Annotated in this window: 51 protein-coding genes and 2 pseudogenes (2 of these 53 cut by a window edge); 32 read left to right on the top strand and 21 right to left on the bottom strand. The window is 43.2% G+C overall.

Features of this window, described 5'->3' with window-relative positions:
- Together ACXHJ1_RS20295 and ACXHJ1_RS20290 are read right to left on the bottom strand one after the other, a co-directional pair.
- Positions 1-1,258, bottom strand: partial view of a hypothetical protein gene (locus ACXHJ1_RS20295; protein ID WP_457905131.1) — the 5' portion only. It extends 155 nt beyond the left edge of the window; only the first 1,258 of its 1,413 coding nucleotides appear in the window; it begins with the start codon at positions 1,256-1,258; its stop codon lies off the left edge, out of view.
- A gap of 28 nt (positions 1,259-1,286) precedes the next feature.
- Entirely contained in the window at positions 1,287-1,799 is a 513-nt protein-coding gene (locus tag ACXHJ1_RS20290; protein ID WP_457905130.1) for a histidine phosphatase family protein, read from the bottom strand.
- A 334-nt stretch (positions 1,800-2,133) separates the two neighbouring features.
- Here ACXHJ1_RS20290 and ACXHJ1_RS20285 point away from each other — a divergent pair, with 334 nt between their 5' ends.
- Together ACXHJ1_RS20285 and ACXHJ1_RS20280 are read left to right on the top strand one after the other, a co-directional pair.
- Entirely contained in the window at positions 2,134-2,325 is a 192-nt protein-coding gene (locus tag ACXHJ1_RS20285) for a DUF3934 family protein (RefSeq protein ID WP_019687179.1), read from the top strand.
- A gap of 140 nt (positions 2,326-2,465) precedes the next feature.
- A complete protein-coding gene (locus ACXHJ1_RS20280; protein ID WP_107735033.1) occupies positions 2,466-3,158 on the top strand; it encodes a pseudouridine synthase in 693 nt (230 codons plus the stop codon).
- A 54-nt stretch (positions 3,159-3,212) separates the two neighbouring features.
- Here ACXHJ1_RS20280 and ACXHJ1_RS20275 read toward each other — a convergent pair whose 3' ends face one another.
- The 4 genes from ACXHJ1_RS20275 to ACXHJ1_RS20260 are packed head-to-tail and all read right to left on the bottom strand — an operon-like array spanning position 3,213 to position 7,209.
- The gene (locus tag ACXHJ1_RS20275) at positions 3,213-4,313 is read right to left on the bottom strand and encodes a GerAB/ArcD/ProY family transporter (protein WP_457905129.1); all 1,101 of its coding nucleotides are present in this window, start codon (positions 4,311-4,313) and stop codon (positions 3,213-3,215) included.
- A gap of 12 nt (positions 4,314-4,325) precedes the next feature.
- Entirely contained in the window at positions 4,326-4,553 is a 228-nt protein-coding gene (locus ACXHJ1_RS20270; RefSeq protein ID WP_107735035.1) for a hypothetical protein, read from the bottom strand.
- Positions 4,554-4,558: 5 nt separating this feature from the next.
- The gene (locus ACXHJ1_RS20265) at positions 4,559-5,767 is read right to left on the bottom strand and encodes a Ger(x)C family spore germination protein (RefSeq protein WP_457905128.1); all 1,209 of its coding nucleotides are present in this window, start codon (positions 5,765-5,767) and stop codon (positions 4,559-4,561) included.
- A 14-nt stretch (positions 5,768-5,781) separates the two neighbouring features.
- Positions 5,782-7,209: a spore germination protein gene (locus tag ACXHJ1_RS20260; protein ID WP_457905127.1), complete on the bottom strand. Its 1,428-nt coding sequence runs from the start codon at positions 7,207-7,209 to the stop codon at positions 5,782-5,784.
- 790 nt (positions 7,210-7,999) lie between these two features.
- On the opposite strand from ACXHJ1_RS20260, the gene ACXHJ1_RS20255 reads away from it, so the two are divergent.
- The 5 genes and pseudogenes from ACXHJ1_RS20255 to ACXHJ1_RS20235 all read left to right on the top strand — a co-directional run bounded on the left by ACXHJ1_RS20255 (position 8,000) and on the right by ACXHJ1_RS20235 (position 11,158).
- Positions 8,000-8,842, top strand: coding sequence for an alpha/beta fold hydrolase (locus ACXHJ1_RS20255; protein ID WP_457905126.1), 843 nt, complete (start codon positions 8,000-8,002; stop codon positions 8,840-8,842).
- A gap of 243 nt (positions 8,843-9,085) precedes the next feature.
- A complete protein-coding gene (locus ACXHJ1_RS20250; RefSeq protein ID WP_457905125.1) occupies positions 9,086-9,364 on the top strand; it encodes a DUF6809 family protein in 279 nt (92 codons plus the stop codon).
- A gap of 226 nt (positions 9,365-9,590) precedes the next feature.
- Positions 9,591-10,346, top strand: a pseudogene (locus ACXHJ1_RS20245) (WXG100 family type VII secretion target); the annotation flags it as partial.
- Between the two features lie 302 nt (positions 10,347-10,648).
- Entirely contained in the window at positions 10,649-10,810 is a 162-nt protein-coding gene (locus ACXHJ1_RS20240; protein ID WP_457905124.1) for a hypothetical protein, read from the top strand.
- Between the two features lie 15 nt (positions 10,811-10,825).
- Positions 10,826-11,158 carry a hypothetical protein gene (locus ACXHJ1_RS20235; protein ID WP_457905123.1) on the top strand — a complete coding sequence of 111 codons (333 nt, stop codon included), beginning with the start codon at positions 10,826-10,828 and terminating at the stop codon, positions 11,156-11,158.
- A 153-nt stretch (positions 11,159-11,311) separates the two neighbouring features.
- Here the strand turns inward: ACXHJ1_RS20235 and ACXHJ1_RS20230 are convergent, their stop codons facing one another.
- From ACXHJ1_RS20230 to clpP, 4 genes are all read right to left on the bottom strand, one after another.
- Complete coding sequence (locus tag ACXHJ1_RS20230; RefSeq protein ID WP_017428547.1) at positions 11,312-11,752, bottom strand: hypothetical protein; 441 nt, start codon at positions 11,750-11,752, stop codon at positions 11,312-11,314.
- A gap of 535 nt (positions 11,753-12,287) precedes the next feature.
- A complete protein-coding gene (locus tag ACXHJ1_RS20225; protein ID WP_031463487.1) occupies positions 12,288-12,953 on the bottom strand; it encodes an MBL fold metallo-hydrolase in 666 nt (221 codons plus the stop codon).
- Positions 12,954-13,069: 116 nt separating this feature from the next.
- On the bottom strand, positions 13,070-13,276 hold the full coding sequence (locus ACXHJ1_RS20220; protein ID WP_016819010.1) for a hypothetical protein: 207 nt from the start codon (positions 13,274-13,276) through the stop codon (positions 13,070-13,072).
- Between the two features lie 68 nt (positions 13,277-13,344).
- On the bottom strand, positions 13,345-13,929 hold the full coding sequence (gene clpP / locus ACXHJ1_RS20215) for an ATP-dependent Clp endopeptidase proteolytic subunit ClpP (RefSeq protein ID WP_151255594.1): 585 nt from the start codon (positions 13,927-13,929) through the stop codon (positions 13,345-13,347).
- Between the two features lie 199 nt (positions 13,930-14,128).
- Here clpP and ACXHJ1_RS20210 point away from each other — a divergent pair, with 199 nt between their 5' ends.
- Positions 14,129-14,854, top strand: coding sequence for an RNA polymerase sigma factor (locus tag ACXHJ1_RS20210; RefSeq protein WP_107735042.1), 726 nt, complete (start codon positions 14,129-14,131; stop codon positions 14,852-14,854).
- A 148-nt stretch (positions 14,855-15,002) separates the two neighbouring features.
- A pseudogene (locus ACXHJ1_RS20205) lies at positions 15,003-15,446 on the top strand (alpha/beta hydrolase); the annotation flags it as partial.
- Between the two features lie 153 nt (positions 15,447-15,599).
- Here ACXHJ1_RS20205 and ACXHJ1_RS20200 read toward each other — a convergent pair.
- The 3 genes from ACXHJ1_RS20200 to ACXHJ1_RS20190 form a co-directional block, all read right to left on the bottom strand.
- Positions 15,600-16,130 (bottom strand): DUF4303 domain-containing protein, encoded by a 531-nt coding sequence (locus ACXHJ1_RS20200; RefSeq protein ID WP_031463491.1) that lies wholly within the window; start codon positions 16,128-16,130, stop codon positions 15,600-15,602.
- A gap of 471 nt (positions 16,131-16,601) precedes the next feature.
- Positions 16,602-17,348 (bottom strand): type I methionyl aminopeptidase, encoded by a 747-nt coding sequence (gene map, locus ACXHJ1_RS20195; RefSeq protein WP_016819015.1) that lies wholly within the window; start codon positions 17,346-17,348, stop codon positions 16,602-16,604.
- A gap of 26 nt (positions 17,349-17,374) precedes the next feature.
- Entirely contained in the window at positions 17,375-18,097 is a 723-nt protein-coding gene (locus ACXHJ1_RS20190) for a TetR/AcrR family transcriptional regulator (protein WP_039277256.1), read from the bottom strand.
- A 342-nt stretch (positions 18,098-18,439) separates the two neighbouring features.
- Between ACXHJ1_RS20190 and ACXHJ1_RS20185 the strand changes: the two genes are divergently transcribed.
- The 5 genes from ACXHJ1_RS20185 (at position 18,440) to ACXHJ1_RS20165 (ending at position 27,494) form a co-directional block, all read left to right on the top strand.
- Positions 18,440-18,709, top strand: a complete 270-nt coding sequence (locus ACXHJ1_RS20185; RefSeq protein WP_025364821.1) for a CD3324 family protein — start codon at positions 18,440-18,442, stop codon at positions 18,707-18,709.
- 400 nt (positions 18,710-19,109) lie between these two features.
- Positions 19,110-20,114, top strand: coding sequence for an alpha/beta hydrolase fold domain-containing protein (locus tag ACXHJ1_RS20180; protein ID WP_457905122.1), 1,005 nt, complete (start codon positions 19,110-19,112; stop codon positions 20,112-20,114).
- A 202-nt stretch (positions 20,115-20,316) separates the two neighbouring features.
- On the top strand, positions 20,317-22,392 hold the full coding sequence (locus tag ACXHJ1_RS20175; RefSeq protein WP_457905121.1) for a thioredoxin domain-containing protein: 2,076 nt from the start codon (positions 20,317-20,319) through the stop codon (positions 22,390-22,392).
- A 387-nt stretch (positions 22,393-22,779) separates the two neighbouring features.
- A complete protein-coding gene (locus ACXHJ1_RS20170; RefSeq protein WP_457905120.1) occupies positions 22,780-24,780 on the top strand; it encodes a methyl-accepting chemotaxis protein in 2,001 nt (666 codons plus the stop codon).
- 149 nt (positions 24,781-24,929) lie between these two features.
- Complete coding sequence (locus tag ACXHJ1_RS20165; RefSeq protein ID WP_457905119.1) at positions 24,930-27,494, top strand: response regulator; 2,565 nt, start codon at positions 24,930-24,932, stop codon at positions 27,492-27,494.
- 5 nt (positions 27,495-27,499) lie between these two features.
- On the opposite strand, the gene ACXHJ1_RS20160 is transcribed toward ACXHJ1_RS20165, so the two are convergent.
- A complete protein-coding gene (locus tag ACXHJ1_RS20160) occupies positions 27,500-28,192 on the bottom strand; it encodes a response regulator transcription factor (protein ID WP_107735047.1) in 693 nt (230 codons plus the stop codon).
- A 548-nt stretch (positions 28,193-28,740) separates the two neighbouring features.
- Here ACXHJ1_RS20160 and ectB point away from each other — a divergent pair.
- Positions 28,741-30,003: a diaminobutyrate--2-oxoglutarate transaminase gene (gene ectB, locus ACXHJ1_RS20155; protein ID WP_090891158.1), complete on the top strand. Its 1,263-nt coding sequence runs from the start codon at positions 28,741-28,743 to the stop codon at positions 30,001-30,003.
- 93 nt (positions 30,004-30,096) lie between these two features.
- On the opposite strand, the gene ACXHJ1_RS20150 is transcribed toward ectB, so the two are convergent.
- The 3 genes from ACXHJ1_RS20150 to ACXHJ1_RS20140 form a co-directional block, all read right to left on the bottom strand.
- Positions 30,097-30,615 (bottom strand): NAD(P)H-dependent oxidoreductase, encoded by a 519-nt coding sequence (locus ACXHJ1_RS20150; RefSeq protein WP_457905118.1) that lies wholly within the window; start codon positions 30,613-30,615, stop codon positions 30,097-30,099.
- Positions 30,616-30,783: 168 nt separating this feature from the next.
- On the bottom strand, positions 30,784-31,908 hold the full coding sequence (locus tag ACXHJ1_RS20145; RefSeq protein ID WP_090891154.1) for a GGDEF domain-containing protein: 1,125 nt from the start codon (positions 31,906-31,908) through the stop codon (positions 30,784-30,786).
- 95 nt (positions 31,909-32,003) lie between these two features.
- Positions 32,004-34,439 carry a GH36-type glycosyl hydrolase domain-containing protein gene (locus ACXHJ1_RS20140; RefSeq protein WP_457905117.1) on the bottom strand — a complete coding sequence of 812 codons (2,436 nt, stop codon included), beginning with the start codon at positions 34,437-34,439 and terminating at the stop codon, positions 32,004-32,006.
- Positions 34,440-34,663: 224 nt separating this feature from the next.
- Here ACXHJ1_RS20140 and ACXHJ1_RS20135 point away from each other — a divergent pair, with 224 nt between their 5' ends.
- Both ACXHJ1_RS20135 and ACXHJ1_RS20130 read left to right on the top strand, forming a co-directional pair.
- Positions 34,664-35,398 carry a thioesterase II family protein gene (locus tag ACXHJ1_RS20135; protein ID WP_016819027.1) on the top strand — a complete coding sequence of 245 codons (735 nt, stop codon included), beginning with the start codon at positions 34,664-34,666 and terminating at the stop codon, positions 35,396-35,398.
- Between the two features lie 16 nt (positions 35,399-35,414).
- A complete protein-coding gene (locus ACXHJ1_RS20130) occupies positions 35,415-36,260 on the top strand; it encodes a sugar phosphate isomerase/epimerase family protein (RefSeq protein WP_044786508.1) in 846 nt (281 codons plus the stop codon).
- Positions 36,261-36,353: 93 nt separating this feature from the next.
- Here the strand turns inward: ACXHJ1_RS20130 and ACXHJ1_RS20125 are convergent, their stop codons facing one another.
- Positions 36,354-36,722, bottom strand: coding sequence for a DUF423 domain-containing protein (locus ACXHJ1_RS20125; RefSeq protein ID WP_017428559.1), 369 nt, complete (start codon positions 36,720-36,722; stop codon positions 36,354-36,356).
- Positions 36,723-36,999: 277 nt separating this feature from the next.
- Here ACXHJ1_RS20125 and ACXHJ1_RS20120 point away from each other — a divergent pair, with 277 nt between their 5' ends.
- The 15 genes from ACXHJ1_RS20120 to ACXHJ1_RS20050 all read left to right on the top strand — a co-directional run bounded on the left by ACXHJ1_RS20120 (position 37,000) and on the right by ACXHJ1_RS20050 (position 53,732).
- A complete protein-coding gene (locus ACXHJ1_RS20120) occupies positions 37,000-39,987 on the top strand; it encodes a glycoside hydrolase family 48 protein (RefSeq protein ID WP_457905116.1) in 2,988 nt (995 codons plus the stop codon).
- Between the two features lie 136 nt (positions 39,988-40,123).
- Entirely contained in the window at positions 40,124-40,627 is a 504-nt protein-coding gene (locus ACXHJ1_RS20115) for a ferritin (RefSeq protein WP_013371107.1), read from the top strand.
- Positions 40,628-40,912: 285 nt separating this feature from the next.
- The gene (locus tag ACXHJ1_RS20110; protein WP_044786506.1) at positions 40,913-41,461 is read left to right on the top strand and encodes a GNAT family N-acetyltransferase; all 549 of its coding nucleotides are present in this window, start codon (positions 40,913-40,915) and stop codon (positions 41,459-41,461) included.
- A gap of 320 nt (positions 41,462-41,781) precedes the next feature.
- The gene (locus tag ACXHJ1_RS20105; protein ID WP_044786504.1) at positions 41,782-43,809 is read left to right on the top strand and encodes a S9 family peptidase; all 2,028 of its coding nucleotides are present in this window, start codon (positions 41,782-41,784) and stop codon (positions 43,807-43,809) included.
- 197 nt (positions 43,810-44,006) lie between these two features.
- Complete coding sequence (locus tag ACXHJ1_RS20100) at positions 44,007-45,110, top strand: hypothetical protein (RefSeq protein ID WP_044786503.1); 1,104 nt, start codon at positions 44,007-44,009, stop codon at positions 45,108-45,110.
- A gap of 177 nt (positions 45,111-45,287) precedes the next feature.
- Complete coding sequence (locus ACXHJ1_RS20095) at positions 45,288-46,877, top strand: acyl-CoA synthetase (RefSeq protein WP_016819035.1); 1,590 nt, start codon at positions 45,288-45,290, stop codon at positions 46,875-46,877.
- Between the two features lie 47 nt (positions 46,878-46,924).
- Positions 46,925-48,157 carry an aminopeptidase gene (locus tag ACXHJ1_RS20090; protein ID WP_029514312.1) on the top strand — a complete coding sequence of 411 codons (1,233 nt, stop codon included), beginning with the start codon at positions 46,925-46,927 and terminating at the stop codon, positions 48,155-48,157.
- A 246-nt stretch (positions 48,158-48,403) separates the two neighbouring features.
- Positions 48,404-48,994: a TetR/AcrR family transcriptional regulator gene (locus ACXHJ1_RS20085; RefSeq protein WP_107735050.1), complete on the top strand. Its 591-nt coding sequence runs from the start codon at positions 48,404-48,406 to the stop codon at positions 48,992-48,994.
- 18 nt (positions 48,995-49,012) lie between these two features.
- Positions 49,013-49,639, top strand: coding sequence for an HXXEE domain-containing protein (locus ACXHJ1_RS20080; RefSeq protein WP_107735051.1), 627 nt, complete (start codon positions 49,013-49,015; stop codon positions 49,637-49,639).
- A 119-nt stretch (positions 49,640-49,758) separates the two neighbouring features.
- Entirely contained in the window at positions 49,759-50,547 is a 789-nt protein-coding gene (locus tag ACXHJ1_RS20075) for a DUF4309 domain-containing protein (protein ID WP_457905115.1), read from the top strand.
- 144 nt (positions 50,548-50,691) lie between these two features.
- Positions 50,692-51,219 carry a TetR/AcrR family transcriptional regulator gene (locus ACXHJ1_RS20070; RefSeq protein WP_025364836.1) on the top strand — a complete coding sequence of 176 codons (528 nt, stop codon included), beginning with the start codon at positions 50,692-50,694 and terminating at the stop codon, positions 51,217-51,219.
- A 207-nt stretch (positions 51,220-51,426) separates the two neighbouring features.
- A complete protein-coding gene (locus ACXHJ1_RS20065) occupies positions 51,427-52,017 on the top strand; it encodes a sulfurtransferase TusA family protein (RefSeq protein ID WP_107735054.1) in 591 nt (196 codons plus the stop codon).
- Entirely contained in the window at positions 52,014-52,529 is a 516-nt protein-coding gene (locus ACXHJ1_RS20060) for a DsrE/DsrF/DrsH-like family protein (RefSeq protein WP_107735055.1), read from the top strand. The genes ACXHJ1_RS20065 and ACXHJ1_RS20060 overlap by 4 nt, the downstream gene beginning before the upstream one ends.
- A gap of 76 nt (positions 52,530-52,605) precedes the next feature.
- Complete coding sequence (locus ACXHJ1_RS20055) at positions 52,606-52,872, top strand: metal-sensitive transcriptional regulator (RefSeq protein WP_016819043.1); 267 nt, start codon at positions 52,606-52,608, stop codon at positions 52,870-52,872.
- Positions 52,873-53,051: 179 nt separating this feature from the next.
- The gene (locus tag ACXHJ1_RS20050) at positions 53,052-53,732 is read left to right on the top strand and encodes a YetF domain-containing protein (RefSeq protein ID WP_457905114.1); all 681 of its coding nucleotides are present in this window, start codon (positions 53,052-53,054) and stop codon (positions 53,730-53,732) included.
- Positions 53,733-53,857: 125 nt separating this feature from the next.
- Here ACXHJ1_RS20050 and ACXHJ1_RS20045 read toward each other — a convergent pair whose 3' ends face one another.
- The 3 genes in view from ACXHJ1_RS20045 to ACXHJ1_RS20035 are tightly spaced (at most 23 nt apart) and all read right to left on the bottom strand, a layout consistent with a single transcriptional unit that may run on beyond the window.
- Positions 53,858-54,964: a GerAB/ArcD/ProY family transporter gene (locus ACXHJ1_RS20045; protein ID WP_340864691.1), complete on the bottom strand. Its 1,107-nt coding sequence runs from the start codon at positions 54,962-54,964 to the stop codon at positions 53,858-53,860.
- A gap of 23 nt (positions 54,965-54,987) precedes the next feature.
- A complete protein-coding gene (locus tag ACXHJ1_RS20040) occupies positions 54,988-56,193 on the bottom strand; it encodes a Ger(x)C family spore germination protein (RefSeq protein ID WP_045245171.1) in 1,206 nt (401 codons plus the stop codon).
- Positions 56,194-56,202: 9 nt separating this feature from the next.
- Positions 56,203-57,671, bottom strand: the 3' portion of a protein-coding gene (locus ACXHJ1_RS20035; RefSeq protein ID WP_016819046.1) for a spore germination protein. 151 nt of this gene lie beyond the right edge of the window; the window shows 1,469 of its 1,620 coding nt (coding positions 152-1,620); the start codon falls outside the window, past its right edge; its stop codon occupies positions 56,203-56,205.

Below are 57,671 nucleotides of genomic sequence, written 5' to 3'. Positions count from 1 at the left end.
CTTCGCGAGAAAGACCCTCGGTGATAGCAGCAGCTACCACATGCGCAGCGTAGAAGCCGGAACGGTGCTCGTCAGTAAGCGAACCTGTAGTTTGCAGCAAGGTTCGTAAATGTGCGGCGACGCTCTCATCCTCGTTTCTCCAGTTCTGGATTTCATCCAGACTGTGGTTTTCGAGGCTTATAAGTTTAGTCTTCATAATGGATTCTGCCACAATACGTGCAGAACGTTTTGCTGTGTTAGCGTCGATAGCTCTGCCGTTAAGTTTAATATTGGACAAATCCTTGTCGGTTTCCGATTCAATGATTTCCGCCCATGCTCCAGCTTGGTCAAATTCCAACAGTGCAGTGGCGTAGGCACCCAAGTATCCCCGTAAAATATCTGCGGCGTGTGGATCACGGGCAGGTCCCTCATTTCGAAGTTGAGCCCTGCCGGAAAACGCGGCATTCATACCCCGAAAATAACCGACTAAACCAATGGCAGCTGCTGGTCCCAAATTTAGGATACCCAATACATCAGACGCGGTTTCATCAATGCGAGAAGCCCAGTAGTCCGGTAGCCCTTGTCCAATATTTTCGCTGTTTAATCTGTTTCTGACGACATTGGCCAACTCTTGAAGTAGACCCAGATCAGCATGCAAAATATCATGACCACATACTTCATGTGGGATGCTGGACCAAGCCATTAGACCGTTTGTCGCATGTGCAGGAGGAAGGCTAACTATAGCTGCTTGCACTTTAAATGCGGCTGTGGCGTCAGCGGGCCATGTGTATGGGCCATTTTCCGGCGCTCCCCATTTTACAAGAGCTGGAATGATACTGAGATCTGGTTCTTTTATTCCTTGGCGATCTTCTGCGCTAAGAAAACCGTCATACAGGTCGCTCACAATTTCCTGAAAAGCATCGGTCGCGAGGGCACTGTAGCCTTCTCCATTTTGCAAAATGCTCTGAGCAATATCCAGCATGAGTCCGGCAGCTCTAGTTCTGCTTGGGTCCTGAATTAAAATTTCAGTGAAGCCTTGTTGCCCGAGCTCGTCCAGTTCTTTAATAAACGGACTTGCAACCGTTTCTTGATATATTTTAGGCAGCTTGGCTTTGGCCGCGTGGAGTCTTCCCATCAGTTGATGATAGTCTGTAGGATCTGACGGTCCCTGAAGATTGGAGAGCACAGCCTTCTTCACATTTTCGATACAAAGAGACATGTTGGATACATCCGGTTTGGTAACAGTAGTGATGCGATTTCTTTCCAGCATTCCTTGCATAATTAGTTTACCTCCCAGTTTTTTTGAATTAAACTACAACAGGCTGCATCGTATTCCACAAACGCTTTACCTGGCACTTTCCATCACGAAACGTTAAAAGATAGAGATCCGGATTTGTTATCTCCTCCAGAACAAAATCTGGAGCATAGTGATGCAACAGAAGTGTTAGGATCAAGCGATGAGTGACTAACAGAAAGGTGTGTTGATCGCTTTTCAGCAATTCTTCCGTTAGGGAAGTGACTCGGGCGATAACCATTTCATCCGATTCCTCTTCGGTAACGCCTCTTACTCCTTGCTCTCTAAGGCGGTTTCCAGGTGGACCAAGTTTGATTTTTAATCTTTCTTCGATGATTTCCGCAGTCTGCCAGGCTCGCATATATGGACTTGAAATGAAACGGTCTACATGTAAATCTTCCATTTGGGACAGAAAATCAGCTAACTGTTCCGCCTGATTAAAGCCATCTGAACTGAGTGGAGCATCTGGCTCATTACCAGTTCCAATACCGTGGCGAGCCACATATAACTTTACATCAGTACTCATTTAACACCCTCATTCTTCGGATAAAATTATCCTTTAAAGGAATTTAAGTAAACATTTTTTTCGCCCAGAGACTAACATGTGCGAGCTTTCACATGATTATGCTGTCCTTTTTTTGACACCTAATTTTTGCGAAGTTAAAATCTAAAAATCCAAAAAAATACAACTATAACAAACGGTAAAGCTACTTATCGCAGATTTATAGTAGATCAGGACTGGTATACATAAATATTTTCAATTCATTGCTTCTGTTTTCAAAACAAACAGGCATTATGTTCAAAGTAATGGTATGATAGCTTAGTTAAATCTGAACGACTAGTCATGGAGTGATTATAATATGGGTGGAAAAAGTAAGGGTGGCGGAACCGGCAGAGGTACGGGAAGTAAAGGCTGGACACGCTGGAACAAAACAGCGAAGCCAGTAAGGCGGAAAAGCGCTGCTGCAAGTGCGCCGGGAAATACAGCGGCCGGAGCTGTAAAAAGCGGCGCTGCCAAGCCAAGTGGGAATCGAGGCGGCAGAAGTAAGTAAGCCGAGCATGTATAGGATTGTCTTCAAAGGCGAACATCTGATTATGCTTATGTAATCAGATGTTTTTTTAATAAAACACTACAGATTTACTCTCTATAGTTATCTATAAATCTGATGCTATGATGTAAAGGAAGTGAATCATGCGAATTAACAAGTACATTAGTGAGACAGGATTCTGCTCACGTCGGGAAACGAACAGGCTGATTGCGGCAGGGCGGATTACAATTAATGGCAGCGTATGTGAAGCAGGCGCGGAAGTAGAGCCACAGGATATCGTGTTAATTGATGGGGAAGCTATCCCGGTTGACCGTAGTGAACCCGTATATTTGGCATTAAATAAGCCTATCGGCATTGTATGTACGGCAGCGGAGCAAGTGGAGGGCAATATTATTCGTTATATCAATTATCCTTCACGTATTTTTGCCATTGGCAGACTGGATAAGGCGTCAGAGGGACTCATTTTATTAACCAACGATGGAAGCATTGTCAACCAAATAATGCGTTCCGAGCATGGTCATGAGAAGGAATACGTGGTGAGGGTAGACAAGCCTGTTACAGATGAATTTACACAGACCATGTCTCGCGGCGTTGAAATATTGAACGTCATTACCAAACCATGCAAGGTTGATCGTATAAGCGAATACGAGTTTCGCATTATTTTGACACAGGGTCTAAACCTGCAAATTCGCAGAATGTGCAAGGCTTTGGGCTACAGGGTGCTAAAGCTGGAACGTGTTCGAATTATGAATATTACCTTGGATCATCTGGAACGTGGGCAATGGAGACATCTTGAGAAGGAGGAACTGGAGCTACTTCTTGCTAAATTGCAATAATGAGTACAACAAAAGTTTATTTGAGGACCGTATGTTCATACAGCCAACGCAACTTTAGTGATACTTTTTACGTAATTTCAACGAGCCGCCTACCTTGCCCATCAGCCATAACACAATAGGGAACACAATACCGAAAATCATGGCGTAAAAAGGCCATACTGAAAAAAACATGGTTATAAACTGCATGTTTGGCCAGATAGAATGAACCATTGCCATTGCAATTAGGATCAGAGGAATTAAGAGAGAGTTAGCGCTCCGCAGACGAAAAGCATCTGCAAGCCCTTGCGCTGACACATATAAAAGCAGTGCGAGTCGGAAAAAAATGGTGACAAACCAAAACACGGCAACAAAAATTTCAAACCGTTGAAGAAACTCTCCGCTACTGATTGTTCGGTTAATAAAAAAAGTAGGAAACGTCAAATTAGATACAACACCTTCACTCATCACGGCGATTATTTGTAGAACCATGAAAAAATACATGCCGCCGCTAATCAAAGCACATGTTATCACTGTCTTTCTCCACTTTTTTGGATCGGGGATGTACGGTGCAAAAAAAAGATACAGAATTGCTTCAAGGTAGGGAAAGGCAAACAAATTGAACGAAGCGAGAACGATAGGGTTCAAACCATACTCAAAAATAGGGAGCACATTATCTATGTTGCTTTCAGGAAGAAGAGTAATTCTGACCAAAATGTACAGAGCGAGCAGGAAAAAAAACAGGATTTCAGCACAACGGCCAATTACGGCAGGGCCTGATCGAACGGCGAAATAAATGACTATAAGCATGATGAAATATATGGCGTCGGGGGGAGTTTCAGGCATGATAGATATCGTGATAAAGTCGCCTAGATTTCGAAGCGTCATGATGAACACAAGAAAGGGAAAGAAAAAAATGAAAACGATGCTGATCGTCCCGCCCAAAGGACCGAAGAGGCAACGGAGATGCTCTACGAAAGATTTCCCCTGCATTTGCCTAGCGATGGAGGCATATAAAGGTATCAATAATAGATGGAAACCTAAAGAGACTGGAATGGAAAGCCAGGCATCTTGTTTAGCGACAGCGGTAATTACCGCTGGGAGCACCAGATATGCGCTTCCTATCTGATATAGTGCAAACCACATAATAGCTTGTCGAAGTGTCAAATTGGAATTCATGCTAATGCCCCCTTAAGATAACATTTTTGCAAGTAACCGGCTTATCGGTTGGAATAGGATTTGAATGCCCGTCAGTGGAGTCGGTAGTTTAACGTTGGCGATCCGTAGGATAATCAATATAACGCCTATAGTCAACAATACCGAGCTGAATACAATTTCACGCACATAGTGTTTCTCCTTAAATTTTTTAAATTCATACAACGATGCTAAAATGGAAGTTACGAGAATTACATAAAGCATATGCATCACTCCTGATTGTGTGTTCCTATATCGATTGGACTGGTGATATCTCCGAACCGGACTAAATGGTAATTGAGCTGGATGTCCACTTCGAGCGTTTGAAATTTTTGTGACCAATCCTTTTTCCATCTATGCCATTCACGCGGGAATTTACGGTGAAAAGCTTCTCCAAACCCGAATATATCGGACCCCATCTGTTGTGCATTTTGAATGCCTTCCTTCAAAGACCGTTCCAGATGCTCTTTAGCTGATTTTTGGAAATCTCTAAATGTCTCTTCATTTCTAAGGTCGGCCTTGCACGAGACTGTTCCGATATTGGATTCTGCATCCACAATAAGAGTAATGTGCGGCTCATGGTCTATTATTTGTGGGCGCATCTTTGCTTTGGAACGAATTACTTCAACAACAAATTTTCCTTCTGAATTCGGACAATCGATGGAAGCTACGGTACTAGAAACACGGTTGGATATATAGGTAAAGGCTTTACTTTGCGAATCATTCATCCAATCAATAAGTCGATCGCCCTTGAAAACACCAATTCCAGTGAAAAAATATTTAACATGTTGGGGCGACTTTGTCACATTATCAATAGTTAGACCTTTTTCTAGGTTTGTCAGTCGAATACCGGTGAGAACCGGTTCAATGCCATCCTCCGTAAATTTCTGCAAAAGATCTTTTACATTGACTGCAGAAGTTGGAGCCCATGCTTTTTCAGAGTTCTTTAATGCCTTATACATATCCATTGCAGGCAAGACCTCGGTTGGAGCTACAAATGTAACGGCCTCTTTTGCCGAATTTTCTCTGACAACGGCCAAAAAGAAATCAGGCCGAACTTCATGGTCACGGAATAGAAAGTCCAGCGGCTCCTTGATTCCTTTTTTTGCCGTTTTCTCATCAAAAATGACAAACTTTAAGTGAGACATATACATTTTTCGGGACGATTCCGTTGTTAATTTTCGAATAGCTTCAAATATGGTATCGGCGCGTTTGGAAAATACGATCGTTGGCGTCCGTTCCGTGGGGGAATTCTGAGACATTTTCGATGGGTCAACCACTTGTAAACTGACTTCATATTGGTCATCAACTGCATCAATGCCCAGAGCCATCACGACGGAAATTGCGCTCAATTCCTTACTGTTCCAGCAACCCGTAAGAAACACCATTAGCCAGATGCACATAAACAGTAATAAAATGGTGGATCGATACGAGTTCATGATGGTCTACTCCTTTAGTTTTTGCGATGTTTTTTAGTTCTATATGGAAAACGCAATATGGCGTCCCTCTGCGCCGACGATTTGTAGTTGACAAAGGGGCTCAAATACGGTACACCGAATGAATGAAGCCCATTCAGATGCACAAAGAGCATGAGAATACCAACAGTCAATCCGTACACACCAAACATAGCGGCTATGCCTATGAAAGCGAAACGTAATATCCGAATTGGAATAGCAAAGGTGTACGAGGGAATGACAAAGCTCGAAATGGCAGTTATTGCAACAACAATGACCATAACAGCCGAAACGATGTTTGCTTCTACAGCTGCCTGGCCGATCACGATGGACCCGACAATAGAAACGGCTTGACCGACCGTCCGTGGCATACGGAGACCTGCTTCCCTTAGAATTTCAAAAACCACTTCCATGATCATCGCCTCAATAAATGCTGGAAACGGTACTCCTTCACGCTGCGCGGATAAGCTTAATAACAAAACTGTTGGAATCATATCCTGATGGAACGTTGTTAATGCGACATAAATGGCCGGAGCTAACATACAGATTGCCAGGCAGATGTACCTTAATATTCGAATGATACTGCTGTAAACAAAGGATTGATAATAATCTTCTGCGGATTGAAGGAAATCTGCAAATACCGCAGGTGCGAGGATGGCGAAGGGAGATCCATCCACAAATATTGCAATTTTCCCCTCCATAATTCCTGCTGCAATTGAGTCTGGGCGATCAGAATTATAAAAGAGAGGAAATATCGTGAGTTGTTTATCTTCATGGAGACATTCTTCCAAATATTCGCTTTCAAGCACACCTTCTACATGCATGTTCTTTAACTTGGATATCATGTCCTGCACCTTTTTTGGGTCAGCGACCCCATGTAAATACATGACAGATATATCGGTCTTGGTTTTTTCGCCAACTGTTACCGAAGTAAGACGTACTCTTGTATCCTTCACCCTTCGACGAACCATAGTTGTATTCGTACGTAAAGTTTCTGTAAATGCTTCTTGCGGACCTCTGACCACAGGCTGTGTCTTCGAGTCCGAAATGCTGCGTTCTTCCCATCCAGGCAAAGAAATGATCAATCCTTCATCCATATCGTCCAGTAGTAGGAGAAGACCACCTGAGAGGATCTGTTCCAAAGCATCTTCAAAATTTTGAGTGAAGCTTGCTTCACCAATGTCCAAAATTGCGTTTTTCAATAACGGTAAAGTAATCTCATCAGAGGAAACACGATCATGCAACGGACGGATCACATTGTCCTGTACCTTTTGCATGTCAGTCATGCCGTCCAAATAAAAAAGAGCGGCGTGTTTATGGTCAGCTGTGATTTCACGAACAACAAAATCCGAACTATTACCCATGAAGTCACAAATGAGCTCGATATTCCGGCATAATTGTCTTGAAAATTTGGTATGTAACTTCATTTTCACCCTCCTCAGATACGTAGTATTAACAATAATCCGAAATAATACCACAATAATCCATGATTTTATTCGTTGTCGTTAAGATTAATAACATCTTTAACGGTGGAGGATACAATACCTGCAATAATACTATGTAAAGAGCTTAATTTATCCAAATTTCAATTCATCCAATTATTCAAACAGGCTACAGATGACTATCTTTTTTTGGAATAGTTTACTTGTGTAGTATAATATTTTTGACGGATATTCTTTACTGTCAATTCATTTAAACATCCAGATAGAGAGGGATTTGATCATGCTATTCATTACAAAAAAATTGATCGACAAGCTAGCAGAACCTTATAGAGAATCTGACATGCTTATCTGCTATTCAACTCCACAGAGCTTTTCGGCTTATACAAGTCGAGCCATATTACTCTTAAATAATGATAGGATTATTATCCTTTTCCTCAATCTATTTTCCACAAAAGTAGTGCAAAAAGTTGAATATGAAATAGCTGATTTACAGGAACAAAAATATCATTCTGGACACCTGTCTTCTGCAATATGGTCATTTAAAATCAAAGGCCAGCACAGTAGGTTCAGGATAATCAAAAAAATTCTTACGCTTGGCTCTATGCAAAGAGATTTTCTAAATTTCTTGCAACAAAATATCTTAAACTAGCGACCGAGTAGATCGGTAATTCCTGTCTGTCTAAGGGAGAGGCACTGGAAGTACTTAATGAGGATAAGTGATGAAGGTAATATTCGGTGTTTTTTTGTTATATATCATTGAGGGGAGGAATTCTACATGAATGAACTACTTATAAAAAGCGATGGAATAGAAATCTGTAGTGAGAGTTTCGGCGAGCGAGTTCACCCAGCAATATTACTGATTATGGGCGCTCAATCCTCACTGATCTGGTGGGAGGAAGAATTCTGCCAGCGTTTAGCTGATACAGGTCGTTTTGTCGTTCGTTACGATAACCGAGATGTCGGACGTTCTACAACTTATGAACCGGGTCAACCAGACTATACTTTTGAAGACATGGCAGATGATGCGATTCGAGTTTTGGATGCTTATAAGATTGAACAAGCGCATATCGTAGGGATGTCTATGGGCGGAATGCTGACTCAGATGATAGCTCTACGACATCCAGACAGAGTATTAACGGTGACTCTTTTAGCCACGTCCAATTTTGCTCCCGATCTTCCACCGATGGAGGAAAAGGTTATGGACTATTTCTCGAATATGGAAGCAATAGATTGGACGAACGAACAATCGGTGGTTGATTTTGTGGTGGGTAGATCAAGAATTCTAGTAGGTTCAAAGCATTCCTTCGATGAGAATAAGGTATATCAATTGGCAAAAGAAGAATGGAAAAGAAGCAATAATATGGCTAGTATGAATAATCACGCAATGCTGTCAGGTGGAGAATCCTATTTGGCTAGGACAGGGGAAATAAACGTTCCTACACTGGTTATACACGGTACTGAAGATCCGATTATCCCTTATGAACACGGAATACATCTTGCTAACGAAATTCCGGGTGCGTTTTTACTGGCATTGGAAGGTGCCGGACATGAGATTCACTATGACGACTGGGATTTTATTATCGATTCAATTTCAAAACACACTTCGATGCCAAATTAGTTTAATCACCCGAACAATTAGATCAGATAAATTAGAGTAGAAAATGCAACTTTGTCAAAGTTGTCAATAGAAAAGTAGAGCTCTATCCTACGGGGTAGGGCTTTTTAATGGTTTCTAGTGATATATTCGCTAAATCATCATTATTGACATTACAATGGGATATTCTATTTTCAGGGAACAAAATGCATCTACGATTCTGGAATTTACACAAAATCTTATTAAAAGGGAGAAGAAGATGAATATATGAGTATCTTGGAGGATTTATACTATGGAAAATGGTACCCAAGCGAACGAACCAAACCTAAAAACCCTGAGCTTGAGCTAGTCCATCAGAAAATATCCGCTTCTATGAAAGCATTAAAAGCAAAATTGTCGGAACAAGATTACGAATTAATCGAAGAACTATCCGATTTAAATGATGTACTGATTTCTATATTATCAGCCTCAGATTATATTTCAGGGTACAAAGCAGAGGCTTTGACGATAATTGAAATAATTGATGGGATAAACTACCGAAACTAAGAGATCGAGCTTTCAATGTATCGGCTTATTTTTATAAGGTGAATCATATAACTTAAGTAAGATGTATTTTAGGAATGGACAGCAAAAGAGAAGTATTTGAATAAATATAAGTCAGAGGTCATAGGGAATAAGTCTTCTGATTCTTATAACAATTAGGAATGAAGCGGGTTTTCCATAAATTAGAATAATGGTATTATGTCCTAACGAACTCAAAATGAGGTACATTATGACAACCATTAAAGTGACACCCGAACATCTTATAGCTGTCTCTAAGAAGTTTGAGCTTGCGCTGCAAACGGTGATGCAGATGAATAGTAAGTTATCGCAGCATATCTCGTTTATGGAACGATTCTGGGAGGGCATAACGAAGGAGCAATTCTATTACAGATTTCAAACATCTCAGAAGAATATGAATGAATTTGTTACACTTACAGATTTTATTGTAAAAGAATTGCGCCATCATGCAGATAAGTTTAGATTAACTGATTTATTGGAAACAGGTAATATTGACGCCAGTTGTTTACCACCTCCACCTAATTCATGTTCTGTTCCTGCTCCAGATACTCGAAATGCTTTCCAAAAATCGGCGGATAGCTTAGCAGAGCTTGGTCAGGATTTTGTAGTAGCTAATTCAGAACGATATGAGAAAAAATTTGATTCATTCTGGAGCTTCATGGATTATATGACGTACGGTATTCCAAAAGGAATGTATCAAGGGTACATGGAACGAGCAGCCAAACAAAACGATTCATGGAATGACATGCTCAATTTCGGTACATTTGGAGTAACAGGCATGATTCAGGGTGCATTCAATCCTACCAATGCGTGGTCAAAGGAACACTGGGCTAATATGATTGGTACAGCAGGATTGATGATAGGTTCTACGTCGACCAAAGCACTGATTAAGCCCAAAAATCTTTTGGAGGGATCCGTTAAGTATGAAGGCGCTAAAAGTACGAGCAATATCTTAAAAGATAGTGAACAGCACCCTGCTCTTGGAAGAGAGTTTTATAGAGATATTAGTGAAGAATTTAGAAAAAATCCCGATGATCCTTTAAAAGAAGTTATTGGACCCGGAAGAGAGTCACATCCACAAGAATGGAATAAAATTATTGACGAATTACATTCAGAGGGAGTAGAAGTTATATATAAAGGCAACACAATGGCTTATTCCCCTAGCAAAGGTGGGCCGGCCAACTAATAATAGATGAAGACGCTTCTATAGGAGCATTAATTCATGAGTATACTCATTACCTGGATGATTCAAAGCATGGATTCCCCGGAATGAGTTACCATTTTCAAACAATAAATCGTGTGAAAATGGAATTAAATGCATATATGAGAGAAATAAAAGTTGCCGAAGATTTGGGACGTAATGATATTGCAAATATGTTATTTGAAAATTATATTCAAGAAAGAAAATTACTAACAAGTCATTTAAAATAATTCAGGAGGAATAAAATGAATATAGTAAAAAAATTAGAAGAAGGAAAATGTTCAATAGATGAGTTAGAAAATTTGCTAGAAGAAAAAAACCCCATAGTTTTATATCATGCAATGACACATATCGGAAAAGAAGGCATTCGTGCAGAGGAAATATTAAAAAAATTAAATGAATTGTCTTTAAAAAGGGAACCTCAAGATAAGCTTTTAGGTACCTATAAGGTGGGAGACTTAGCAATCGCTACTATGATAAAACTTGGAGAAAAAGAAGATGAGATAACTGGTTTTGAAATTTTAGTTGAATTCGAAAAAAAGATGCTTTTCCGTCTGTTTGAAGAAGTCGAGTGGTAAGTCTCCTGTTCATCTAGATAAATGTACTCAGTTCAAAACTTATTTCACCTCGAACGCTGAGGAGAAATAAGTTTTTGATATTAGGAAATATTGGTGCATACGCGCAGTCGGCGAACACTTGGGATGAACGTCCCGGGATTATTCATTCTGGGCTCAATGTTTTTTTCGACAAACACTAATGATAGAAGGAGATAAAGGCGTGAACGGTGTTTTATCCCAGTCCGAATATTGATTTTCGATACAAAAGCCGGGGCTCGTTAATAAACGCTGAAGCGTGTCATTATCAGTAAAGCGACATGCAATTCGAGAAGTTGTTTTCTTCGATCCCCAATCACGAAACGTCGCCCAGTGCATGATCTGGTTACTTGAATCATACAACTGTGTCCCAGAAACCTTGACTTTAATTCCATCCTTATCGATAAAATTTCCCCAGATGCTTTCCTCTTGATTGGATAAATATACTTTCAAGGGGGTTCGGGTTTCAAAAACAAACAACCCATTTGGCTCTAGGTGCTTGTAGGCGGTTTCGAGTGAGGCTCGTTGACCCTCATCGCTCAAAAATGCCTGGAATGCATTTTCTGTCGAATATATCATGAAAAAACGCTTTTCGGATCGAATGTACGAGCACCAGCTTCAATAAAATCCACAGGCAAACCTTGAGCTTTAACCCGCGCATATTCAAGCATTGATGAAGAAATATCAGTACCTGTTATATGTATCCCTATTTTGATAAGTGAATGGTTGTCAATCCTGTACCACACCCGAGTTCCAGAACCTCGCCTGATTGAGTTAAGCGTTAGCTCGGTTCAAATTTCAACTTCAATAGCTGAGAAGAAAAATATTGGCATATGCATTGGAAATTCAGTATCTTCCGATCTCGTTAAAGTGGGGTCTTGTATTTACAGTTTCGAGGGTTAATCAATTTGTTGTATTATGAAAGATCTAGAAAGAATTAAACCATATAAATTTTCTTAATAGTATTGTTCACCGCCAACGGAAGCAGCAATCATTAATTCTTATTGAATTTTTGCGCTAGTCGCTACATGGAGGCATCTCACATAACTGAAAAAACCGGACCCTTTCGATCTACAAGGGAATCCAGTTTTGATATCGTAACTAAGAGTAAATTTTATAATCCTTTGCTAAGTCCTAATATCTGGTCATTAACTTCTACATTACTTAATCCCCCGTGATAACAAACCACCGATGCAATGTCGAGATCCAAGTACTTTTTCAATGAGAGACGAGCTTCACTTATATTAGGTGTAGTCGGAGCATGAATTCCTCTGAGAATCCCGTTTTCGCTGTACATCGAATCACCAGCAATGAGAATCTTACTTTGCTTCAAATAAAGGCTGATATGACCAGGGGTATGCCCAGGCGTATGGATGACTCGAATTGTTCCGCAAAACGGCAGTTCCTGACCATCTATTAAGGTATTGTCCACTCTGCCCTTCGGGGGATTCTCAAGGTGACCATCTTTTAAAAGAGGGAGTTCCCCTTGAATATACGGCTTATCCAGCTCATGCGCATATACTGTAATATTGTTGCCACACTCCTGCAAAATCTCAGGAAGACAACCTATATGATCCACATCCTGATGTGTCAAAATCACAGCTTTTAGTTTGCCAAACGACACGCCTACCTTTTCCATAGCCATGCGTAAATCTTCGATTTGTCCTGGAAATCCTGTATCTACTAACACTGCCATTTCTCGATCCCACAACAGAATGGGATGAATCCTGTTCCCATGAAAATCTAGTTGAAGCATTTCCACTCCCTTTGAGATTTCCATAATACCATGCCTCCGTAAAATGAAATTTTCACCCATGCGGGTTGCCGATTCCAGAAATCATGGAAGGATGGCTTAAACTTGTGGGATCGGCGATTACCTGTGATACTATGTTAGATTTATGGGGCGAATCCAACTCTGTTGGATTGTTTTTCTTTAATGTCTATGGATACGGTGCGAATGGACGTAATTGGAATAACAAGCGTCTGATATTGCGTAAGGTATTTAACATACTTGTCGTCAATCTGGTCCAATACCCCGTCGCTTGCACATGTTCCGTCAATGAAATGAATAGTTACTTCCTTGCCTTGCAAACTTGCTAACATGAAATCACCTCGTATTTTTCTTGTAGTTTCTTGGCCAGAGCAGGGGATCATTAAGTCTTGTGCATACTCTACAAAGAAGTTATCACTTGATCGATGATGCCATACTCCAGTGCTTCCTGAGCAGACATGAAAAAATCCCGGTCCATATCTTTTTCGACTTTTTCAAAAGATTGCCCGGTCCGTTCAGCTGTGATTCGGGTTGCCTTTTCACGAGTCCATAAAATTCGTTTTGCGCTGATCGCAATATCGCTGGCCTGGCCTTGTGCGCCGCCGTGCGGCTGATGGATCATAATTTCACTGTTCGGCAGTGCAGAACGTTTTCCTTTGGCACCAGCCAGCAAGAGGATGGCGCCAAACGAAGCAGCAAATCCCGTACATATCGTATGCACCTCGGGCTTGATGTACTGCATCGTATCATAAATGGCAAATCCTGCGGAAGTAGAGCCACCTGGGCTGTTGATATACATGTAAATATCTTTTTCCGGATCTTCTGCCGCCAGGAACAACAATTGAGCAATAATACTGTTAGCCAATTGATCGTCGATGGCTGCCCCTACAAACACAATACGATCCTTTAACAATCTGGAATAGATATCGTACGATCTTTCACCTTGAGCAGTTTGCTCCACAACATAAGGAACATAAACACTCATTTTTCATACCCCCATTTTCTTGGTTCAGTTGATTTCTTCTTGTAAACGAACCGAGACCGTAAAAAGATACGGAGTTTTTATTAGAAAAACGATTTGCGTATATGGTGTAACTTCTACAACCCCTAATTCGTTTACAATGAAGGTAGCAAATGGTTTTGCTTTAGCAGAGGGCAGAATATGACTGTGGAGGAGAAGGCCTATGAACATAGATGATTCTATACAGATGACAGACAATTCAGTGAACATCCAGAACTTTGATGAATTACAGGCGGTCCTGAAAAGTTACTGTCTGTCGCTTACGAAATCAAATTGGGATGCGGAAGAATTGGTGCAGGACACTTGGGTAAAAGCATTAGGAAAGTTAAATAAATTCGAGCATACAAATCCCAAGGCACTGTTGATGCGGATTGCTAAAAACACCTGGATTGATGATATACGGAGAAAAGCAGTCTACACTCGAATATTGAATAGGGAACAAGCGAAAGTAACTGTACCGGATCATGGATCTTTTGAAATTGAGATAGCGTTGCAGTCCTTAATGAATCATCTATCTGCGCTTCAGAGAACTGTTTTTTTGCTGCGAGATGTGTTTGGATATTCGATTCGTGAGACATCCGACATGCTTGAAACAACGGAGGGAGCGGTAAAAGTTGCACTTCATCGGGCACGAAAATCGCTAGGAGCAGTTCAGGAGGAACTCTTAAAAGGCGAATTATCCTTACCAGAAAGTGAAAAATCGAAAACTTTTCTAAGGGCATTAACGGCTGCATATCAGATGGGAAATATTGCAACTTTGGTTATGCTTTCCTACCAGGATGTAATAGAACCAGAAGTTATGATCAGTATCGTCAATAATAAGTTGCTCTGGAGTCACATCTCAGCAAAACAAGCGAATTTCGATACCATAAGTATGATGGCGGCGTAGTTTTCTTATCATCGTAGTATCATAGGATAGAATCACAAAGAATATTTTGATAAGGAAGACAACAACAAGCTGTTTTAAGCGAGGATAAAGTAATGATAAAGCAAAAATTGAAAATCGAGGGCATCCCGGCAATTTTGTGGGGTGGTGACAATGGGATGACATTAGTACTTTCGCTTGTAGCATGGGTGCGTATTTTGGTTTGCTTGCTTATAATCATATCCCACTTACACAATGTCTGTTTCTTTCTCCGGTGCTAGATATGGAGAGAATAATCAAAAATATGATGACATGGTTCAGTGTAAGTGAGGATAGATTAAAAGTTGAAAAAGAAATATCTACACCCATTGGGCGAACACTTTATTGGGATTATTACTGCTATGTTAAATCGCATCCAATTGATACATGGAATAAGCCAACTGCCATACTTTATGGCTCTGAAGATGACTTGTGTGAATATGACGTCATATCTACGTTTGCAAGCCGATTTCATTGCCAGCTAAAAGTGATGGAACGTGGAAAGCATTATTTTCACACCAAAGAGCAACTACAGTTTTATAGACAGTGGTTGAAAGAACATTTAACCGCAAAATAAGCATATGGGAAGCAAGGAGTTTATCTCGCTGCTTCCCATTTAACGTACCTTCCAGCGCCGTATTTATCTTCAAAAGGTTACAAATAAGTAGCTGGTAAGTGAGTGTTTGAGATTGGAAAAAAGTTAAACCATGTGAAAGAGAATGATTTAGTATTATTGATAACGATGCAAGAAGCCATCAACTAATTTGGCATTTGTCATCTGAATTACAGACTGATCTTCCAGTTCCTCGGCCATATCATCATCTGTCATGGACACGAAAAAAATAATATCTTCTTTGGATTGGCCGAATTGAGTAAAAAGTACATCGTCGGTTTCTTTAACTACCTTGGCCATAATTTTTATCATTTCATCTTTATAGTCCAACACATTGTCGGTTGCATACAGAAATTTGCTAATATGATTGAGGTGTGTTGTATCGCCATATTGATATTCGCTTAATCCCCATCTGTAATAAATTTCATCTTCCTTGCTGTTGCACAGGTCTTGGGCTTTCATGTTTGTGATATGTCTAACAAGTGATTCCTCCGTATTAACAGCTAGAAATAAGGTGACAAAATCGCTGTCTGTGCCAAACGCGCAAGCGTAAACTTTTTCATCCTTCACTTCTTCCAGTATGCTTTTGAGATCTTCCAAAAATCCTGCTCTAAATCTTTCCTCAAATTCACTCAGAAAATTGCTCAACTGTTCATATACTCCTTTATGAGTTTTATGCTTGATTATACTTTAATATTATTAGCATGACTCGTGTAGCCTACCACAATTATAGGAACTTGGTTGGTACGAAACAAATAAGCCTAGAACCTTTCCAGAACTTCTTTCACAGCTGGTTTAGAAATTTTGGTGTAGCATTTTGGATTGAGCTATTGATTGCTCAGCCAATAGCAAGATATGCAATGAAAAACATACATGCAAGATAGGCTAGCCAAGAGAGAGTGTAAATCCGTAACATGATACCAAAGTCATAATAAAAAACCGCATAACAATATGGTTTTTCGTAAATCGGTAAAGATACAAACCATGTAAAAAGGCGCTGGTTCCAGCCTGGGACCAGCGCTTTTTCACGTTTCGGATTACGAACTTTCGCCGGACCAAGCAGGCCGGGTTGGCGACTTATTCCTAAAATGACGCATTCCCGACTGTTTGTCTTTATTCTTACTGGGCCGTTAAAATCAGTGGGCCGTCCTGTGTAACTGCGATCGTATGCTCATATTGTGCCGACAACTTGCCGTCGGCCGTTCTCGCCGTCCATTGATCGTCGTCGATCGTAATACGAAATGTACCTTCGTTGATCATCGGTTCAATGGTAAACACCATGCCTTCCTTTAACCGAATGCCTTTACCAGCGATGCCGATATGCTCGTAGCTCGGCTCCTCGTGCAGGCTCCGTCCGATCCCGTGCGCGAGCAAATCGCGTACGACCGAAAACCCGTTTGCTTCCGCATGCTGTTGAATCGCCGACGTTATGTCGCCGAGCCGGCCCCCGGGGAGTGCACGGGCAATCCCTAAATCCAAGCATTCCTTTGTCACCTTCATTAATTTTTGCGCCTCCGGCCGGATATTGCCCACCGCATAGCACCAGCACGAATCGCCGAACCATCCGCCGTATTCCACGACGATGTCGAGCTTCAGCAAGTCGCCGTCCATAAGCACCTGGTTCGAAGGAATGCCGTGGGCGACCACATCGTTGACCGAAATGCAGGTTTCGGCGGGGAAACCGTTGTACCCTTTCGTAAACTGCTTGCCGCCTAGCTTGGTGATGTGTCTGGCAACAAAGTCATTGATTTCCCGAGTGGTAATCCCAGGCTCGATCAGTTTGACCACCTCTCGGTAGCAGTCCGCAACGATCTGGCTTGCCGGTTTCATTTCTTCGATTTCTCTAGGTGATTTTAAGATGATCATCTTTGATGATTCGCTCCTTATCCATTCTATAATTTTAAAAACCGGGCGATATCCCTGGCCTCCTCGTGTAGCTTTCCGCGACGAAGCGAAAGCGAGGCGCAGCCGACCAAGGCGGCCAGCAGCATTTCCGCGTGGTGTAGCCGATACGGCGACTCTGCCGTATTTTCGCCGGAAGCGGCAACCTCGTCCACCGCACGCCCAGTCTCCAGCAAAGCGGCAAGCGGCGCGAGCACCTCCCGGCGAAAAGCGGCCGAGAGTGGGGCCGAGCGCGCTTCAGGCAGCGAGGCAAAGCCCTCACCGGCCAGCTTATGCAGCAGGTACAGGGCGTGGTCCTCCGCCCAAAGCTGCAGTAGCCGGACGCCAGCGGCGGCGACGGGGCCAAGCTCTGCGGTAGCGGCCGTTTCGCGGCTTTTGCTTTGGGAATCCGCGGCAGACGTGTTCCCGATATCTGCCGCCACAGCCAAGCCGAAATGCCCGCGCGCCGGCGCCTGCCCCGAAGCCGAAGCACGCGGGGCCTCCAACCATCCCCCGGACCGTTCCAACGCGTCCCATAGCAGATCGTGGAGCAGATCACCCTTATTGCCGTAATAATGGTATACCGTTCCATAGCCGAGTCCCGCCTGCACGGCCACATCGCGGATTTCCAGTAAAGGCCCTTTATTCAAAAACACATCGGCAGCGGCTTTCCGGATTTGTGCCAGTCGCCGCAGCCGGATCTCTTCGTTTTGTTCCTTCGTTCGTGGAGACATCTCGTCCGTTCACCTCTTTTGTTTTTGACCTACTCTTATGTCAATATAAAACATCGGCTTACGAATAACAAGAGTCGAGCAAAAAAAGCGTCCCGACAGCACCTCGTAAATAGATGAAGATCAGGTGAGCAGAGTTATGCTATACTTGCGAAGTAAAAGGGGGTGCCTACTGATGGAGAATCTATTGGGATTGTCTGTGACTTCTTACACTCATGCAAAGCCAATTATTGAGAAAGCGTTACTTTGTATGGGGCGAAACAATTTTTTAACGCTGAACAAGCTTTTTTAATATTTTTGGCTTTGCACCTTATTTTAAAAAATCAAAATAAGGAGCGAGCAAAATTGAGATATACGAATGCTACAAAAGTTTTACCTCAAAAACTAATTATGGAAATTCAAAAATATGTTCAAGGAGAGACTCTGTATATTCCTAAGCCAAAAACGGAATATATGGATTGGGGCAGTTTGAGTGGCGGGAGAAGGTTGCTTGAACAGCGAAATGCCGCGATCAGAAATGCTTTTCAAAATCGCAGCAGTATCGAGCAATTAGCTAAGGAGTTTTTTCTCTCTACCGAAACCATTAAGAAAATTGTGTATTCACATAAAAAGTAGAAGGCTACACCCGTGAATATCGATCGATACCCTATGAAGTGGACAAAAAAAACACCTAATTTGCAAAGTGGCGTGGTGCTATACTCGCGTCAATAAATTTAGTTTTGGCTCATAACATGGTGAGCTTAGGGCGTGACTGGATGATCGCGGTGAAAAACCAATCCGGTCACGTTTTTTTGTTTGGCAAAAGATTGGATTGCACCTCATTTTTTCATTATTGTTTTTATGTCAAAAATGATTCTAACTCGTTGTTTTCATTTATAAAGCTTATTTTAATCTTTAAAATATGAATATAAACGACAGCAACAGCGGATTTGGAACGGTGCCGATTCTGAATAAATGAAAGGAAACATGTATTGATTTATTGTCATTGAAACAAGAAAGTGGGGAAACGACTACCATGGGGGAACAAAAAAGTAGAAGTAGACATCTGATTGATCCAGAAATTATCAGTGTAGTTGATTTAATACCAACAACCGATCTTACCAAATCTACACTAATGGAAGCACGTAAAAACCAATCTCAAATGATGCAACCATTAGATGTAACGCAGATGTTCCCTGTTACATTAGAAAAAAAGATTGTGCCAAGTTATTTTAGTGGTCCAGATATTCAAATAGAAATCATTAAGCCTAAACAATCAAAGCATAATAAGTTGCCTCTATATTATCCTATACACGGAGGCGGAATGGTCTTAGGAAGTCCAGTCGTGGATCGTCCTGCTAATGCAGCTCTTGCTGCAGAACATGGTTTCTGTTGTGTATCTGTGTACTATCGCCTAGCGCCAGAGCATGTACAGCCAAGTCAGTTACAGGATTGTTATTCGGGCCTAAAATGGTGTATTGAACATGCGGAAGAGTTAGAGATAGATACTCAGAAAGTTGCCGTCGGGGGCAGTAGCGCTGGTGGTGGTTTGGCGGCTGGCTTAGCTTTGTACATTCGCGATCAGAAGGAATTCGAAATCCATCATCTAAGATTAATGAGGCCAATGCTAGATGACCGCACAAGTATCGCACCGGAGCATCCATACGCAGGAGAGTTTATTTGGACGAAACAAAGTAATTATTTTGGCTGGAAATCTGTATTGGGGATTGAACCCGGTTCTGAGGAGGTAAGTGAGTATTATGTGCCAGCCCGTGCAAAGTCATTGGCCGGGTTACCACCGACTTATATAAATATAGGTACCATTGATTTATTCATTGATGAAGCCTTATTTTTTGCTAAACAACTGGTCTTTGATGGTGTCTTAGTGGAATTACATGTTTATCCCGGGTACCATCATATGTCCCCCGCTTTTCCAGATGCGCATTTTTCAAAAGAAGGGACCAGAACAAGTGAATACGCCTTACTGAAAGCTCTGAACATATTTGATATAAACGCTAATGAGTATAATGCTAAAGGCTAATAAGGTACGATTGCAGTAAACAAAGCACTGTTGGAGAATACCCATCAGTGCTTTTTCATACCTACTTATGACCTGAATAAACAATTAATTGATAGATTCGATAAAAGGTCATTATCTTTTTTCTATTCTTCCGACTTTTACCAACCATTTAGGGTAAAATAATACCGAGCATAAAATCCAACTACGGAAGTGGTGATGCCCCATGTCAACGAGCAGCAAACCGAATAGATTAGCCAAGGAAAAGTCACCGTATCTATTGCAACATGCTTACAATCCGGTAAACTGGTTCCCTTGGTCAGATGAAGCTTTTGAAATTGCTAAGCGTGATAACAAGCCTATTTTCTTGTCGATTGGCTATTCGACTTGTCATTGGTGTCATGCGATGGAGAGAGAATCTTTCGAGGATGAAGAGGTAGCTGAGGTATTAAACCGGGATTACGTATCCATTAAAGTGGATCGAGAGGAACGTCCGGATGTGGATCATATTTATATGTCCATCTGCGAGACGATGACCGGGCATGGGGGTTGGCCGCTGACGATTTTGATGACGCCGGATCAGAGGCCTTTTTTTGCGGGCACGTATTTGCCCAAGGAGCAGAAGTTTGGGCGTGTCGGACTTTTGGAGTTGCTGGGTAAGGTGGGAATCCGCTGGAAAGAACAGCCGGATGAGCTGATGGAGCTGAGTGAGCAGGTACTTACCGAGCATGAACGACAGGACTTGCTTGCAGGTTATCGCGGTGAACTGGATGAGCAGTGCTTGAATAAAGCTTTCCATGAATACAGCCACACCTTCGATCATGAATATGGTGGCTTCGGAGAAGCACCGAAGTTTCCTTCTTCACATAATTTGTCTTTTCTGCTGCGATATGCACAACATACGGGGAATCAACAGGCATTGGAAATGGTAGAGAAGACGCTGGATGCGATGTCACGGGGCGGAATCTACGACCATGTAGGCATGGGATTCTCAAGGTACTCAGTGGACGAGAAATGGTTGGTGCCGCATTTTGAAAAAATGCTGTATGACAACGCTTTGTTGGCCATCACGTATACAGAGGCTTGGCAGGTGACAGGCAAGAGACTGTATCGACAAATCACTGAACAAATTTTTACATATATCGCAAGAGACATGACGGATGTAGGTGGCGCCTTTTATTCGGCAGAGGACGCGGATTCTGAAGGAGAAGAGGGTAGATTTTACGTCTGGAGCGACTCCGAGATAAAGTCTGTACTGGGCGATGAGGATGCCGCTTTTTTCAACGATTTGTACGGAATCACACCTTACGGTAATTTTGAAGGCCACAATATTCCAAACCTGATTGATATCAATCTGGAAGCCTATGCGAACAAGCATGATTTGACCGAGCTAGAGCTGGAGCAGCGGGTCAGTGAGCTACGGGCCAAGCTGTTTACTGCTAGGGAGCAGCGGGTTCATCCTCAAAAGGATGACAAGATTTTGACCTCGTGGAACGGGTTGATGATTGCTGCTTTGGCCAAGGCGGGGCAAGCTTTTGGAGATACCAGATATACTGAGCAAGCTCGAAAGGCAGAGACGTTCTTGTGGAACCATTTGAGACGGGGGGATGGACGCCTATTGGCACGGTATCGGGACGGTCAGACAGCTTACCCCGGCTATGTAGATGATTATGCATTTTATGTGTGGGGCTTGATTGAGTTGTACCAGGCGACCTTCGATGTACAGTATCTGCGGCGGGCACTGACGCTTAATCAGGATATGATTGATCTGTTTTGGGATGAAGAACGGGACGGATTATTCTTTACCGGTTCAGATAGTGAACAATTGATATCCAGACCCAAAGAAATTTATGATGGTGCGATTCCGTCGGGTAACAGCATTGCGGCCCATAATTTTGTGCGGCTTGCGCGGCTAACGGGGGAAACTCGATTGGAAGACTATGCAGCCAAGCAGTTTAAGGCTTTTGGCGGGATGGTTGCTCATTACCCCTCAGGCTACTCAGCGCTGCTCAGCGCGTTGTTGTATGCGACGGGAAAGACGAAAGAGATTGTGATTGTGGGTCAAAGGGATGATCCGCAGACTGCTCAGTTCGTTCAGGTGGTTCAAGCTGGTTTTAGGCCGGATATGGTTGTTGTTTTGAAGGATAAAGGACAGCCAGAGATTGCAGAAATAGCTCCTTATATCCATGATTACGATCTTGTGAATGGCAAACCAGCCGTATATGTGTGTGAGCATTTTGCTTGTCAGGCACCGGTCACCCATCTCGACGATTTTAAGGTTTTGCTGGATAGAATGGAATAAATCATATTTAATCCCCTTGCGGGTGTAGCATATGGTGATTTCGATCAATGAGCCTATGTGTGCCACCTTCAAGGGGATTATTTTATGTAAAGAGGTAGGTATAGTGTGGGGAAACTAACATTTTCTTAACATCTACATTGCATTTTATTTAATAATTTTTAGGTATATTATATCAAAGAACCGGTTCCGTTCAGCCTTGTGGCGCTCAAAAATAAGTACATATACCTATTCAACTAGCGTGTTTATATCTTTTTATATCGAAGCATTTCAGCAAGAGATGTGAAAAAACGTGAGAGAGAATCTGTCAGGTGACCTGTCATCATCGATAAGACGAAGCGGTTCACCATAGGTTACAAAATTCTGGCGATGAAATGGAGATGCTTAGTAATGAAGAAGTTTTCAGAAAAAAAACGGAAGGTGTCGAGGATGCTCAGTAAAAATTTCAAAACAAAGCTAATGGTGGCCTTTATTGCATTTTTGATCATACCATCCATGATCGTGGGTGCTCTGTCGTTTGTGAGCGCTAGTCAGCAGATTCGAAACCAGATTGAAGAGAGCGCCGAGCAGGCTATAATTCGTACAAATTTTATCATTGATAGTGCCATTGAGCCCAAGATACATGATGCAGAATATTTTGCAGAAAGACTAAAAGGCAATCGGATCGAGACGGAAGAACAAGCAGCTAAACTGGAAGAGTTGTTTAAGCAATATGCTGCACTTCACCCAGAAGCAGAATCCATCTATTATGGTACGAAAGATGCTAAAACTACAACCTATCCACAAAAGCAATTACCCGATAATTATGATCCACGTATCAGACCTTGGTATGATGAAGCGATAAAGGGACCAACAAAGACAGCGATTAGTTCACCTTATCTTTCGGCAGATTCAAAGCAGATGACGGTTACGGTGTCGAGAGCAACGACAGATGGATCGGGTGTTATTGGCATTGACCTGAAAATTAGTGGTATTAAAGATACATTGAACAATATTAAAGTAGGCCACGAGGGTTATGCCATATTGCTGGATAGCAACCATACTTACATTGTTCATCCAACGAAGACAGCAGGCACCAAAATTACAGATATTGAATCACGTATGTTTCAAAGCGATACTGGTGAATACGAATATGAATATGAAGGTCAGCTCAAGTATATGAACTATGCGACCAATAAGCTGACAGGCTGGAAGATAGGCGGAACGCTTTATTTATCTGAAGTCGATGAAGCAGCTCAGCCGATTTTGATCAGCACTTTGCTTACCATTGTTGGTTGTCTTGTGATTGGTGCTATCATCGTTTATTTCCTGATCCGTTCCATCATTAAACCGATTATAAAACTTAAAGAACAGGCGGAAAATGTGAGCGCCGGGGATCTGACACAGGACATTCAAGTCATGAGCAAAGACGAAATTGGACTATTAGGAGTAGCTTTTCAGAATATGCAGAACAACTTGCGATCTGTTATTCAGAATGTAGGAAACAGTGCAGATCACGTCGCTCTTTCTTCGAATGAGCTGACGGTAAGCGCGGAACAAACCAGCGCGGCAAGCGAGCAGGTGTCCCAAGCCGTGCAAGAAATTGCTAGCGGTGCGGAGAAGCAGACTATGGGGCTGGAAAATAACTCGGTGGCACTGGATGAAATAGCACATGGAATCACTCGAATCGCTGAACGCTCGACTTCAGTAGCAGATCTGGCCAGACAATCTGCCTTGCAAGCTGAGGAAGGACGAAAATCTGTAGAGCAGACAGGCGAGCAGATGAATTCCATTCACGAGTCAGTAGAGCGTTCCAACCGGATGATTCAAACCTTGCAAGCCCGCTCTCATGAAATTGGAGAAATTACGAAGGTCATTGGCGATATCTCCAATCAGACGAACCTGTTGGCGTTGAATGCAGCTATTGAGGCAGCCAGAGCAGGTGATCATGGTAAAGGCTTTGCCATCGTCGCGGATGAGGTGCGTAAGCTGGCAGAACAGTCTCAGAGTTCTGCCACCCAGATTGCCAACTTGATTGGCGAAATTCAACATGAAACCGAAACTACGGTGGAGACGATGGATAGGGTTACGACTGAGGTGAAGGACGGGCTACAGATTTCCAAAGCGACCATTGTGAAGCTGAATCATGCGATGGAAGGCATTCGAGAGACCACTCCTCAGGTAGAGGAGGTTGCTTCGATAGCCCAGCAAATCTCAGCCAGTGTACAAGAGATTGCAGCGACAGCCAATGAGCTGGCGACGATTGCAACCGGTAATGCCGCTACATCTGAAGAAGTGGCCGCCTCCTCAGAAGAGCAATTGGCTTCCATGGAGGAAATTTCAGCCTCTGCTCAATTGCTTTCCAATATGGCTGCTGATTTGAAGGTGATGATCAGTCGTTTCAAATATTAAAACGAGCTTGAACCTTATGGAATCTATAGTACAATGAATGCTCGGGACAGTTCTTTAAGCCTAATGGCATAAGGAATCTGTCCTGAGTTTTTTTATATTTCCGATACAGCTTCTCGCAACGTATGGGAGATTACAAGGAGGACGAACACTTGGTTCGAGATTTGTTGCTATATACGATCGTGATATTATTATTAGTTTTGATTTTTCAGCGTCAGCTCATTCGTCAGGCGTTCACGGGCGTCTTATACGGGCTGGCAGGAGTTCTGTTCTTATATTTTGGCATAAGTGATGGAACACTGCTGACCTGCGGGTTGGAAATAGGGGTTGGTCTATTGTTCATTACTCTGTTTGGGCAGGCACTAATCCCCGCCAGGTATACAAATGGACAGCGTTCGATTGACAAAAATCATGATCTGCTAACTTTACTTCGAGTTCAACCTGGCTTTACCTTCAGGTTGGAGAAAAGGGGGGATGAATTTTATTATATGCTGCTTGATGGTGAATTGCTGGAGCGCATGGGTCTGAATCTGCAAGTCAATTTCAATAAATGGGAGCATGTGAAGCGTATCGGGGATATTTTGGAGCTTTCCTTTGAAACACTGGAGCAGCTTACCGAATACTACAAACAGGCTTGGTTCGGTGATCGGACCGTATTTGAATTGGAGTTTTGGGAATATTCAGCTTTAATTACCTTGCATCCTGTCAGGGACGAGGGGCTCACCAGATATGTCATCGGTCATGTATTGGATATTACGGAGTATAAAGCTTCCGAGCAGAAAAGAAAGGAGATGAGTGAATCTAACCATGCAAAAAGTATTTTTCTAGCTCATATGAGCCACGAAATTCGAACGCCGCTGAATGGCATCATTGGCCTCTCAAAGCTGTTGAGTAAGACTCAACTGACTGACGTTCAGAATGATTACCTCCATAAGCTGCTCGCCTCCTCGCGTACTCTTTTGTCCATGCTCAATAATGTCTTGGATTTTTCTAAAATGGAGGCCCGTAGGGTAGAACTGGAAAAGGCGGAATTTGAGCTGGAAAACATGCTTCGGCATCTCGCAGATACCGTTGGGATTTTGCTGGAACATAAAAAAGTAGAGATCGTTTTCATAGTGGACCCGAAATTACCTAAAAGGTTCAAGGGAGATCCGCTTCGAATGGAACAGGTGCTTTTAAATCTTCTGACCAACGCCATTAAGTTCACGGACCAGGGACATGTATTGTTACAGGTAAAAATGGTAGGCCAGCAAGACGGACGAGTGAGTGTCTCTTTTATGGTAGAAGATACGGGCATAGGCATTTCCAAGACCGGAATGGACAAGCTATTCATCCCTTTTATGCAAGTGAGTACATCTACCCACAGATATGGGGGTTCCGGGCTGGGTTTGGCTATTAGCAAGCAATTGGCTGAAGCTATGGGTGGTAGCGTAGAAGTGAAAAGCCGTTTAGGAGAGTACAGTCAATTTTACTTTAATGTGGAACTTGAAATAGGGGATTTAAATGCGAGAAGCACACAGCTGGAAAAACCAGTCAACGGCAAAGCCTTAATCATTGCACAGCATGAACTGGTGAGCCACAGCCTGAACGAACTACTGCAAGATTTGGGGCTACAAACACTCACCGTTTCATCCTTACAGGAATATTCAGACGCTTTTCAAAAGGGTGAACATTTTGATTTGGTTATGATTGATATGGGGATGGAAGACTTTAGAGAGCTTAAATCACGCAGGCATTGGCTTCATATACTGGATAAGCAAATGACTCAGGTCATTGGGCTTACAACCGTGTTCCAGTTGGAAGAAGTAGCCGTTGAAGCTACAGAGCAGGGGGTGAATGCCTTTTTGTCTAAGCCAGTAACCCGGAACGCTCTTCTGGAGGTGCTCCGCTTGAGACCCGAGCAGGAAAAGCCAGTGTCTGTAGATAATCATAGTCTGGAAGCTGTTGCAACAATGGACCTCCAATATGAAGTTGGGGTCTCAACACAAAAATATCAAATCCTCATAGCAGAGGATAACGAGATTAGCCAATTAGTGATCACTGAGTTTTTGGCAGAGCGTGGTTTTGAGGTAACGATAGTCACAAATGGAAGAGAAGTTATAGAATTACTGGAGCGGTGCTCATGGGATATGGTGCTGCTTGATCTGCATATGCCGGAAATGGATGGTTTTGAGACGGCCAGATATATTCGAAGAAACAGAGCTTTTAACAGACTCCCCATTATCGCTTTTACCGCGGATGCTGTGCAGCCTGAGCAGGAGGTTTGTCTACGTGCAGGCATTAATGATGTGCTGCTCAAGCCTGTACATGAATTAACCGCAACAAGAATGTTAAATAGCTGGATTCATTTAGCTTGGCTGCAAGAATTACATGGTATTCACGCGGAGAAAGCGATAGCCGGTATGGATGGCAAGGTGTATATTTTTCAATTTGCCCTACATAAATGGATACAGGAATACCAGTATCTTGATAGAAGAGTTGTGAGAAAAATGGACAATGGTCAGTTGTCTTCTGCTCTTCGATTAATTCACTCGCTGAAGGGAGGAACGGGGAATCTGTGTGCGACTGATCTGCTGGCAAAGGTGATAATGCTGGAGAAAGCATTGAAGCGCAGCAATGAAACCTCAGGGGGAGAGCTGTATCCAGACTGGAGAGAGCAACTGAGTAGGGTTCAAAAGGAGATTAATCAAATTAAATCATCCATTCCCTGGATCTAGCTGCGTTAATGCATAAATTTGTAACCGACTCCCCAAATGGTCTTAATCAATTGCGGTTTCTTGGGGTCTTTTTCGATCTTTCTACGTAAATGGTTAATATGTACGTCCACTGCCCTCTCATTAATAAAAGAGTCTGTGCCACGGAGAGCCTGAATCAAGGCATATCTACTAAATACAATTCCTCGGTTCGTATAAAAAAGTTTCATTAGCTCAAATTCCGAATAGGTCATCTCTACCATCTGACCATTAACGGTAACCATTCTTCTCGCCAGATCCAAAGTAATGCCTGTTTCAGGTTCAGCTACAGGTGAAATGCCTCTTCCTTGCAAGCGTGTGATTTTGATCCGACGGAAAAGAGCTTCGATCCGTGCTTTGAGCTCTTGCATACTAAAAGGCTTGCAAATATAATCATCTGCTCCCAACGTAAGTGTACGAATGCGCTCTGAAATGTCGTTTTCTGTAGAAATCACGATGATTGGTACGTCCGTATGCTTGCGTATCAGTGGGCAGGGATTCACGCCATCCAAATCTGGAAGCAACAGATCTAGTAAAATAATATCGGGCTGTACCCTATCGAGTCGGGCAATACCCTCAGTCGCTTGTTCCACTCGTGTAACGTGGTAGCCTTCCCCTGTTAAATATAAGGAGAGAGTGTCACCCAGCATATTATCATCTTCAATAATCAAAACATTAGACATGATGTGTTTCCTTATCTATTTTTAAATTTAGCAAGTTCTTTTGATAGAGTAAACTCCTTTGGTCAGTCTGTCAAAAGCTCAGCTTTATTATGGAAATCCAGTCTCCGGACGATCTAGATATATATCTATTTGATATGAAAATGTACTATTTTTGAGATTTATTACTATATTACGTCATATTTCATATTTATTTAACAATATACTGCAAGGAAATGTCCTAAAATTACAATAAATTAACAAAAGATCTCAGAAACATGCATTGACTTTAATGAAAATTATGGTATTTTATTACATAGGAGTTGACATCCTCTGACAGACCTCTTAGAAAACCCCACTATTTAATCTTCTATTCATCTTACTCTCAATGTGCATCTCTGTTGTATTCTTTTGTACTCTATATGTTCTTGTGATCGTACTCAAGATTTTATGGTGTGGATATCCCATTGTGAATTCAGACTGTCTACTCATTTTAGATTACATATTTACACTTTTTTTGCTTTCCATGCTTGTATTTTTCAAAAATCAGGTCAGCGGGAGGACGAATATTTATGAACACATTCGAAACACTGGAGTCCAATGTAAGGTCTTATTGCAGGAGTTTTCCAGTTGTTTTCAACAAAGCAAAAAACGATGTTATGTACACGGAGGCAGGAGAGGGATATATTGACTTTTTCGCCGGTGCAGGGGCTTTAAATTATGGGCACAATAATGACTTTATGAAAAACCGGTTACTAGATTATTTAACCTCCGATCGGATCATGCATGGTCTGGATATGTACACCACGGCCAAGCAAGAGTTTATAGAGTCTTTTTCCGAGCGTATTCTCCGGCCTAAGGGCTTGAATTATAAGCTTCAATTTTGCGGACCGACGGGAACCAATGCGGTGGAAGCAGCACTGAAACTTGCGCGTAAGGTAAAAAAAAGAAATGGTGTTTTTGCTTTTATGGGCGCGTTCCACGGTATGTCGCTCGGTAGCTTATCGATTACCAGCAATAACTCCATGCGAGAGAGCGCAGGAGTCCCACTGAATAATGTTACCTTTATACCTTATAACAGCACATTTAACGGAATGGATACCATTTTGTACATGGAACAGCTTTTAACAGACACTCATTCCGGTGTGGAGAAGCCTGCTGCGATTATTTTGGAAACGATACAGGCTGAAGGCGGTATTAATATTGCAGATAACGAATGGCTGCGTGATTTGCGACAGCTTTGCGATGATCATGATATCTTGCTCATTGCTGACGATATTCAGGTCGGTTGCGGCCGAGTTGGTTCGTTCTTCTCGTTTGAGCGAGCAGGCATTGTGCCTGATATGGTTGTCTTGTCCAAGTCGATCAGTGGATACGGTCTGCCAATGTCCTTGTTGCTGCTTAAGCCAGAACTGGATATTTGGAGTCCTGGTGAGCATAACGGCACCTTCCGTGGAAATCAGCTAGCGTTTGTCGGAGCAAAGGCGGCGCTGGAGTTCAGAGACACGGTTGGGTTGGAAACCCAAGTGAAGGAAAAAGAAGCTTTTGTTCAGCAGTTCTTGCGTGAACATATCCAAACAATGGATCCACTTATTGAAATCCGCGGCTTGGGACTGATCTGGGGAATTGATGTGACCCATCTGGGAGAAGCTTTCGCCAAGGAGGTTGCAACTCTCTGCTTTAGTAAGGGGCTTATTATTGAGCGAGCTGGGCGTAACGATACGGTACTTAAAATTATGCCAGCGTTAACGATAAGTATGGAGAACTTGAGCAAGGGCTGCAATATTATTAAAGAAAGCATGGCTCAGGTAACCAGCAACTTGGTTACGCTGTAAATGTAATTCTATCAGCAAAGCCCCTTGGTTGGAGCCAACGTCTGCTGTAGGGCAAGCAGGTGTGGGCACCTTCCAAGGGGTATTTTGTGTAAATTAAGAAATAACCGCCTGCACGTATTTTTGTGCAGATTGCTCCAACTGCTCATCTGTCAAAACTCCGGCACCATACTGCACGAAATAAGGGAGCAATTTGACACCAATCAGAAGGCCTGTAGCTTCAAAAGGTCTCAACAGCTCTTCGATCGTATATCTGTTTCTTCCGTCATGTTGATAGTTTTCCTCCACGCTGGCAGCAGACAAGGCGATCAACAACTCTTTGCCCTGTAGCTTGTCACCTTCGCTTCCATAAGCCCAGCCGTAGGTTAAAACCTTATCCAGCCATTTTTTCAGCAGGGAAGGACTGCTATACCAGTAAAAAGGGAATTGCAGAACGATACGATCATGCTGCTCTAGCAGTTTTTGCTCATGGGCAACGTTGATTTGCTCATCCGGATATACTTCATACAGGTTGTGAACGGTCACACTGGATTGCTTTTTGAGTTCTTGCATCCATCTTTTATTAATGCGAGACTCCGCAAGATCAGGGTGAACAACAATAACGAGTGTTGACATGTAAAACCATCTCCTTAAAGCTTATTTTTCGTAAGTAAATAACCATTCCGCGTGTAACCATTTTAGTTTGCAATCCATAAAATTGTCAACTCTTCTCAATTTTAAGTTTCTACATACAAAAAAACTCCGACAACTATATGCCGGAGTTGCATTAAATGCATTTTTACATTAAGCGATATGGTTAAGAGCAACAATTTTATTTTTACCGGAGCGCTTGGCTTGATACAAATAGTCGTCTGTCTCCTGGAAAAATACATCTTTGTCTTTGTTCATATCCTCGGTATAGCTTTTTAATCCAATGCTTACGGTTACAGAAACGATTTGCATTTTCTCCTGAAAGGTCATTTTCTCCACTTCACGCCGAATGTTCTCTACAATCTGATAAGCTTCCTCAAAAGTATGCTCGAACATCAAAATAGCAAACTCCTCACCGCCATAGCGGGCCGGAATGTCATTTGCTGTAATCTGCTCTGTAATAATTTGCGAGATGCCTTCCAAAATTTTATCTCCAAACTGATGCCCGTAAGTGTCATTGATCTTCTTGAAATTATCAATATCCACTAACGCCAGATGGATGATCGCGCCTTGTTCGGCATATTCCAGTGCTTTTTCATAAAAGTTTTGGAAAGACAAATGATTGTATAGCTTCGTTAAACCATCAGTCATGGACATTTTACTAATAATCGCGTTACTGATCATTAATTCCTGCTGAGCACGCTTTGTTTTGTATAAATCCACTAACAAATCGCGGCCGCTGGCCTGAATAATGAGGGCAATAAAGGTGGACATAATCAAAAATGTCGGAATCGCCACGATATCAAAGTCTGACAAATAGCTGCGGAATGATCCATCTATTGCTAGCAATAGAAAGAAGACGATCACTTGCAATACAAAAGAAAGCCATATTAAGCGACGATTGAAGAACAAGATTGAAGAGAAAATAGGCAACAAGCACAACGCTGGAATAATCCGGATGTCATAGTTAAGGCGAATAATCATCCAACAAATAACGGTGCTTGCCATAAACAGAATTGCAAAAGAATACCTGTTAAATTTAAAATGTGCCAGTTCTGCAAGTAAGTTGGATCCACTCATGATTAGTGTGGGAACAATAAGGACCCCAACGTAAAATTCATAAGGCGAAGCGGAATAATCAAGGAATAAGTAGCTGCCCAGCTGGACGATAAAATGTACGGTTATAATCATCCAGTAAAGTAATAACATTTTGCGCACCCAGCGGGCTTGCTTTGTTCTGTAATCCATGGTTTGAGTAAGCCGTTTTGTCTTGTTCATGATGTCACCACACTTAATGTATCTATAGCCATTCTCGTATTATAAGATACTATGTGGTGAAGTTGAAGCTAATTTTTTTGAAGGACATGAACTCGTTAGCCCAGCAACACTTTTACCTGATGAATAGTTCCATCTCCTGCAACTGGCAGAATATTATTCGTTAGAATAGTGCCATCTACGGTAACTGTAGCTACACCTTTGGAGACGTGCTGTGGATTCGTGATATGAATCACATAGGTGTCGCCTCGGAAGACACGGGTGACTGTGAATTCTCCCCAGGATTTGGGGATGCACGGATCAATACGCAGACCGTCCCATTCCGGCTGAATACCGAGGATGGATTGAGTAATAGCTATAAAATTCCAAGCCGCAGTACCTGTTAGCCAGGAATTTTTGGCTTCACCTTCACGAACCGCATCCTTGCCCGCAATCATTTGAGCATACACATACGGCTCGGTACGATGAATGTCGCTGATGTCCTCTAGAAAAGCGGGAGCAATTTTGCTATACAGCTCAAAAGCGCGATCACCGCGTCCTATGACAGCTTCTGCCATCATAATCCAGGGGTTATTGTGACAGAAAATACCTGCATTTTCCTTATACCCAGGAGGGTAGGAAGAGATTTCACCCAGATTAATATAGTAGCGGGAATAAGGCGGATGTTGTAGTACAATGCCGTAGGGAGTTTCCAGCCGATCACGTGTAGAGTCGAGAGCTTTATGAGCCAAGCCTTCTTCAACGCCAATTCCTGCCATTACACAGAAGCCTTGAGGCTCTATGAAAATTTGCCCTTCCTCACAATCCTTGCTCCCTATTTTGTTACCATAATGGTCGTACGCCCGCAAGAACCATTCCCCGTCAAACCCATGCTCCAATGTGGCTGTTCGCATACAATCCACATGTGCTTGAGCGGCGACTGCTTCTTCATTCAAACCTCTGCGCTTGCAAAGTTCAATAAAATCCGGCCCAGTGTATACGAATAGTCCTGCGATAAACACAGATTCGGCTATGCGGCCCTCCAAATTCTGTGTCGTCTGATAGGACTCATCTGGTGTAGCGGAAAAACAGTTGAGATTCAGACAGTCGTTCCAGTCAGCCCGGCCAATGAGCGGAAGACCATGCGGACCGAGATTGTCTACAACATGATAAAAAGAACGCTTCAAATGTTCAAACAGCGAAGCGGCACGATCTATATTCCCGTCAAAGGGAACTTGTTCATCCAGTATGCCAAAGTCTCCGGTTTCTTTGATATATGCTGAGGTACCGACAATAAGCCACAGCGGATCGTCGTTAAAGCCACCGCCAACCTCGTGATTTCCTTTTTTGGTTAACGGTTGGTACTGATGATATGCCCCGCCATTTTCAAATTGAGTAGAAGCGATGTCGATAATCCGTTCCCTTGCCCGCTCCGGTATTTGGTGGACGAAGCCGAGCAAGTCTTGATTTGAATCCCGAAAACCCATACCACGTCCAATACCGGATTCAAAATACGAAGCCGAACGTGACATATTGAATGTAACCATACATTGATACGGGTTCCATATGTTCACCATTCGGTTCAGCTTGTCATCGTGACTTTGAAGGGTGTACTTGGACAGCAGATTGTTCCAATAACTTCGCAGCTCACTTAACGCACGGTCCACATCGGTTTCATCCGCAAATTGCGCGATCATGGCATGAGCCTGTTTTTTGTTAATAATACCGGGGGACTCCCATTTTTCTTCCTCTGGGTTTTCCACATATCCGAGTACAAAGTTACAGCTTGTTTCTTCGCCCGGCTCCAGTGTAATCTCAATGCAATGCGATCCGATAGGGGACCAGCCGCTGGCTATCGAGTTAGACGCTTGCCCTGCGGTGATGGTGTAGGGCTGATCCAGTCCGTTGTAGAGACCCAAAAAAGCTTCACGGTCTGTGTCATAGCCCGCCAGCGGACGATTCGCAGAGAAAAAAGCATAATGATTGCGGCGCTCACGGTATTCTGTCTTGTGATAAATGACAGAGTCCTGTATTTCAACTTCGCCTGTGTTCAAGTTACGCTGAAAATTGGTCATATCGTCATAGGCGTTCCACAGGCAGAATTCGACGAATGAAAAGAGTTTGATCTTTTTAGTTTGTAACGATGTGTTCTGAAGCTTGACCTGGTGGACCTCGCCGTCAAAAGATAGGGGCACAAAAGCTAGTTGCGTAGCCCGAATCCCTCTGCGTTCCCCCATAATTGAGGTATATCCAAGTCCATGACGGCATTCATACTGCTCCAGGTCCCTTTTAACCGGCATCCAGCCCGGAGTCCAATAATCTCCATCATCATAAATATAAAAATAGCGACCACCATTATCGACAGGAATATTGTTGTACCGGTAACGTGTTAAGCGACGTAAGCGAGCATCTCGATAAAATGCATAGCCGCCGCCTGTATTGGAGATGAGTCCAAAAAATCGTTCATTACCTAAATAATTAATCCAGGGATACGGAGTTTGAGGGGTGGTGATGACATATTCTTGGTTGGCATCATCGAAGAAACCATACTTCATAGTGCAGGACTCCTCTCGAATTGGAAAAATAAAAGACCCAACACATGATTATATTCAAACATACAGCAGTTCTTCCTTAAGAAATACATTTCCTGCTTTATGCAAAATGTGCTTGAATTCGTCAACCCTCTTTTTCGAATTTGCAAAATATTTGAAATGGGTAAATATACCTTTTTGTGCTAAAATAAAAAAGTTAGAATTCCGCAACACAGGAGGTTGCAAGAATGGTACCTATCACATTATTTTTCATCCCATATGCAGGCGGATCGGCATCAGTCAGCTTCAAATGGAAAAAGCTGCTGCTTCCACAGATTAAACTTGTCCCTTTGGAATTGGCGGGCAGAGGTATTCGTTCTGGGGAACCGCTTAAGGATAGTATTGAGGAGATGAGCGAGGATCTGCTGCATCAAATCAGCCATGAGTTAGCCCCTGGTGATCCTTATGCCATATACGGTCACAGCATGGGTACGATGATTGCATTCGAGCTGTATTATAAGCTGGTGGCTGGAGGATATGGCCAGCCGGCTCATCTATTTGTTTCGGGTGGACGGGCACCGCATATCCCAAGAAATCTCCCGTGGTTACATGATCTGCCTGCAGATCAATTCAGAACGCATTTGCAGAGGTATGGTCAACTTTCGGAAGCCATTTTTGACAATCAGGAATTGTATGACTATTTTATGCCAGTATTAAGAGCAGATTTCAAAGCAGTCGAGATGTATAAGTATATGAGCAAAGCCACGCCTTTACATTGCCCTATCACCGCCTTGACAGGACTGACTGATAACACGGTGGCCCTACAAGATGCAGAGGCGTGGGCACAGCATACGGATCAGCAATTTCGTGTGTTTACCTTTGAGGGAGGACACTTCTTTATTCATGATGAAGTAGAACGAATTACAGAAATCATCAATGAGTCCTTGGAGCTGAGTACGGCGATTAGTAGAATACAAAAATAAAAAGAGGTGATTTTTAGTGACAGTAGGTGTATTGGCACATTTGTTTGGCAAGTTGCCTTATCGCGAGTTGGCTGCAAAGGTAGGTGAAGCGGGCTTTACTCATGTTCAGCTCGCTCCGTGGAGAGCGATCAGTGATGTCGATTTTAATAAACCAGGCAAGTTCAATCCTGGATTGGCATTGTCTATCGCTGAGGAATTTCGTAAGCACGGAGTATCCATATCAGTGCTCGGGTGCTATTTGCATTTTTTTGTACAGGATGAGGAATTGTTACGTGAAAATGTAGAGCGGTTCAAAGAGCTGATCCGATACGCAAGTCTGTTAGGAGCACCAATGGTTGCAGCTGAAGTCGGACGCAATGAGGATGGGACCCCTTATTCGGAGCGAGACTGGAGAGTTGTAAAAGAAGTTGTGCGAGAATTAGCAGATGAGGCGGAGAAGTGGGGCGTATTTGTAGGATTAGAGGCTGCTAACGATCATTTGGTCGGAACAGCAGCAGAGCTAGCTACCTTTCTGGAGGAAGTACCGTCTTCACACATTGGTGTTGTGATTGATCCGGGTAATTTGCTAAAAACGGAAAACCTGGCGCGACAGGATGAGATCATCCGCGAAGCTTTTCAGCTGCTAGGACCTCGGATTATCGCAGCACATGCCAAAGACCGACGTTTGTCATCATCAGGTGAGATCGAGACCGTACCGCCGGGTTTTGGTGACATGAACTATGCTCTATATATGGAACTGCTGGAGCAGTACAAGCCAGGGGTCCATATTATTATGGAAGCTGCTCAGGAGCATGAAATGGCTCAATCCAAACGCTATATCGAAGGTCATCGGATCGCGGCTCAGAAAGCACAGCAAGTGTAAACGAAATCATAGACGCGTTCATCTTCATCAATAAATCGGCCATGATACAGGAGACTTGGAAGCGCCTACTTTTCCAAGTCTCTGTTTATTTGTTTAGCCTTGTATTACCGCCACAATCACAATGACCCAGCTTGCCAAAAAAGCCAGCCCGCCAATCGGGGTGACGGCTCCAAGCTTTTTCACACCAGACACACTAAGAACATACAGACTGCCGGAAAACAGAAGAATGCCCACCAGCATAACCCAACCTGCGGTTACAATAAGAGAAGAATGGGCAAGGTTGCCTGCAAGAACTCCCAGCAGCAACAAACCCAAACCGTGAGCAATTTGATATTGAATTCCTGTCTGGAATATGCTCATCATGTCTGCGGAAAGTCTTTTTTTCAACGCATGCGCCCCGAATGCTCCCAGAGCTACAGCTAAAAACATCACAATACAGCCAAGCAACAGCAACACTTTCATGTTTTAACGCCTCCTTGTGAAATAGTACCGATTCCTATCGATTTCGTCAATTTTCCTTGTGCAACTCTAAACATATAGAATTTTTCGACTCTCATTTGGCGACTAGTGTGGTATATTCTTGCCAGGGCCAATGTGAAGCATTTGGAGCTATGGACAGCGTGTCCTCCACCTTTATAACGGGAAAGTGAGGTGATGGCGCTGTCTTTTTGTGCTGTCGTTTTTCGGAACCAAATTTTAAGTAAAGCCAATATTGATAATGGAGAGGATGAATGCAAAAGTGATCAGTAGAAAATCTGTGTTCAGAAAATCTGTCTCTATGGTCATGTCAGCCATTTTGGTACTTCCGTTAAGCTTGGGTTTATTTCAGGCCGAACCCGACCGTGCATCAGCCGCAACCCCTGAATCAACACGCTTTTTGCAAATGTATAAACAACTGAAGGACCCAGCTAGCGGTTACTTTTCTAAAGAAGGTATCCCTTATCATTCCGTTGAAACACTTATGAGTGAGGCGCCTGACTATGGACACTTAACGACCTCGGAAGCATACAGCTATTGGATGTGGCTGGAAGTTCTCTATGGTCATTATACCGGGGATTGGGGTCATTTGGAATCGGCATGGGACAACATGGAGAAATATATCATTCCTGTTAATGAGGGTGACGGTAAGGAAGAGCAGCCTACAATGAGTAACTATAATCCGAACAGCCCTGCCACTTATGCCGCAGAATATCCACAGCCGGATCAGTACCCAAGCCGTCTGAGTGGTCAGTACGGTGCTGGCAAGGACCCGCTGGACTCTGAGCTGAAGGCAACCTATGGCAACAATCAGACCTACCTGATGCATTGGTTGCTGGATGTAGACAATTGGTACGGTTTTGGCAATCTGCTGAATCCGTCACATACGACGACCTATGTGAACACCTTCCAGCGCGGGGAACAGGAATCGGTCTGGGAGGCCGTACCGCATCCATCGCAGGATAATCACAAGTTTGGCAAGCCTAATGAAGGCTTCATGAGCCTGTTCACCAAGGAAAATAATGCTCCTGCACAGCAATGGCGCTACACGAATGCCACGGATGCGGACGCACGGGCGGTTCAAGCCATGTACTGGGCAAAAGAACTCGGTTATGACAACCAGGTATATTTGGACAAAGCGAAAAAGATGGGAGACTTCTTGCGTTACGGCATGTACGATAAATACTTCCAGAAAGTAGGAAGCGCTTCCAATGGAAGTCCGATTGCTGGCACGGGCAAGGATGCCAGTCTTTATCTAATGGCATGGTATACGGCTTGGGGCGGCGGACTGGGCCAAAGCGGCAACTGGGCTTGGCGGATTGGTGCCAGCCATGCGCATCAGGGCTACCAGAATGTCGTTGCTGCATATGCATTATCCGATAAGGATAGCGGATTGATCCCAAATTCACCTACGGCAGGACAGGATTGGGCGACCTCGCTCAAGCGCCAATTGGAATTTTACACTTGGCTGCAATCTGATGAGGGGGCCATTGCAGGTGGAGCAACGAATAGCTGGGATGGTGCCTACAAGGCGTATCCATCTGGTACGAGCACTTTTTATGGCATGGCTTATACAGGGGCTCCTGTATATCAAGATCCACCGTCCAACAACTGGTTTGGCATGCAGGCTTGGCCTGTCGAGCGGATTGCGGAGCTGTACTATATTTTGGCCAAGAAAGGTGACACTTCATCTGAGCAGTTTAAAATGGCCAAACAAGTGACGGAAAACTGGATCGCTTGGTCCAAGAGCTATGTATTTGCCAACGAACGGCCTGTAACTGATGCGCAGGGTTACTATTTGGATGTACAAGGCAAGCGTATTCTGGGTGGCAAAAATCCGAAGGTAGCCACTACAGCGGCTAAAGGTGAGTTCTGGCTGCCGAGCAATCTGGAATGGAGTGGAAAGCCTGAAACCTGGAGCGGATTTGCCAATCATAAAGGAAATGCCAATCTTCATGTCGTAACCAAAAATCCAGGACAGGATGCAGGAGTGCTGGGCAGTTATGTGAAGGCGCTTACCTTCTTTGCTGCCGGAACAAAAGCTGAAAAAGGAGACTACACCGAGTTAGGCAAGGAAGCCAAAGATCTGTCCAAAGCCTTGCTTGATGCAGCATGGGGCTATAACGACGGCATAGGAATTACAACGAAGGAAGCACGTGAGGATTATTATCGTTATTTTACTAAAGAAGTATATATCCCGAGCGGATGGAGTGGTAAGACTGGGCAAGGCAACACGATCCCAGGCACAGACGCTACACCGTCTGATCCGTCCAAGGGAGGGAATGGTACGTATTCCAGCTATAGCGACATCCGCCCTAATATCACTAAAGATCCGCAATGGTCCTATCTTAAAGACAAATACACGACTTCATGGAACAAACAGACCAAAAAATGGGATAAAGGTGCGCCAGAATTTACGTATCACCGTTTCTGGTCCCAAGTAGATATGGCAACTGCTTATGCAGAGTATGACCGTCTGATTAATGGTAGTGGACCAGCCGAACCTACAGCTCCCAAAGCTCCGGCAAATGTAAAGGCGAGTGCAGGAGATGCACAAGTTACACTAACCTGGAGCAAAGCGACAGGTGCTGATAGCTACACGGTTAAGCGCTCCACAACCAGTGGTGGCCCGTATACCACGGTAGCAACGGTAACTGACGCCACTTACAAGGATACAGGGGTGGTGAATGAAACCACTTATTATTATGTAACAAGTGCAACAAATTCCTTAGGAACCAGCCCGGATTCTGCTGAGGTCAGCGCCAAGCCAACAGCAGCCCCGATTCCGGCGAAGGGAGATGTAATTGCCCAATACCGTGTGGGCGACACCAACCCGGGAGATAACCAGATTCGACCACTCTTCCGTGTCGTAAACAAGGGTAAAGAGGCTCTTGATCTGAAAAACGTAAAGCTGAGATACTACTATACTGTAGATGGCGATAAGGGGCAGGAGTTTCACTGTGATTATGCACAATTGGGCAGCGGCAATGTTCAGGGACGGTTTGTGAAACTGGATAAGGCCGTAACTGGGGCAGATTATTATTTGGAGATCTCCTTTGGAGCCGGTGCGGGAAGTCTGGCAGCAGGGGAAAACACGGGGGATATTCAGATTCGCATGAACAAGACGGATTGGAGCAACTATAACGAAAGTAACGATTTTTCCTATGATGCAACCAAGACCTCTTATACAGATTGGGACAAAACACCTTTGTATATAAACGACAAACGTGTCTGGGGTCTGGAGCCTTGATTGTGAACTAAATGTTGAGCAAGGCGGGCGGAACGTGAGTGTGTCTGAATTCACTTCCGTCCGTTTTTTTGTGATCAAATTCATGGTACACTAAGAACGTTACATCATTACATATCTGACCGAGGTGACCTAAGACATGAATGACAATTTGGCACAGGCTCTGAATGAGCAAATGAACTTCGAATTTTACTCCGCTCACGTATATCTGGCAATGGCTGCTTATTGCTCCAGTGAAAGTCTGGATGGGTTTGCAAACTTCTTCCTGGTACAAGCAGAGGAGGAACGGTTTCATGCCATGAAACTGTATAGATACATTAACGACCGTCGAGGACGCGCTACATTGGCAGCATTACCGGAGCCCAAAAATAGCTACGATTCCATGCTGGACGTATTTGAGCATGGCTACAAGCATGAGCAGCAAAACACACAAAAATTTTATCATTTGGCTGACTTGGCCCTCGATGCACGAGAGCATGCAACGATCCATTTCTTGAAATGGTTTATTGATGAGCAAGTCGAAGAGGAAGCTCTGTTCGATAGTGTTATCCAGAAGCTTAAGCGTATTGAAAGAGACAGCAATGCCTTTTATATGCTGGACAGCGAGTTTGCCAAACGCAGCTTTGTTGCCCCTGCGGAATAACACAGCGTACAGGTTGGTTTGAATGCCCCAGAGACAGGGACAGCATTCTATTGGTCTAGAAAGTAAAGGAGCCCGGCTTTCGGGCTTTTTTGCTTTTATTTGAATTGCGGACTTTCCAACCCTCAAGGGACATTGTTATTTTAAATGAAGGTATAGAAAAAATTAATTTGTCGCTGAATGGTGAGCATGCTACAGTTATGTTAACTTTTATTTCTTATTAAAAAGATAGGATTAGTTGAAAAAAATTATGCGCATTATTACAATACTATAGGGAGGCGGGGAACTATGAGCGAGATCTATCGTCTGGCACGTCAAGAGGATGCAGAAAGATTGCAGTATATAACGTATGAGGCATATGAAACAATTCGGCAGTTGGAGCTTAAATGGCCTGCCGCTCAGGCAGACGTCGCTCTCATTCAAGAAAACATTAAAAATAATGATTGCTATGTGCTGGAAGTCGATGGTGTCATCCAGGCTACCGTTAGTCATCTAAAAAATAGAGCCCTTAATTTTATAACCGATCTTCCGTTTGTGATGTGGTTTGCCGTAGATCCGGCTGCTCAGGGCAAAGGATATGGAAAAAAACTGCTGAACTGGGTAGAACAAACGATTATTCGTGATCAGGTTGGAGCTCCTGCAGTGACATTAGCCACTGCGGAAAAACATCCCTATTTATTATCTATGTACGAGCGTTGGGGATATGAACGTATCCATGCTTTTGACCATGGAACAGGAGACGGGACGATGCATTTACTGCGTAAAGTAGTGAATCCTGAATTATTCTCCACCTACATCGATGAAAAGAATGAAGCCGAGACTGCTAACCGAAATTAGACACGATCACTGGGGAAGCCTGAGTTATTCACAGCAAAAATTCCAAAATGTCGTCAGGCAGGCTGTGCTTGCAGAGGAGCTAGGCTTTAATGCGTACGGTACAGAAGAACGATAACAAATATGACCTTCTCTCAAGAAAGCAACCGAAGCAGCGGTGTTTTCGAGTCATTGTGACGGAGAGAGGGTTCTTTGAGTTTTGGACAAATTGACAGAGATACATAAAAAGAGTAACGTAATTGTATATTTAAATTCATATAAAATTAATCGGATTAATTGAATGTGAAGTTGTACAAATCTGACAATATTAAGGAGGGATTTATTTGAGCAACTCGCAATCTGGCACAACCAAACGCCGTATAACAGCTGAGGATTTATATCGATTTCACTGGGTTAGCGATCCAGCTGTTCATCCCACGAGTGGCGAAATTGCTTACGTAGAGCAGTATATTAATAAAGAACGGACAGACTACAACTCGGCTATTTGGCTGTTGCCGTTCGAAGGTAAAACTCCAATACCCTTTACATATGGACCGAAAGATGAAACACCTGTCTGGTCACCGGACGGGTCACAACTTGCTTTTCTCCGTTCGACAGACGGCAAGCGTCAGGTATGGATTATTCCAGCACGCGGGGGGGAAGCTCGACAACTTACGCACGTAGGGAACAATGTTCGTTCATTAGCCTGGTCGCCGGATGGAGCCTACATATCGTTTGTAGCTAAAACTGCTGAGAACCAGCCAACTCCTACATGCGACGCAGGAAAGCAGGAGACACAGCTTGAGGGACGAGTAGTTAATCGAACAAAAGCTAAATCCGACGGCTATGGGCTGTGGGATGATACTCGTGATCACTTGTATGTAACTGATGTGACTTCAGGGCACACGGTTCAATTGACATCCGGCGCTTATGATGTCGCGGAGCCTGTCTGGTCACCGAATGGCCAACAGATTTTATTTGTCGCTAGAATAGCGGAGCATTCCAAAGAGGATACGGATTTACGCAAGCAAAGTGATTTGTTTACGGTAGCTCCTGCGACTTCTAATAGCAATGCGACAGTACCGTTTAAGCTGACTCATTCCGAGCTTCAAATCGAGAGCGCTGCATTCTCTCCCGATGGTACATTGATTGCCTTTTACGGTCATGATCGTCATGCCAAAGGCGCTACTCAGACTCGACTGTATACGGTTCCCTCCAGTGGCGGGACGGCAGTATGCGTTAGTGAGACACTTGATGCTCACCTCGGTAATGCGGGTATGAGCGACATGCGTTCACATCTTCATGTAGGACCACCACGCTTCAGTGCGGACAGTCAATCCCTGTATACGCTGGTAACCATTGAAGGAAATGTGCACGTATATCAGTTTGCGCTTGATGGAACTTTTAAAATTTTAACCCAAGGAGAACGGGAAATTTACCAATTCGAGCTTACTTCGGATGAGCAGCATATCATTGCTGCTTCCACCAATGTCGCTTTACCAGGCGATTTGTTTCGGATTGCGATCCATTCAGGGACCGAGGAACGGCTAACACGAGTGAATGATGCTCTGCTTGATGAGATTGAGATTAGTGCACCTGAGAGCTTCTGGACGGAGGTCGAGGATGGTCGACGCGTGCAGGGATGGGTGATGAAGCCTGCTGGTTTTAAGGAGGGGGAGGCTTATCCTGCCATTTTGGAAATTCACGGCGGTCCCCATGCCATGTATTCCAATTCCTTTTTTCATGAGTTTCAGTTGCTGGCGGCTCGGGGGTATGTAGTCATCTATACGAACCCGGGAGGAAGTCGAGGGTATGGACAGTCTTTTACCAATGTTGTCCTTGGAGATTACGGCGGACGTGATTACACCGATCTACTGAGCGCCGTGGACGAGGCTATACGCAAATTCCCATTCATCGATCCAGAAAGACTGGGTGTCACGGGAGGCAGCTATGGTGGCTTTATGACAAACTGGATTGTCGGGCATACGGATCGTTTCCGCGCAGCTGTGACCCAGCGTTCCATATCTAACTGGCTGTCAATGTATGGGGTGAGTGACATAGGGTACTCGTTTACGGAAGATGAAGTTGGCGGGAATCCATGGGATGATTTTGAGCTTTTGTGGAGGCAGTCCCCGTTGGCTTATGTACAGCAAATCAATACACCGCTGCTCTTATTACATGGAGAGCAGGATCTACGTTGCCCTATTGAGCAGGGAGAGCAGCTGTTTACAGCATTGCGTCGTTTGGGAAAGCCCACCCAATTTGTCCGTTTCCCAGCTTCGAGTCACGAGCTTTCACGTAAAGGGCACCCACAGCTTCGCGTGGAACGACTGCAACGTATTACCGACTGGTTTGTCCAACACAAAATATAAGTCTCATTCGATTTGTAGTGATTATGGAAAAATGTCAGGTCCTAATCTTAGGACTTGGCATTTTTTAATGTGTCTTATATCCATTCTCTTAACCCCATTTAGTGCTGGTGCTGGGTCACGATTTACGGTTATCATATACGAAGATATTGTTCGTTCATCGCTTCTTGCTTACATTCATATTTAAAAGGAGATATACAATGGCTGAACCCTTAAAAAATATGTACACGGAGGAATTCCTTCGTCTATTCGGTGAAAGAGTACAGGCTGCATACAGTCCGTTCGACATTGACGGATTTATCCATCAAGTTATGGATAAAAAATGGGGAGAGCTGGAGCTAAAAGAACGAATACGGCGTATTTCGTTAACATTAGGGGCGTTTTTGCCCAGTAGTTATGAAGAAGCTCTTTCTATATTATTTGCCATTGATGAGTACTGTAGCGGATTTCCGTACTTGTTTTTCCCTGATTTCGTAGAGGTATATGGGCAGGGAGAAGAGCATTGGGACCTGTCCATGAATGCACTGGAGCGATTTACATTAAAATCCTCTGCGGAGTTCGCTGTGAGACCCTTCCTCCTGCGTGAACCAGAACGGATGATGCGGCAGATGATGACCTGGGCGGGACACCCCAGTGAACACGTCCGCCGTCTTGCCAGCGAAGGTTGTCGTCCACGGCTGCCTTGGGGACAGGCGCTGCCTGTCTTCAAACGTGATCCTGCTCCGGTATTGGCCGTATTGGAACTGCTGAAGGCCGATCCATCATTGTATGTACGTAAAAGTGTAGCCAACAACCTGAACGATATTGCCAAGGATCATCCCGATATTGTCATCGCAACGGCTCAACGGTGGAAGGGCGCACATCCTGATACCGACTGGATTGTGCGTCATGGCTGTCGATCCCTGATTCGCAAATCCATCCCTGAAGTGATGGCCATGTTCGGCTATGCGGATGATACGGATGGGGTGCCGCTGGTCACAGCAGCCTCTTTCACCACAGACCCTGCCGTATTAAAGATCGGGGATCACAGTGAACTGAGCTATGTGCTTCAGCTTCGAGAAGGTGAACCTTTACGAGTTCGCATCGAATATGGCATCGACTTTGTAAAGGCGAGAGGACAAGTTTCACGCAAACTGTTTTTGCTTTCTGACAAAACGGTCCCTGGAGGAACCCGTCTAACGGGTACACGAACACACCGGTTCGCAGACCTGACAACTCGTCGTCATTATGCGGGAGCGCACCGAATTGTGCTGCTCGTAAATGGGCAGGAAGCGGCTTCTACAGTGGTAGACATTGAGTTGTAGATTACAATAATAGTAAAGAAAAGAGTCTGTATTCAGGCTCTTTCTTTTTGTCGTTTGTTTTACAAATTTTATTTTTTTCCAAATAAATTAATTCTGGTATTAGAACCTGGTACTAAGACGTGTTATACTACATAAAGGAAGTTGCTCTTATCTTATGTATAAAGGGGAAGGTATAACTTGACTGATCAGCAACAATGGCTTGCGCCTGAATATTACAATATGACTTCGGAAATGGAACACCATGAGGCTGGTAAGACCGCACTCAAGTGGTTAAGTGAGACAGGGGAATACGAAGAAATCACCTACGGAGAGCTGTTGAAAAAGGCAAATCGGCTGGCTGGTGGACTTGCAAGTCTGGGATTTAACAAAGGAGATAGAGTTCTGGTCGTAGTACCACGGCGTATTATTGCATATGTCATTTATCTGGCATGCTTGAAGCTGGGGCTTGCTGTCATCCCATCTTCAGAAATGCTGCGGGCCAAGGATATTGCATATCGCCTTCGCCATTCGGAAGCGCGTGCAGTCATTGCCTGGACCGGAGTAACAGGTGAAGTAGATAAAATAAGTGATGATTTGCCTGCTTTGGCTCACCGCATTGTAGTCCCCGGGGACCACACAGCAAATGCACCTGGTTGGCTTGTGCTGGATGAGCTGATGGAAGGACAAGAAGATATTTTTGAAGCTGTGAAGACACACCGTGACGACATGGCCATTCTGGCCTATACTTCGGGTACCACAGGAAATCCTAAAGCTGTTGTACATAGCCATGGCTGGGGATATGCCCATCTGCGGATAACATCACCATGGTTGGACATTCAAGCTTCAGACATAGTATGGGCCACAGCCGCACCTGGCTGGCAAAAATGGATTTGGAGTCCGTTTTTATCGGTACTGGGAAATGGGGCGACTGGATTCGTATATAATGGTTCGTTCCGTCCGGGTCGTTATTTGCAGTTGCTGCAGCAATACGGAGTCCAAGTGTTATGTTGTACGCCAACTGAATATCGAATTATGGCAAAAATGGATGGTTTGGATCAATACGATCTATCCCTATTGCGCAGCGCAGTTTCTGCGGGGGAGCCGCTCAATCAGGAGGTTATCAACAAGTTTCAGGAGCAGTTCAACATTACGATTCGTGATGGCTACGGCCAAACCGAGAGTACGTTAATTATTGGAAATCTAAGAGACACACCTCTGCGCACAGGCTCGATGGGCAAATCCATTGCACCGGGACTTGTTGAGGTCGTAGACGAGGATGGTATTCCGCTGGCTCCAGGGCAAGTGGGCGATATTGCAGTGCGTGCTGATCTGCCGGCATTGTTTCATACGTATTATCATGATCCAGAACGCAAATTAGCTAGTGTGCATGGAGATTATTTTGTTACAGGAGACCGGGCTCGAAAGGATGAGGATGGATATTTTTGGTTTGAAGGACGCGGTGATGATATCATTATCAGTTCTGGCTATACCATTGGTCCTTTTGAAGTAGAAGAAGCGCTGATGAAGCATGATTCTGTGCAGGAATGTGCAGCGGTAGCCAGCCCGGATGAAATCCGTGGACATGTTGTGAAAGCTTTCATCGTGCTCAAAGCCGGGGTAGAAGGATCACCGGAGTTAGTAAAGGAACTGCAACATCATGTGAAAACATGGACGGCACCTTACAAATATCCACGAAAAATAGAATTTATTCAGGAACTCCCTAAAACCAGCTCAGGAAAAATACGGAGAGTGGAGCTGCGTGATTTGGAGAAGCAATCTGCACTGTAGTGATGAAGCCATTCAATATTATTAAAACGAAACAGGAGCGTGGAAAAATGAGTACATTTGAATCATTGTTGGAGCAATACGCAGAACTGGTCGTAAGAGTAGGGGTCAACATTCAGCCAGGACAGGCGTTGTTGGTAACTGCACCACTGGAAACTGTTGAGTTTACACGTCTGATTGTCAGCAAAGCCTATGAAGCAGGCGCTAAATATGTACAGGTAGAGTTTGAGGACGATTCCATTACACGCAGTCGTTTTGAACATGGTGACGAAGCCAGCTTTGATTACTATCCTGCTTGGAAAGCAGACATGATGGAGAAATTCGCCGAAGAGGGTGGAGCTACGCTAACGATTAAAGTGCCGAACCCGGATTTATATCAAGGTATTGACCCGGAACACGTTTCACGCGCAACAAAGGCGGCGGCTACGGCGAGAGAAGGCTATGCTCACTATACGCGGAATGCTAAGATTAGTTGGTGCCTGATTAAAGCGCCGACGAAGGCTTGGGCAGATAAAGTATTTGCCGATATAGCAGAAGAGGACCGAATTCGTGTCATGTGGGATACGATTTTCCAAATGAATCGTGTAGACGGCTCCGATCCAATTCAAAATTGGCAGGGACATTTAAACAATCTCGAACAGCTACAAAACAAGCTGAATCATAAAAACTATAAAAGCCTCCATTATCGTGCACCAGGAACAGATTTGAAAATTGAATTGGCCGAAAGACATATTTGGCGTGGTGGTGGCGGCGAAAACGCCCAAGGAATTTATACTGTGGCAAATATGCCGACAGAAGAAGTGTTCACAATGCCTAAGCGTACAGGTGTCAATGGCCACATCACAAGTACCATGCCACTTAATTTAAATGGGCAACTGGTAGATCGCATTACGTTTACCTTTAAGGACGGTAAGGTCACCGAATATACAGCAGAATCCGGCGAGCAGCATCTCACTCATTTGCTCGCTACAGATGAAGGGGCCTGCTATCTGGGAGAAGTTGCCCTGGTGCCGCACGATTCACCGATTTCCAATCTCAATCGCATCTTTTATAATACAGGTATCGACGAAAATGCCTCCTGTCACTTGGCCCTAGGCAGTGCGTATCCATTTAATATCGAAAATGGGACACAAATGAACCGGGAGGAGTTACTCCAGAACGGTGCCAATGTCAGCCTGACTCATGTTGACTTTATGATCGGCTCAGCCGAGCTGGATATTGATGGTGAACTGCAAGACGGAAGCACAGAGGCTGTGTTCCGCAAAGGAAATTGGGCAATTTAGTTTAGTCTTTTCTTAATCTCACTTCACTCAACCCGCAAACGATCTGATTCGTTTTGCGGGTTTTTTCATAGCCTAATTCTCATATCTTTACTTGTTTTGTGAAATGTAAAGTGCTAAGCTAAGTTCAAACAATAATTTAAACAGTGTTTTAAATATCGTTTTAATTTTTGCTTAAATTGTTGTTTTGCTTAAAGTAGTCCGTTTCATTTGTCCTTTAGGATTAAACTAAACAGGAGGAGGAAAAAGATGAGTCACCCAGACAAAAAACAACAGACCAAAGAAAAAATTCTACAGTCTACGCTGGAGTTTATCCAAAAGAAAGGTTTCGAGGCGGTTACAATCCGAAAAATTGCTGACCTGTCTGGTACTAATATTTCTCTAGTTAATTATTATTTTGGCTCCAAAGAAAATTTGCTCAGCGAAGCTATCGAAGTGATCCTAAACAGCTTTCAGCACACATTTTCTGTTTTGGACAATACAGCGATGCCCCCGCAAGATAGACTGAAACAATTTTTACTTAACTATTTACAGGTCATTCGCCAATATCCAGAGCTACTGTCACGAATTATTGTGATGGGCAGCACGCCCTTTACATCTCAACAGGAATACGGAAGATTTTTAAACATGATGGGGTTTCCAAAGGTCCAGAACACAATCAAGGAGCTAACAGGTGAGCAACAGCCAGAGCGGTTGTTAGCTATGATGCTGCAAGTATTCGGAGCCATTTTTCTGCCTGCACTGATGAGTCCGATTCTTGAATCTGGAGCAGTTGTGGAAATGCCTACAATAGAGGAACAATTAAACCTGCTGTTTGAAAGATATTTTGATCAAAAATAAATCTCAGGGGTGAATACCATGGAATTTTTGAGAAAATATTGGCAAGATGCAGGAGGCATCATTGGAGTGGCTGTATGTATTGTTTTGCTTATGAATTCAGCCATCTTATCGGATCTATCAGGCAAACTGTGGTTAAGCTTTGTGGCAATTTTGTTTCACCAATTTGAAGAATACCGCTGGCCCGGATATTTTGCGGGTTTATTTAACAATGTTTTGTTTAAAAGTGAAGCCCCGGATCATTACCCCTTGAACACTCAATCAGCGATGATCATTAATGTGGCAATTGCCTATGTATTTTATCTACTCCCCGTCTGGTTTCCCCACGTAATCTGGCTTGGACTCGCACCTGTTTTGATGGGATTTTTTCAGGTCATCTGGCACGGAATTGTTGTCAATCTCAAAGCAAAAACTGTATATAATCCCGGTTTGTGTACGGCAGTTCTCCTGCATGTCCCTGTCGGAATCTGGTATATCCATGAAATTGTAAAGCGAGACATTCCTACGGCAATAGACTGGATTGCAGGCACAATCTACTTTGTTTTTGCTATATACATTTTTATTGTGAAAGGGAATATATGGTTGAAGAAGAGTGACTCCCCTTACGCCTTTTCTAAACAACAGCTAGGCGCTTACGATCGCAGGTAGGATGTATTAGAAATTTATAACGCTATTGTTTACAAGTTGGATACAAGTAGAGGTATTCTCGAAACGAGGTGCGGTTACACTTGGTTTGTACTCAAGAACAAGGAAAGAGTGATCTCATAATGAAACCTATACATCAGTCTCGCAATCGTAAAAAGTTAGCTTGCAAGCTAGTTACTACCAGCGCTTTATTAGCAATCGGTTTTGCTGTAATGACAGGATGCGGCAATAGTGGAGAAGCAAGCTCAATTGCTCCATCTACAACAAAATCAGCCACACCATCTACCAGTAATTCAACAGATCAGAACACAGACATCAATACAAATGAGCAAGATACTCCCAATAACAAGACGAATACAGATATCAGTAAGCCTAGTGCGGATGCAGAAAATTCCAAGAAACCTGGAAAAAAGTCTGATCAAGGTTTAACCTCGACACAGCAGAAACCTGCTAGTAGTACAGCCACACCTGACAGTAAACACAGCTCCGCAGCTGCTATAATGAGCGCAGCCAAGCAGGGGACGTTGCCCAATCTGCCTAAAGGTATTGGTCTAGGAACGAGCAGCGATCTGTTGTTCGAGCTATGGGGGAAATCCGATTCTGGTTCTACAGGCCCTATGAGAAGTTACGCCAAATATCATACAGATCTCATACTGGATGGAAGTGACAAAGTTACAGAAATTACTTCTTTCGACCCACAATATAAAAAGTTGCTTATTAATCAAGTTATTAGCGAACTAGGCCAGCCCACAGAAACAATTGACACCTCTAAAGACACATCCGGCACAGCAGAAGCTAATTATACGATCAACAACACGTCAGATCTTAGTTATTATTTAGTATTTTCTTATCAAATCAAAACGCAAAAGGTCAATTATGTTCGGTTATACTTTAACACGATGACGCCATAATGGAGTGTGCCAAAGGAGTCGTTTCCATCATGATTAGGGAGGCGACTTTTTTGGTCGATTGCATTTTTAGAGTGTGACATTTATACTAATTAGTAATTGATTAATCACTACTAGGAAAATGTAACAAACAAAGGATGAGAAAATATGGCTAAAGCTACATCAACATCAATAAATCGCCAAAAGGAAATCATATCTGCTGCTATCGAAGTCTTTGCAGAGATGGGCTACTATCGAGCTACAACGGCCAAAGTTGCGGAACGGGCCAATATTTCTCAGCCCTATGTTTTCCGCTTTTTTGCTACCAAGGAAGCTTTGCTTATTGAAGCGTTGAAGGTTTCATTTGCACGCATCATAAACTCTTTTCACCAGGTCATTCATTCGGCTTCGTCTGAGCAGTTAGAGCAAGAACTGATTGCAGCCTATTCGCAAATTATGATGGACTATCGCAATGAAATCCTCTTACAAATGCAGGCGCAGACGATCCGTGAGGATGTGGTTGTAACCGTGATGCAACAGGGGCTACGTGAGATCCATACGACGGTCTATAATGCTTTCCGGCAGGCAGATATTGAACAAGCCATGGAAAAAACGATGCTTTTTCTCGCCAGAGGCATGCTATGTAATATCTCGATGTCGCTGGATCTACCAGAACTGATGAAAATAGACGATTAATTTTATGTATGCAGTAGAGTCGCGCTTTTGTGCGGCTTTTTTTGTTTGCTTTTAGTTAGTACAAGGCATAAATTCGTTAGTTTCTGAGCGAAAGGAGCTAACTAGGTTGACAAGGGAAGCGAGTCTCGTTATTCTTATACCCATAGGGGTATATGTATAAAGAAAATAGTGCTAGACTAACCCACAAAAAAAGGCGGAGGTTATAGAATGTCATCAATTAACAATATCCAAGCAGATCATATTCTTGATTGCAAAGGGCTAGCTTGTCCTATGCCTATTGTAAAAACAAAAAAGGCTATGAATGACCTCGTTCCCGGAAAGATTATGGAGGTTCAAGCGACTGACAAAGGTTCATTAGCCGATTTTCAGAGCTGGGCTAAAAACACTGGACATCAATATTTGGGCACTCTCCAAGAAGGAGATGTAATGCGACATTATTTACGCAAAGCAAATCCGGCTGAAGTGATGAAGGAGCAAATATTTTCTTCTACGATAAGCCATGAAGAGCTACAAGCAAAATGTTCTTTAAAAGAGAACTTCATTTTGCTCGATGTTCGTGAACCCGCCGAATTCGCGCTTAAACATATCCCTGGATCTAAACATATCCCTCTTGGCGAACTGGAGAACAGACTTTCTGAACTTAACTTGGAAGAAGAGATCGCAGTGATCTGCCAAGCTGGAGCACGCAGTGAAAGGGCCTGCCGCTTGTTGGCAGACAAAGGAGCTAAAAACGTCAAATCTGTGCTTTCAGGCATATCCGACTGGGCAGGAGAAACAATGGGGAGCGATTCTATATGAGTACAGCAGCAGGAACTTATGCAGAGAATCAAGAGCAAGCTCAGCCCAAAACAACGATTATATTATTCAGCGGCGAGCTGGATAAGGCACTTGCTGCATTCATTATTGCGAATGGAGCGGCGGCATATGATCATGAAGTAACTATTTTCTTTACATTTTGGGGACTAAATATATTGCGTAAGGATGAACTCATACGCTCCAATAAAGGAATGCTCGAAAAAGCCTTTGGCTGGATCATGCCTCGTGGACCGAAAAAGCTAGCACTTTCCAAAATGAATTTCGTCGGACTGGGACCACAGATGATCAGGCATGTCATGAAAAAGCACAATGCGCTTTCCTTGCCGCAGCTTATAGAGTTGGCACGAGAGCAGGGCATCAAGCTCGTTGCTTGTACCATGACAATGGATCTATTAGGACTGCAGCAAGCAGAGCTAATAGATGGTCTGGAGTATGCTGGAGTGGCCGCCTACTTGGGGGATGCTTCACAGGGGAAGGTGAATCTATTTATTTAGGGTATTCTATTTACTTTTTTGGTTTATAATATACCTATACGTGTATATGGTAAGTCAGAAAAGGAGTGCATTGCTTATGGATTACAATTACAGTGATGAACTGAAAACGCGCTTGAGAAGGATTGAGGGCCAGGTGCGTGGGGTGCTTCGTTTAATGGATGAGGGAAAGTCGTGCAAGGATGTAGTCAGCCAGCTATCAGCTGTACGCAACGCATCAGATAAAGCAATAGCCCAAATTGTAGCAGAAAATCTGCAACGTTGTATATTGGAAGAGCGAGAAGCTGGAGGAGATACAGATAAGCTGGTTAAAGAAGCAATTCAGCTACTGGTGAAAAGTAGATAATTATGTGAATACACGAAAACAAAGAATATATAATAGCCGTAATTAAAAAGTTCGCTGCCTCTAGTTGGTAGCGGGCTTTTTTAATCGGACAATTTTTGGGAATAACCCCTCTGTTTATGCTGAGATAGACAGGTGTAAATAACACATAAGGAAAACAACTTCTTCCGGGAGGTCTATTTATGGAGGTATTTGTTACGATTGGTGTCAAATTGATCATCAGCTTTTTTGGCTTGTGGATCATTACTTTTATTACAGGCCGGAAAACACTCAGTCAGTTAACACCGCTCGATTTTCTGACATCATTGGTATTAAGCGAAATTGTAGGAAATACGTTATATGACGATAAAGTGACGATCTGGCATTTTTTGTTTGCTCTAGCACTATGGTGCGCGCTGGCCTACTTTTTCGAGAAAGCGACGACCCATTTTGTGAAATTTGGATATATGGCAGAAGGTCGAACAGTGCTGCTCGTAGATAAAGGACAGGTTAATCAAAAAATGCTGGAGAAATATGATATAGAATTTACACAGCTACTCTCCATGCTACGCCAGCAAAATATTTTTTCTCTGCGTGAGGTCTGGTACGCCACTCTAGAGACGAACGGCTCATTGTCAGTCATGCGCAAACCCGAATACGAGCCACCTGCTGCTCAGGATATGGGAATCGATGCACAGCCTGACCTTTTTTCTGTTACTGTCATTGATAAGGGAAGGTTGCTAAACGAATCTATGCGTGGGAAGTCAATCGATATTGAACAGATTAAAGTAAAGGTGCGAGAGCAGGGATATGATAGTATCGACGAGATTGCCTATGCAGAGTTTAGCGAGGATGGGACACTTCACATCGTGCCGATGAAATAGAAAAAGCACAATAAAAGAGGCTGAATACTTGAATGATAGGCATACTATAGTTCTGCTCTTCTTACCGTGTATGGTGTAGCTGCTGAGATAGAGGCATAACTTCGGAGTATTGAACTACCGTATCCTTATGAAGAGGACTGTTTATTTGTCTTTTTTCTTTTTTTAATAACAATAACGGTAAATAGTAACAAAGGGAGGAAAATTTGAAAAATAGGAAACCAGGAATTAAGAACAAATTTTCGACCGATTACCATGTGATGAATATAGTTAGGCGACAAAAAAGAAAGACCATAAATAAGTGCTGCAAGGGGAAGAATCCATTTTTTAAATCCGACTCCGGTTATTTTTTCAAGTCCTATTACGGCACCATTAAAAAATAAAGACATTTTGATGATCAAGCCAAGAAAAAGAAGCAAGGTGAAAAGGGCATCCATTCGTTCGAACAGATCTGCTAATTCAATCAACTGAACTGTTTCCAAAAGAGGAAGTGTGCTATTTGCGGCGATCTTGGGTCCGAGAACAAAAATATCCAATTGATTAACAAATGTTAGAGCAAGTGCGGTCATTATATAGGCAAAGAAAACGGGTTTTGTGATATTCCGGCCTTTATGTACAAGCGGGTAAAATACAAGAAATAACACAGTTTGTCCGAATGGAAAGGAGATAAGCTCAGGAATAGCGGCTTTAAATATGGGTTTCCATCCTTCCTCTAAAACCGGAAGAGAATTTTCCAAGTGAAAGAGACCAGTTGCCGGGATTAATATACTAATTATGGCGTATCCAAGTACAAAAAAAGGGAAAAGGAACAAGCAAAATAAGAACAATGCTTTGTAGCCGTAACGAACCGTGTTGGATACGACCACGATTGTGATCAAGATGATGATCCACAAAGGGGTTTGGCGGAGCAAAGTCATTACTGTTACCTCGCCTAAATCGCGTATGTTTCGAGATGCTTCATATGTAAAATACATCACAAAAAGTAAGTTAATGATTGTACCCACATATTTCCCTGTGTAACGGCGAAACAACATGAACAAATCCAAATCAGGATCTTGATGGTGAATAGCAAGATGGAGCTTTAGCAGAAGAAGTCCTGCTAAAGCTCCTACCAACATAACTAACCAAGCATCTTGCTTTGCTTCAGCTCCCATTAAAAACAAAGTTGTACTTCCAACCTCAAACAAAGACATACAAATGATCAGCTCGGATACTCGGATTGTATTTTTACGCATTGCTTCAATTCACCTCTCCCTGCTTATTCATTTTTCAACAGTTCGTTAAAAGATTTTTCGAATAATCCCGGACGTGCAAGCTTCATTTTCACACCTATTTTTATATCCATGTTTGCGAACTCTTCAGGCCATGTCTCTTTTATTTTTTTCCAGTCTTTTGGATACTTGTGATGAATTTTATTTCCAACACCAATAAGGTCGATATTCTTTTGCTGTAAGGCTTTCCAGCCTTCCTGAATTTGTAATTTGATTATTTCCGCTGCTTGCATCTGCAATTGATGTATACTTTGCATATCTTTCATTTCTCTTTGCGAAGAGGCTGACAGAAGATCACCAGTAGCTTTAACGTCAACGTTGAGGTAATAATGATTTAAATTCTTGATTGGCGTAACCTTAACCTTGGCTTTCCGGATGAGGAAAGCGGACATAACATTTCCATCCACATAGTTTACAGTAGTGTTTTTAATCTGGTTGTTTAACCATGAAACCCCCATACTTTCCTTTTCATTTAGGAAGCCGACTCTCTTGTCTTTCTGAAAAATACTTAAGCCCGATAACTTGAGTTTATTTTTGGCGGAGGTTTCCTTGAAAACATCAACAGAATCTAGTTTCTCCGGCTCGGAACCCACAAGAGATATTTCTGGAACTCCGGCTGCACTATCGGAGCTAATTTTCGAAATAAATTCATACATGGATATTGCGGGGTAAATTGAGCCTAATTTGCTATCTCTTTCTATAATCTTTTCTAAAGCTTGACCAGGAATTTTCTCTGGTGGTACAAGCTTTCTCAAAAAATCACGAGCCTCTCCGTTGGCAATGAATACTTTTACAGTTTCTCGTGAATCAAGGTTGCGGAGGTAAATATCAATAATCTCTTCAATGCCTTGTTCTGCTGCTTTTTTTCCAATAACGAGTATATTATTTTGGGCGAAATATAGTTTACGTGGGTATTCCAGGCTACTCTTCATAACGGTCTCTCTCAATGTTTTTCCATGTGTAGAAAAGGTATGTACAGCGCTTTGCGATGCCCCGGTGGAAGAACCACCTGATCCAGTCGTCATGGCTGATGGAATTATAATTTGATAGGTATTGATCCAGTCGCCTTTATGTCCATCAATTCCAGTTGCTGTTGTGATGGCTAATTCGTTCAATTCTGTACGATCTACGCACCCTGTAAGTAATAATCCTGCAATAAACAGAACATAACTAACTCTTAATTGCCGCACCATTGATCTCTCCTATTTTTGGGTATCAGACTTGTCATTATTTTTGATTTCATCCGAACTAGCAGGGTATTGGTGAGCTGCCTGTCTTGTCTGGTTATGTCCTGTTTTTTCGCTAGGTCTGGTTTTCATAGCCCACCACGGAGCTCTGATGATAAGGTCCTTCATATTAGATTTAAAGGTGGGGCTGTAGGGCACAAAATAATCAACTCCGAATGATTTGAGAGATACAAGATGAACAAGAAGGGGGATAATTCCTATCAGAATACCGAATAAGCCCAGAGCCCCTGCCAGTAGCATAAGTGCAAAACGCAACAACCTGACTGCTGAAGCCATACCAAAATACGGGATGACAAAGTTCGATATAGCAGTGAAGGCAACAACGATAACCATTGCACCTGAGACCAGTCCGGCTTGCACCGCTGCCTGCCCGATAACCAAAGCTCCTACAATGGAAACGGCTGGTCCGATGACCCGTGGCATTCGCACACCTGCTTCACGAATCACTTCAAACATCAATTCCATCATTAAAGCTTCCAATAATGCAGGAAAAGGAGTTCCTTCCCGTTGAGCCATCAGCGTAATTAACAGCGTGGTGGGGATCATTTCCTGTTGGAAAGTCGTCAAGGCTATAAATAGAGAGGGAAGCAACAATGAGACTAGAAAAGATACCACACGAAGAGCCCTTAAAAAAGTTGAAATGTCATATCTCTGGTAGTAGTCTTCGGCCGTTTGAAAGAAATTAAAGAAGGTTACAGGTGCAATCAGAGCGAATGGTGTCCCATCAACCAGAACAGCTACTTGTCCGTCTAAAAGGCTACCTGCGACTGCATCCGGACGCTCTGAGTTTAGCATGGTGGGAAAGAGACTAAGTGGTTCATCCTGTATAAATTCTTCGATATAGCCACTTTCAAGTATGCTGTCTGTATCAATAAATTGAAGCCGTTTTGTAATTTCCTGTATTACTTCTGGATTAGCGACATTTTCAATGTAAGCTAACATGACTTTGGTTTGTGTATATCGCCCAATAATATGACTATCAAATTTAAGGTCAGGTGTCCGCAATTTTCTTCTGATCAGTGTGATGTTGGTTGAGATATCCTCCGTAAATCCTTCTTTAGGACCCCGCACTACGGTTTGAGTACTGGGTTCCTGAATAGCTCGTCTTACTCCGCCTGCGATGGAAACTACCAAAGCATAGTTGTTTCCGTCGATGACAATGACGGCATTCCCGGAGAGGATGGCTTGATATACTTCATTTTGCGAATGTATCATTTGAATATTTCCAGACGGAATTGTGTTTTTTAACAAAGAAGCTGCAGTATTTTCCTTAAACATAAAATTATCTGCGGAGCCCATCTCTGTAATCAAGCTCTCCATTAAATCGGAAAGCAAGTTTTGGTCAATCAGTCCTTCAATATAACAAACGGCGAGATGGCCAGCATGAGCAGGATTTTCGGGAAAATCACGAATAATAAAGTCAG

The sequence above is a fragment of the Paenibacillus sp. ALE2 genome (genome assembly GCF_054113385.1).
Note: the sequence above shows the minus strand (reverse complement) of the source record. Positions and strands in the feature narration are given on the sequence as shown.

Bases quoted from the DNA above. Each gene is read 5' to 3' on its own strand.
- ACXHJ1_RS20290 (WP_457905130.1), bottom strand. From the start codon at position 1,799: ATGAGTACTGATGTAAAGTTATATGTGGCTCGCCACGGTATTGGAACT.
- ACXHJ1_RS20285 (WP_019687179.1), top strand. From the start codon at position 2,134: ATGGGTGGAAAAAGTAAGGGTGGCGGAACCGGCAGAGGTACGGGAAGT.
- ACXHJ1_RS20280 (WP_107735033.1), top strand. From the start codon at position 2,466: ATGCGAATTAACAAGTACATTAGTGAGACAGGATTCTGCTCACGTCGG.
- ACXHJ1_RS20275 (WP_457905129.1), bottom strand. From the start codon at position 4,313: ATGAATTCCAATTTGACACTTCGACAAGCTATTATGTGGTTTGCACTA.
- ACXHJ1_RS20270 (WP_107735035.1), bottom strand. From the start codon at position 4,553: ATGCTTTATGTAATTCTCGTAACTTCCATTTTAGCATCGTTGTATGAA.
- ACXHJ1_RS20265 (WP_457905128.1), bottom strand. From the start codon at position 5,767: ATGAACTCGTATCGATCCACCATTTTATTACTGTTTATGTGCATCTGG.
- ACXHJ1_RS20260 (WP_457905127.1), bottom strand. From the start codon at position 7,209: ATGAAGTTACATACCAAATTTTCAAGACAATTATGCCGGAATATCGAG.
- ACXHJ1_RS20255 (WP_457905126.1), top strand. From the start codon at position 8,000: ATGAATGAACTACTTATAAAAAGCGATGGAATAGAAATCTGTAGTGAG.
- ACXHJ1_RS20250 (WP_457905125.1), top strand. From the start codon at position 9,086: ATGAGTATCTTGGAGGATTTATACTATGGAAAATGGTACCCAAGCGAA.
- ACXHJ1_RS20240 (WP_457905124.1), top strand. From the start codon at position 10,649: ATGAGTTACCATTTTCAAACAATAAATCGTGTGAAAATGGAATTAAAT.
- ACXHJ1_RS20235 (WP_457905123.1), top strand. From the start codon at position 10,826: ATGAATATAGTAAAAAAATTAGAAGAAGGAAAATGTTCAATAGATGAG.
- ACXHJ1_RS20230 (WP_017428547.1), bottom strand. From the start codon at position 11,752: ATGATATATTCGACAGAAAATGCATTCCAGGCATTTTTGAGCGATGAG.
- ACXHJ1_RS20225 (WP_031463487.1), bottom strand. From the start codon at position 12,953: ATGGAAATCTCAAAGGGAGTGGAAATGCTTCAACTAGATTTTCATGGG.
- ACXHJ1_RS20220 (WP_016819010.1), bottom strand. From the start codon at position 13,276: ATGTTAGCAAGTTTGCAAGGCAAGGAAGTAACTATTCATTTCATTGAC.
- clpP (WP_151255594.1), bottom strand. From the start codon at position 13,929: ATGAGTGTTTATGTTCCTTATGTTGTGGAGCAAACTGCTCAAGGTGAA.
- ACXHJ1_RS20210 (WP_107735042.1), top strand. From the start codon at position 14,129: ATGAACATAGATGATTCTATACAGATGACAGACAATTCAGTGAACATC.
- map (WP_016819015.1), bottom strand. From the start codon at position 17,348: ATGATCATCTTAAAATCACCTAGAGAAATCGAAGAAATGAAACCGGCA.
- ACXHJ1_RS20190 (WP_039277256.1), bottom strand. From the start codon at position 18,097: ATGTCTCCACGAACGAAGGAACAAAACGAAGAGATCCGGCTGCGGCGA.
- ACXHJ1_RS20180 (WP_457905122.1), top strand. From the start codon at position 19,110: ATGGGGGAACAAAAAAGTAGAAGTAGACATCTGATTGATCCAGAAATT.
- ACXHJ1_RS20175 (WP_457905121.1), top strand. From the start codon at position 20,317: ATGTCAACGAGCAGCAAACCGAATAGATTAGCCAAGGAAAAGTCACCG.
- ACXHJ1_RS20170 (WP_457905120.1), top strand. From the start codon at position 22,780: ATGAAGAAGTTTTCAGAAAAAAAACGGAAGGTGTCGAGGATGCTCAGT.
- ACXHJ1_RS20160 (WP_107735047.1), bottom strand. From the start codon at position 28,192: ATGTCTAATGTTTTGATTATTGAAGATGATAATATGCTGGGTGACACT.
- ectB (WP_090891158.1), top strand. From the start codon at position 28,741: ATGAACACATTCGAAACACTGGAGTCCAATGTAAGGTCTTATTGCAGG.
- ACXHJ1_RS20150 (WP_457905118.1), bottom strand. From the start codon at position 30,615: ATGTCAACACTCGTTATTGTTGTTCACCCTGATCTTGCGGAGTCTCGC.
- ACXHJ1_RS20145 (WP_090891154.1), bottom strand. From the start codon at position 31,908: ATGAACAAGACAAAACGGCTTACTCAAACCATGGATTACAGAACAAAG.
- ACXHJ1_RS20140 (WP_457905117.1), bottom strand. From the start codon at position 34,439: ATGAAGTATGGTTTCTTCGATGATGCCAACCAAGAATATGTCATCACC.
- ACXHJ1_RS20135 (WP_016819027.1), top strand. From the start codon at position 34,664: ATGGTACCTATCACATTATTTTTCATCCCATATGCAGGCGGATCGGCA.
- ACXHJ1_RS20125 (WP_017428559.1), bottom strand. From the start codon at position 36,722: ATGAAAGTGTTGCTGTTGCTTGGCTGTATTGTGATGTTTTTAGCTGTA.
- ACXHJ1_RS20115 (WP_013371107.1), top strand. From the start codon at position 40,124: ATGAATGACAATTTGGCACAGGCTCTGAATGAGCAAATGAACTTCGAA.
- ACXHJ1_RS20110 (WP_044786506.1), top strand. From the start codon at position 40,913: ATGAGCGAGATCTATCGTCTGGCACGTCAAGAGGATGCAGAAAGATTG.
- ACXHJ1_RS20100 (WP_044786503.1), top strand. From the start codon at position 44,007: ATGGCTGAACCCTTAAAAAATATGTACACGGAGGAATTCCTTCGTCTA.
- ACXHJ1_RS20090 (WP_029514312.1), top strand. From the start codon at position 46,925: ATGAGTACATTTGAATCATTGTTGGAGCAATACGCAGAACTGGTCGTA.
- ACXHJ1_RS20085 (WP_107735050.1), top strand. From the start codon at position 48,404: ATGAGTCACCCAGACAAAAAACAACAGACCAAAGAAAAAATTCTACAG.
- ACXHJ1_RS20080 (WP_107735051.1), top strand. From the start codon at position 49,013: ATGGAATTTTTGAGAAAATATTGGCAAGATGCAGGAGGCATCATTGGA.
- ACXHJ1_RS20075 (WP_457905115.1), top strand. From the start codon at position 49,759: ATGAAACCTATACATCAGTCTCGCAATCGTAAAAAGTTAGCTTGCAAG.
- ACXHJ1_RS20070 (WP_025364836.1), top strand. From the start codon at position 50,692: ATGGCTAAAGCTACATCAACATCAATAAATCGCCAAAAGGAAATCATA.
- ACXHJ1_RS20065 (WP_107735054.1), top strand. From the start codon at position 51,427: ATGTCATCAATTAACAATATCCAAGCAGATCATATTCTTGATTGCAAA.
- ACXHJ1_RS20060 (WP_107735055.1), top strand. From the start codon at position 52,014: ATGAGTACAGCAGCAGGAACTTATGCAGAGAATCAAGAGCAAGCTCAG.
- ACXHJ1_RS20055 (WP_016819043.1), top strand. From the start codon at position 52,606: ATGGATTACAATTACAGTGATGAACTGAAAACGCGCTTGAGAAGGATT.
- ACXHJ1_RS20050 (WP_457905114.1), top strand. From the start codon at position 53,052: ATGGAGGTATTTGTTACGATTGGTGTCAAATTGATCATCAGCTTTTTT.
- ACXHJ1_RS20045 (WP_340864691.1), bottom strand. From the start codon at position 54,964: ATGCGTAAAAATACAATCCGAGTATCCGAGCTGATCATTTGTATGTCT.
- ACXHJ1_RS20040 (WP_045245171.1), bottom strand. From the start codon at position 56,193: ATGGTGCGGCAATTAAGAGTTAGTTATGTTCTGTTTATTGCAGGATTA.